The sequence below is a fragment of the Agromyces sp. NPDC058064 genome (assembly GCF_042885275.1).
Lineage (GTDB): Bacteria > Actinomycetota > Actinomycetes > Actinomycetales > Microbacteriaceae > Agromyces.
Map to the genome: position 1 here is coordinate 1,024,140 of NZ_JBHVSE010000002.1, position 55,649 is coordinate 1,079,788.

At 72.2% G+C, this 55,649-nt stretch carries 52 protein-coding genes, 4 tRNA genes and 1 riboswitch (2 of these 57 cut by a window edge); of the genes, 31 read left to right on the forward strand and 25 right to left on the reverse strand.

Annotation, left to right across the window (positions count from 1 at the left end; genetic code table 11):
- The 10 genes from gatA to ACFVSL_RS10650 form a co-directional block, all read left to right on the forward strand.
- Positions 1-977, forward strand: partial view of an Asp-tRNA(Asn)/Glu-tRNA(Gln) amidotransferase subunit GatA gene (gene gatA / locus ACFVSL_RS10605; RefSeq protein ID WP_386940851.1) — the 3' portion only. It extends 559 nt beyond the left edge of the window; the window shows 977 of its 1,536 coding nt (coding positions 560-1,536); its start codon lies off the left edge, out of view; the stop codon is at positions 975-977.
- Entirely contained in the window at positions 977-2,497 is a 1,521-nt protein-coding gene (gatB, locus tag ACFVSL_RS10610) for an Asp-tRNA(Asn)/Glu-tRNA(Gln) amidotransferase subunit GatB (protein WP_386940853.1), read from the forward strand. The genes gatA and gatB overlap by 1 nt, the downstream gene beginning before the upstream one ends.
- A 109-nt stretch (positions 2,498-2,606) precedes the next feature.
- Positions 2,607-3,236: a hypothetical protein gene (locus ACFVSL_RS10615; protein WP_386940855.1), complete on the forward strand. Its 630-nt coding sequence runs from the start codon at positions 2,607-2,609 to the stop codon at positions 3,234-3,236.
- Between the two features lie 105 nt (positions 3,237-3,341).
- Complete coding sequence (locus tag ACFVSL_RS10620) at positions 3,342-4,691, forward strand: DNA polymerase IV (RefSeq protein ID WP_386940856.1); 1,350 nt, start codon at positions 3,342-3,344, stop codon at positions 4,689-4,691.
- Positions 4,692-4,700: 9 nt separating this feature from the next.
- A complete protein-coding gene (locus ACFVSL_RS10625; RefSeq protein ID WP_386940858.1) occupies positions 4,701-5,036 on the forward strand; it encodes a hypothetical protein in 336 nt (111 codons plus the stop codon).
- Positions 5,037-5,070: 34 nt separating this feature from the next.
- Positions 5,071-5,180, forward strand: a riboswitch (TPP riboswitch).
- 38 nt (positions 5,181-5,218) lie between these two features.
- Positions 5,219-5,854, forward strand: coding sequence for an ECF transporter S component (locus ACFVSL_RS10630; RefSeq protein WP_386940860.1), 636 nt, complete (start codon positions 5,219-5,221; stop codon positions 5,852-5,854).
- The gene (locus ACFVSL_RS10635; RefSeq protein WP_386940861.1) at positions 5,851-7,395 is read left to right on the forward strand and encodes an ABC transporter ATP-binding protein; all 1,545 of its coding nucleotides are present in this window, start codon (positions 5,851-5,853) and stop codon (positions 7,393-7,395) included. The genes ACFVSL_RS10630 and ACFVSL_RS10635 overlap by 4 nt, the downstream gene beginning before the upstream one ends.
- The gene (locus ACFVSL_RS10640; RefSeq protein WP_386940863.1) at positions 7,392-8,189 is read left to right on the forward strand and encodes an energy-coupling factor transporter transmembrane component T family protein; all 798 of its coding nucleotides are present in this window, start codon (positions 7,392-7,394) and stop codon (positions 8,187-8,189) included. The genes ACFVSL_RS10635 and ACFVSL_RS10640 overlap by 4 nt, the downstream gene beginning before the upstream one ends.
- Entirely contained in the window at positions 8,186-8,800 is a 615-nt protein-coding gene (locus tag ACFVSL_RS10645) for an ATP-binding protein (protein WP_386940865.1), read from the forward strand. Before ACFVSL_RS10640 ends, ACFVSL_RS10645 begins: the two co-directional genes overlap by 4 nt.
- A 55-nt stretch (positions 8,801-8,855) precedes the next feature.
- Positions 8,856-9,113 carry a hypothetical protein gene (locus ACFVSL_RS10650; protein WP_386940867.1) on the forward strand — a complete coding sequence of 86 codons (258 nt, stop codon included), beginning with the start codon at positions 8,856-8,858 and terminating at the stop codon, positions 9,111-9,113.
- 9 nt (positions 9,114-9,122) lie between these two features.
- On the opposite strand, the gene ACFVSL_RS10655 is transcribed toward ACFVSL_RS10650, so the two are convergent.
- The 6 genes from ACFVSL_RS10655 to ACFVSL_RS10680 all read right to left on the reverse strand — a co-directional run bounded on the left by ACFVSL_RS10655 (position 9,123) and on the right by ACFVSL_RS10680 (position 12,962).
- Positions 9,123-10,379, reverse strand: coding sequence for a hypothetical protein (locus tag ACFVSL_RS10655; RefSeq protein WP_386940869.1), 1,257 nt, complete (start codon positions 10,377-10,379; stop codon positions 9,123-9,125).
- Positions 10,380-10,404: 25 nt separating this feature from the next.
- The gene (locus ACFVSL_RS10660) at positions 10,405-10,752 is read right to left on the reverse strand and encodes a metallopeptidase family protein (protein ID WP_386940871.1); all 348 of its coding nucleotides are present in this window, start codon (positions 10,750-10,752) and stop codon (positions 10,405-10,407) included.
- 100 nt (positions 10,753-10,852) lie between these two features.
- A tRNA-His gene (locus tag ACFVSL_RS10665) sits at positions 10,853-10,928 on the reverse strand.
- A 44-nt stretch (positions 10,929-10,972) separates the two neighbouring features.
- A complete protein-coding gene (orn, locus tag ACFVSL_RS10670; protein ID WP_386940873.1) occupies positions 10,973-11,599 on the reverse strand; it encodes an oligoribonuclease in 627 nt (208 codons plus the stop codon).
- 42 nt (positions 11,600-11,641) lie between these two features.
- Positions 11,642-11,714: transfer RNA gene (locus tag ACFVSL_RS10675), tRNA-Arg, on the reverse strand.
- 30 nt (positions 11,715-11,744) lie between these two features.
- Positions 11,745-12,962 (reverse strand): cation:proton antiporter, encoded by a 1,218-nt coding sequence (locus tag ACFVSL_RS10680; protein WP_386940874.1) that lies wholly within the window; start codon positions 12,960-12,962, stop codon positions 11,745-11,747.
- Between the two features lie 133 nt (positions 12,963-13,095).
- Here ACFVSL_RS10680 and nadE point away from each other — a divergent pair, with 133 nt between their 5' ends.
- Positions 13,096-13,917, forward strand: a complete 822-nt coding sequence (nadE, locus tag ACFVSL_RS10685) for an ammonia-dependent NAD(+) synthetase (protein ID WP_386940875.1) — start codon at positions 13,096-13,098, stop codon at positions 13,915-13,917.
- A 6-nt stretch (positions 13,918-13,923) separates the two neighbouring features.
- Here the strand turns inward: nadE and ACFVSL_RS10690 are convergent, their stop codons facing one another.
- Positions 13,924-14,607, reverse strand: a complete 684-nt coding sequence (locus ACFVSL_RS10690) for a hypothetical protein (protein WP_386940877.1) — start codon at positions 14,605-14,607, stop codon at positions 13,924-13,926.
- A gap of 403 nt (positions 14,608-15,010) precedes the next feature.
- Complete coding sequence (locus ACFVSL_RS10695) at positions 15,011-16,018, reverse strand: aldo/keto reductase (RefSeq protein WP_386940879.1); 1,008 nt, start codon at positions 16,016-16,018, stop codon at positions 15,011-15,013.
- Positions 16,019-16,252: 234 nt separating this feature from the next.
- On the opposite strand from ACFVSL_RS10695, the gene ACFVSL_RS10700 reads away from it, so the two are divergent.
- The 4 genes from ACFVSL_RS10700 (at position 16,253) to ACFVSL_RS10715 (ending at position 19,588) form a co-directional block, all read left to right on the forward strand.
- Entirely contained in the window at positions 16,253-16,798 is a 546-nt protein-coding gene (locus ACFVSL_RS10700) for a single-stranded DNA-binding protein (RefSeq protein ID WP_386940880.1), read from the forward strand.
- 84 nt (positions 16,799-16,882) lie between these two features.
- Positions 16,883-17,371: a DUF6993 domain-containing protein gene (locus ACFVSL_RS10705; protein ID WP_386940882.1), complete on the forward strand. Its 489-nt coding sequence runs from the start codon at positions 16,883-16,885 to the stop codon at positions 17,369-17,371.
- 53 nt (positions 17,372-17,424) lie between these two features.
- On the forward strand, positions 17,425-19,107 hold the full coding sequence (gene ettA, locus ACFVSL_RS10710) for an energy-dependent translational throttle protein EttA (RefSeq protein WP_386940883.1): 1,683 nt from the start codon (positions 17,425-17,427) through the stop codon (positions 19,105-19,107).
- A 1-nt stretch (position 19,108) separates the two neighbouring features.
- Entirely contained in the window at positions 19,109-19,588 is a 480-nt protein-coding gene (locus ACFVSL_RS10715; RefSeq protein WP_386940885.1) for an acyl-CoA thioesterase, read from the forward strand.
- An 84-nt stretch (positions 19,589-19,672) separates the two neighbouring features.
- Here ACFVSL_RS10715 and ACFVSL_RS10720 read toward each other — a convergent pair whose 3' ends face one another.
- From ACFVSL_RS10720 to ACFVSL_RS10730, 3 genes are all read right to left on the reverse strand, one after another.
- Positions 19,673-20,182: a hypothetical protein gene (locus ACFVSL_RS10720; protein WP_386940887.1), complete on the reverse strand. Its 510-nt coding sequence runs from the start codon at positions 20,180-20,182 to the stop codon at positions 19,673-19,675.
- 15 nt (positions 20,183-20,197) lie between these two features.
- A complete protein-coding gene (locus tag ACFVSL_RS10725) occupies positions 20,198-20,683 on the reverse strand; it encodes a Rieske (2Fe-2S) protein (protein WP_386940889.1) in 486 nt (161 codons plus the stop codon).
- A gap of 99 nt (positions 20,684-20,782) precedes the next feature.
- The gene (locus tag ACFVSL_RS10730; protein WP_386940890.1) at positions 20,783-21,658 is read right to left on the reverse strand and encodes an acyl-CoA thioesterase; all 876 of its coding nucleotides are present in this window, start codon (positions 21,656-21,658) and stop codon (positions 20,783-20,785) included.
- A 91-nt stretch (positions 21,659-21,749) separates the two neighbouring features.
- Here ACFVSL_RS10730 and ACFVSL_RS10735 point away from each other — a divergent pair, with 91 nt between their 5' ends.
- Positions 21,750-22,430, forward strand: coding sequence for a hypothetical protein (locus tag ACFVSL_RS10735; protein ID WP_386940892.1), 681 nt, complete (start codon positions 21,750-21,752; stop codon positions 22,428-22,430).
- A gap of 66 nt (positions 22,431-22,496) precedes the next feature.
- On the opposite strand, the gene ACFVSL_RS10740 is transcribed toward ACFVSL_RS10735, so the two are convergent.
- The 9 genes from ACFVSL_RS10740 to pepN (ACFVSL_RS10780) form a co-directional block, all read right to left on the reverse strand.
- Entirely contained in the window at positions 22,497-24,164 is a 1,668-nt protein-coding gene (locus tag ACFVSL_RS10740; protein WP_386940893.1) for an FAD-binding dehydrogenase, read from the reverse strand.
- Positions 24,165-24,203: 39 nt separating this feature from the next.
- A complete protein-coding gene (locus ACFVSL_RS10745) occupies positions 24,204-24,590 on the reverse strand; it encodes a globin (RefSeq protein WP_386940895.1) in 387 nt (128 codons plus the stop codon).
- On the reverse strand, positions 24,587-25,717 hold the full coding sequence (locus ACFVSL_RS10750; RefSeq protein ID WP_386940896.1) for a mechanosensitive ion channel family protein: 1,131 nt from the start codon (positions 25,715-25,717) through the stop codon (positions 24,587-24,589). The genes ACFVSL_RS10745 and ACFVSL_RS10750 overlap by 4 nt, the downstream gene beginning before the upstream one ends.
- Before the next feature lie 11 nt (positions 25,718-25,728).
- Entirely contained in the window at positions 25,729-28,359 is a 2,631-nt protein-coding gene (gene pepN, locus ACFVSL_RS10755) for an aminopeptidase N (protein ID WP_386940897.1), read from the reverse strand.
- 46 nt (positions 28,360-28,405) lie between these two features.
- Positions 28,406-29,152: a response regulator gene (locus ACFVSL_RS10760; protein WP_386940899.1), complete on the reverse strand. Its 747-nt coding sequence runs from the start codon at positions 29,150-29,152 to the stop codon at positions 28,406-28,408.
- The gene (locus tag ACFVSL_RS10765; RefSeq protein WP_386940901.1) at positions 29,149-30,507 is read right to left on the reverse strand and encodes a sensor histidine kinase; all 1,359 of its coding nucleotides are present in this window, start codon (positions 30,505-30,507) and stop codon (positions 29,149-29,151) included. The genes ACFVSL_RS10760 and ACFVSL_RS10765 overlap by 4 nt, the downstream gene beginning before the upstream one ends.
- A 10-nt stretch (positions 30,508-30,517) precedes the next feature.
- Positions 30,518-31,384, reverse strand: coding sequence for an ABC transporter permease (locus ACFVSL_RS10770; RefSeq protein ID WP_386940903.1), 867 nt, complete (start codon positions 31,382-31,384; stop codon positions 30,518-30,520).
- Entirely contained in the window at positions 31,381-32,292 is a 912-nt protein-coding gene (locus ACFVSL_RS10775; RefSeq protein ID WP_386940905.1) for an ABC transporter ATP-binding protein, read from the reverse strand. The genes ACFVSL_RS10770 and ACFVSL_RS10775 overlap by 4 nt, the downstream gene beginning before the upstream one ends.
- A gap of 118 nt (positions 32,293-32,410) precedes the next feature.
- The gene (gene pepN / locus ACFVSL_RS10780; RefSeq protein WP_386940907.1) at positions 32,411-34,981 is read right to left on the reverse strand and encodes an aminopeptidase N; all 2,571 of its coding nucleotides are present in this window, start codon (positions 34,979-34,981) and stop codon (positions 32,411-32,413) included.
- A gap of 186 nt (positions 34,982-35,167) precedes the next feature.
- On the opposite strand from pepN (ACFVSL_RS10780), the gene ACFVSL_RS10785 reads away from it, so the two are divergent.
- The 8 genes from ACFVSL_RS10785 (at position 35,168) to ACFVSL_RS10820 (ending at position 43,974) form a co-directional block, all read left to right on the forward strand.
- Positions 35,168-36,088, forward strand: a complete 921-nt coding sequence (locus ACFVSL_RS10785) for a LuxR C-terminal-related transcriptional regulator (protein ID WP_386940909.1) — start codon at positions 35,168-35,170, stop codon at positions 36,086-36,088.
- A 53-nt stretch (positions 36,089-36,141) separates the two neighbouring features.
- A complete protein-coding gene (locus ACFVSL_RS10790) occupies positions 36,142-37,143 on the forward strand; it encodes a DUF2332 domain-containing protein (protein ID WP_386940911.1) in 1,002 nt (333 codons plus the stop codon).
- Between the two features lie 9 nt (positions 37,144-37,152).
- Positions 37,153-37,668, forward strand: coding sequence for a ribose-5-phosphate isomerase (locus ACFVSL_RS10795; RefSeq protein ID WP_386940912.1), 516 nt, complete (start codon positions 37,153-37,155; stop codon positions 37,666-37,668).
- 4 nt (positions 37,669-37,672) lie between these two features.
- A complete protein-coding gene (locus ACFVSL_RS10800; RefSeq protein WP_386940914.1) occupies positions 37,673-38,683 on the forward strand; it encodes an Fpg/Nei family DNA glycosylase in 1,011 nt (336 codons plus the stop codon).
- Complete coding sequence (locus ACFVSL_RS10805; RefSeq protein WP_386940916.1) at positions 38,662-40,206, forward strand: amidohydrolase; 1,545 nt, start codon at positions 38,662-38,664, stop codon at positions 40,204-40,206. Before ACFVSL_RS10800 ends, ACFVSL_RS10805 begins: the two co-directional genes overlap by 22 nt.
- Positions 40,207-40,287: 81 nt before the next feature.
- Positions 40,288-41,820 (forward strand): multicopper oxidase family protein, encoded by a 1,533-nt coding sequence (locus ACFVSL_RS10810; protein WP_386940918.1) that lies wholly within the window; start codon positions 40,288-40,290, stop codon positions 41,818-41,820.
- Complete coding sequence (locus ACFVSL_RS10815; protein WP_386940920.1) at positions 41,810-43,267, forward strand: sensor histidine kinase; 1,458 nt, start codon at positions 41,810-41,812, stop codon at positions 43,265-43,267. Before ACFVSL_RS10810 ends, ACFVSL_RS10815 begins: the two co-directional genes overlap by 11 nt.
- A 47-nt stretch (positions 43,268-43,314) precedes the next feature.
- The gene (locus ACFVSL_RS10820) at positions 43,315-43,974 is read left to right on the forward strand and encodes a response regulator (protein ID WP_386940922.1); all 660 of its coding nucleotides are present in this window, start codon (positions 43,315-43,317) and stop codon (positions 43,972-43,974) included.
- A 39-nt stretch (positions 43,975-44,013) separates the two neighbouring features.
- Here the strand turns inward: ACFVSL_RS10820 and ACFVSL_RS10825 are convergent, their stop codons facing one another.
- The 3 genes from ACFVSL_RS10825 to ACFVSL_RS10835 are packed head-to-tail and all read right to left on the reverse strand — an operon-like array spanning position 44,014 to position 46,240.
- On the reverse strand, positions 44,014-44,712 hold the full coding sequence (locus ACFVSL_RS10825; RefSeq protein WP_386940924.1) for a hypothetical protein: 699 nt from the start codon (positions 44,710-44,712) through the stop codon (positions 44,014-44,016).
- Between the two features lie 52 nt (positions 44,713-44,764).
- Positions 44,765-45,706 carry an alpha/beta fold hydrolase gene (locus tag ACFVSL_RS10830; RefSeq protein ID WP_386940926.1) on the reverse strand — a complete coding sequence of 314 codons (942 nt, stop codon included), beginning with the start codon at positions 45,704-45,706 and terminating at the stop codon, positions 44,765-44,767.
- 45 nt (positions 45,707-45,751) lie between these two features.
- A complete protein-coding gene (locus ACFVSL_RS10835) occupies positions 45,752-46,240 on the reverse strand; it encodes a Dps family protein (RefSeq protein WP_386940928.1) in 489 nt (162 codons plus the stop codon).
- 170 nt (positions 46,241-46,410) lie between these two features.
- On the opposite strand from ACFVSL_RS10835, the gene ACFVSL_RS10840 reads away from it, so the two are divergent.
- Positions 46,411-46,806 (forward strand): SHOCT domain-containing protein, encoded by a 396-nt coding sequence (locus ACFVSL_RS10840; protein WP_386940930.1) that lies wholly within the window; start codon positions 46,411-46,413, stop codon positions 46,804-46,806.
- Between the two features lie 85 nt (positions 46,807-46,891).
- Here the strand turns inward: ACFVSL_RS10840 and ACFVSL_RS10845 are convergent.
- Positions 46,892-46,962 (reverse strand) — tRNA-Gly (locus ACFVSL_RS10845).
- A gap of 107 nt (positions 46,963-47,069) precedes the next feature.
- Positions 47,070-50,885 carry an SCO7613 C-terminal domain-containing membrane protein gene (locus ACFVSL_RS10850; protein WP_386940932.1) on the reverse strand — a complete coding sequence of 1,272 codons (3,816 nt, stop codon included), beginning with the start codon at positions 50,883-50,885 and terminating at the stop codon, positions 47,070-47,072.
- Positions 50,886-51,066: 181 nt separating this feature from the next.
- On the opposite strand from ACFVSL_RS10850, the gene ACFVSL_RS10855 reads away from it, so the two are divergent.
- The 6 genes from ACFVSL_RS10855 to clpX all read left to right on the forward strand — a co-directional run.
- Positions 51,067-51,140: transfer RNA gene (locus ACFVSL_RS10855), tRNA-Pro, on the forward strand.
- A 49-nt stretch (positions 51,141-51,189) separates the two neighbouring features.
- Positions 51,190-52,644, forward strand: a complete 1,455-nt coding sequence (gene tig / locus ACFVSL_RS10860; RefSeq protein WP_386940934.1) for a trigger factor — start codon at positions 51,190-51,192, stop codon at positions 52,642-52,644.
- A gap of 85 nt (positions 52,645-52,729) precedes the next feature.
- Positions 52,730-53,224: a tetratricopeptide repeat protein gene (locus ACFVSL_RS10865; RefSeq protein WP_386940936.1), complete on the forward strand. Its 495-nt coding sequence runs from the start codon at positions 52,730-52,732 to the stop codon at positions 53,222-53,224.
- Between the two features lie 73 nt (positions 53,225-53,297).
- Complete coding sequence (locus tag ACFVSL_RS10870; RefSeq protein ID WP_376945565.1) at positions 53,298-53,882, forward strand: ATP-dependent Clp protease proteolytic subunit; 585 nt, start codon at positions 53,298-53,300, stop codon at positions 53,880-53,882.
- A 26-nt stretch (positions 53,883-53,908) separates the two neighbouring features.
- On the forward strand, positions 53,909-54,577 hold the full coding sequence (locus tag ACFVSL_RS10875; protein WP_386940939.1) for an ATP-dependent Clp protease proteolytic subunit: 669 nt from the start codon (positions 53,909-53,911) through the stop codon (positions 54,575-54,577).
- 364 nt (positions 54,578-54,941) lie between these two features.
- On the forward strand, positions 54,942-55,649 hold the 5' portion of the coding sequence (gene clpX, locus ACFVSL_RS10880) for an ATP-dependent Clp protease ATP-binding subunit ClpX (RefSeq protein WP_386940940.1). Its footprint extends 570 nt past the window's final position; only the first 708 of its 1,278 coding nucleotides appear in the window; its start codon is at positions 54,942-54,944; its stop codon lies beyond the right edge, outside the window.

Sequence of the window (55,649 nt, forward strand, 5' to 3'; positions counted from 1 at the left end):
TCACGGGCACCGTCGGCGTGAAGCCGACCTACGGCGCGGTCAGCCGCTACGGCTCGATCGCCCTGGCGTCGAGCCTCGACCAGATCGGCCCGGTCACCCGCACCGTGCTCGACGCGGCGCTGCTGCACGACGTCATCGCGGGTCACGACCCGCTCGACTCGACCTCGCTGCCGCAGGCCTGGCCGTCGATGGCCGAGGCCGTCAAGCGGGCGGATGTCTCGGGCCTCCGCATCGGCGTCATCAAGGAGCTCGACGGCGAGGGCTTCCAGCCCGGTGTCCGCCAGCGCTTCCACGAGGCGCTCGAGCTGCTCGAGCGCAACGGGGCCGAGATCGTCGAGGTCAGCGCCCCGCACTTCGAGTACTCGATCGCCGCGTACTACCTCATCCTGCCGGCCGAGGCCTCGTCGAACCTCGCGAAGTTCGACTCGGTGCGCTTCGGCCTGCGGGTCACGCCCGACGGCGCGGGCACGGTCGAGCAGGTCATGGCCGCGACCCGCGAGGCGGGCTTCGGCCCCGAGGTGAAGCGACGCATCATCCTCGGCACGTACGCCCTCTCCGCGGGCTACTACGACGCCTACTACGGCAGCGCCCAGAAGGTCCGTACGCTCGTCCAGCGCGACTTCGACGCCGCCTTCGCGAAGGTCGACGTGCTCGCCTCGCCGACGGCGCCGACCACGGCGTTCAAGTTCGGCGAGAAGCTCGCCGACCCGGTCTCGATGTACCTCAACGACATCGCGACCATCCCGGCGAACCTCGCGGGCGTGCCCGGCATCTCGGTGCCGACCGGCCTCGCCCCCGAGGACGGCCTGCCCGTGGGCATCCAGTTCCTCGCGCCGGCGCGCGAGGACGCCCGCCTGTACAACGTCGGCGGAGCGCTCGAGCAGCTGCTCGTCGCCGAGTGGGGCGGCCCGCTGCTCGGCAGGGCCCCCGATCTGACCGCACACGAGCTCTCCGCGACCGAGGAAGGCGCACTCTGATGGCCCGCGCTGAACTGATGGACTTCGACAAGGCCCTCGAGCTCTTCGAACCGGTGATCGGCCTCGAGGTGCACGTCGAGCTGAACACCACGACGAAGATGTTCTCGTCGGCGCCGAACCCCGCGAACTCCGCGTTCCACGGCGCCGAGCCGAACACGCTCGTCTCGCCGGTGTGCCTCGGCCTGCCGGGTTCGCTGCCGGTCGTGAACGGCGACGCCGTGCGCAAGTCGATCTCGCTCGGGCTCGCGCTCGGCTGCTCGATCGCCGAGTCGAGCCGCTTCGCGCGCAAGAACTACTTCTACCCCGACCTCGCGAAGAACTACCAGATCTCGCAGTACGACGAGCCGATCGCCTTCGACGGCGAGCTCGAGGTCGAGCTCGAGGGCGGCAAGACCTTCATGATCCCGATCGAGCGCGCCCACATGGAGGAGGACGCGGGCAAGCTGACGCACGTCGGCGGCGCGACGGGTCGCATCCAGGGTGCCGAGTACTCGCTCGTCGACTACAACCGCGCGGGCGTGCCGCTCGTCGAGATCGTCACGCGACCGATCTTCGGCGCCGAAGCGGACGCGCCGGCGCTCGCGAAGGCGTACGTCGCGACGATCCGCGACATCGCCCTCGCGCTCGGCATCTCCGAGGCGCGCATGGAGCGCGGCAACCTCCGCTGCGACGCGAACGTGTCGCTGCGGCCCCGAGGCCAGGAGAAGCTCGGCACCCGCACCGAGACGAAGAACGTGAACTCGTTCCGTTCGATCGAGCGCGCGGTGCGGTACGAGATCCAGCGGCAGGCGGCGATCCTCGCCAAGGGCGGCACGATCACGCAGGAGACGCGCCACTGGCACGAGGACACCGGCACCACGAGCCCGGGCCGTCCGAAGTCCGACGCCGACGACTACCGCTACTTCCCCGAGCCCGACCTCGTGCCGGTGGCGCCGTCGGCCGAGCTGATCGAGGAGCTGCGTTCCGCGCTGCCCGAGCCTCCGGCCGCACGTCGCCGCAGGCTGAAGGCCGAGTGGGGCTTCACCGACCTCGAGTTCCAGGACGTCGCGAACAGCGGCCTCGTGAACGAGGTCGCCGAGACCGTCGCCGCGGGCGCCTCGCCCGTCTCCGCCCGCAAGTGGTGGACGGGCGAGCTCACCCGGCTCGCGAACGCCTCGGAGCGCGACGTCGCCGAGCTCGCCACGCCGGCGCAGGTCGCCGAGCTCGCAGCGCTCGTCGACGCCGGCACGCTCACCGACCGTCTCGCCCGCCAGGTGCTCGAGGGCGTCGTCGCGGGCGAGGGCTCGCCGCAGGAGATCGTCGACGCCCGCGGGCTGGCCGTCGTCTCCGACGACGGGGCGCTCATCGCCGCGATCGACCAGGCGCTCGCCTCGCAGCCCGACGTGCTCGCGAAGATCCGCGACGGCAAGGTGCAGGCCGCCGGTGCCGTCATCGGCGCCGTGATGAAGGCGATGCAGGGCAAGGCCGATGCCGCCCGCGTGCGCGAGCTCGTGCTCGAGCGCGCGGCCGCAACCGAGTAGCACCCGCCGAGCGAGAGCCGGGCACGACGTTCGCGTCGGCCCGGCTCTCAGCCGTTTCCGGGGGAGGACCGGAAGAATCGAACTCCCCTTCACGATCAGCGAGGACACCATGGGATTCTTCGATCGACTCTTCGGATCACCCGAGCAGCCCGCACCGCGCCAGGTGCCGCCCGCACCTGCGCAGCGACTCAGCGACGACGAGCTCGCGCTCGAGCGCTACCGCTACCTGCTGCGCACCGCACCGCCCGAGTCGATCGAGCAGGTGCACGCCGAGGCCTTCGCGAAGCTGACGCCCGAGCAGCGGGCCGCCGTCTACCGTTCGCTCGCCGACCAGGCTCCCGCGGGGGAGCGTCTCGTGTCGGACGAGCCGTCGGCGCTCGCGCGGGCGGCGACGCGCGCCGAGCTCCGCGAGCCCGGCAGCATGGAGCGGGCGTTCCGCGGGGCGGATGCCTCCGGCGCACGCGCGGGCCAGGCCGGCCCCTCGTTCGGCCAGATGTTCGGCAGCTCGCTGCTCGGCACCGTCGCGGGCGTCGTCATCGGCTCCGCCGTCGCGCAGGCGCTCCTGCCCGACCCCTCGGCCTTCGAGGCGGGCGGTGCCGAGTCGGGCGCCGACGGCTCGGTCGACGCGGGCTCGGCGGACGCCTCGGCGGATGCGGGCGCCGACTCCGGCGGCGACTTCGGCGGATTCGGCGACTTCGGCGGCGGCGACTTCGGCGGCGGCGGCGACTTCGGGTTCTAGCCCGCAGGTGACGGCACGAGTGCCGGTCGGAGGCGAAGGACGCCGCTCGACGGGCGGGGTCGCTCGCGACGGGAGGCTGTCGGTGGGCGCGGGTAGGGTCGGAGCATGAGCAAGCAGGACGGCTCGTCGCGGCAGGTGACGACGGGCCCGGTCGACGATTCGGCGACCCCGATCCTGCACGTCGACATGGACGCGTTCTTCGTCTCGGTCGAGCTCCTCAGGCGACCCGAGCTGCGCGGCAGGCCGGTCCTCGTCGGCGGCACCGCCGGCCGGGGCGTCGTGTCGGCCGCGAGCTACGAGGCGCGCCGCTACGGCGTGAACTCTGCCATGCCGATGTCGGTCGCCTTGCAGCGCTGCCCGAACGCGGTCGTGCTCCCCGGCGACTACGCGAGCTACTCGCGGTACTCGAAGGAGGTCATGCGCATCTTCGAGTCGATCACGCCGCTCGTCGAGCCGTTGTCGATCGACGAGGCCTTCCTCGACGTCTCGGGTGCGCGGCGCCTCCACGGCAGCCCGGCCGAGATCGCCTGGACGATCCGTCGGCGCGTGCACGACGAGACGGGTCTCACCTGCTCGATCGGGGTGGCCGCATCGAAGTACGTCGCGAAGGTGGCGTCGAGCCGGGCCAAACCCGACGGAATGCTGGTGGTCCCGGCATCCGACACGGTCTCGTTCCTGCACCCCCTGCCGGTCTCGGCACTGTGGGGCGTCGGCCGTGTGACGGAGGAGTCGCTGACGCGACTCGGACTCCGAACGGTCGGCGACGTCGCGGCGATGCCCGCCGACGCGCTCGAGCGGGCGGTCGGCCCCTCGCTCGCCGCCCGCCTGACCCGGCTCGCGAACGGCATCGACCCGCGCGACGTCGAGACGGCGCGATCCGAGAAGAGCATCGGGCACGAGGTGACGTTCGGGCACGACCTCACCGACCCCGAGCAGATCCGGCGCGAGCTGCTGCGCCTGTCCGACGACGTCGCCGTGCGCCTGCGGCGCGCCGGGCTCGTCGGTCGCACCGTCGTCCTGAAGCTCCGTTACGGCGACTTCCGCACGGTGACCCGGTCGCGCACCCTCGGCGAGCCGACCGACGTCGCGCGCCGCATCTACGACGAGGCGCAGGCGGCACTGCCAGAGCTCCTCGGCGACGGTGCACGCATCCGGCTGATCGGCGTGCGTGCCGAGCATCTGCGCCCGTCCGGCGGCGGCGCCATGCTCTGGGACCCAGACGAGGAGTGGCGCGAGGCCGAGCGTGCGGTCGACGAGGTGACGGCACGGTTCGGCCGCGGTGCGGTTCGCCCGGCCGCGCTCGTGCGAGCGGGCGAAGCCGCAGCACGGGTCGAGTCGATGCGGCGCACGGCCGCCGACCCCGAGGGGCGCGCGCGGCTCGCCGCCGAGCGGTCCGAGCAGTCGGAGGCCGACGAAGGTCGCACAGGGGTGGATCGAACCCAGTTCGGCGGGTAGCGTGGCGACATGGCTGATCTCGTACTCGAACTGGCAGAGACCGTCGCCGGCGTCGGCGTGAAGACCTCCTACGGCGAGCCGGTCGACCTCGACGGCACCAAGGTCGTGCCCGTGGCATTGGGCTACTACGGCTTCGGTGCCGGCAGCGGCAGCGACGGCAGCGGCGACCAGGCCGGCGGTGGAGGTGGCGGGGGGCTGTCCATTCCGCTCGGCGCATACGTCGGCCGCGGCGGAGGAGAAGTGCGCTTCGAACCGAACCTGATCGGGCTCATCCTCGTGGCGACGCCGCTCGTCTGGGTCACCGGCAAGGCGCTGCGCTGGGTCATCCGCGCGCTCAAGCACTGACCCGACGCCGCACCCCCGCGCCGGGCGTATACTCGTCAGCGAACACGGGAGTCCGGTGAGCCGGGCTGAGAGGAAGGTTCTCAACCTTCGACCGTCGAACCTGATCTGGGTCATGCCAGCGCAGGGAGGGCAATCGATCTCAATATCCCGTGCCTCTTTCCACGAATCGAAAGGGCACGACAGTGCACACCTCCGCATCCATCACACCGACCGCACGTGAAGCCGCGCCGAAGCGGAACTTCCGCTGGCGCGTCGTCGACATCGTCGTGGCGGCCGTCATCGCCGTCGCGACGGGCCTCCTGTTCCTGTTCTGGAACAACATCGGCTACGCCTGGTTCGTCGCCGCCGACGCGGTGACACCGGGGCTCGGCGGCATCGCCGTCGGCATCTGGCTCATCGGCGGCGTGCTCGGCGGCCTCATCATCCGCAAACCCGGCGCAGCGCTCTTCGTCGAACTCGTCGCGGCGATGGTCTCCGCACTGGTCGGCAACCAGTGGGGCATCGAGACGATCTACTCGGGCCTCGCGCAGGGTCTCGGCGCCGAACTCGTCTTCGCCCTCTTCCTGTACCGCCGCTTCGGCCTGACGCAGGCGATGCTCGCCGGTGCGGCCGCGGGCGCCGCCGCATGGACGCTCGAGCTCTTCACCTCGGGCAACCTGCAGAAGTCGGCCGAGTTCCTCGCGCTGTACTTCGGCACCGTCGTGGTCTCCGGGGCGGTCCTCGCGGGGCTCGTGGGCTGGGTGATCGTGCGCGCCCTCGCGGCGACCGGCGCGCTCAGCCGCTTCGCGGCCGGCCAGGACGTCACCCAGCGGGTGTGAGCGTGCCCCGTCCGTCGGCGCCGGCACCGGCCGCCATCGAGGCGCGCGGGTGGGGCTGGCGTCATGCCTCCCGGCTCCGCCCCGCGCTCGAGCACCTCGACCTCCGCATCCACCCGGGTGAGCGGGTCCTCCTCCTCGGTCCCTCCGGCGCGGGCAAGTCGACGCTGCTGCACGCCCTCGCCGGCGTGCACGGCGGCGATGACGAGGGCGAGGAGTACGGCGAGCTCACGGTCGACGGGGCCGCCCCCTCGGCGGCCAGGGGCCGGGCCGGACTCGTCCTCCAGGACCCCGACTCGCAGGTGATCCTCGCCCGGGTCGGCGACGACGTCGCCTTCGGCTGCGAGAACCTCGGAGTGCCGCGCGACGAGATCTGGCCCCGCGTGCGCGCGGCGCTCGCGGACGTCGGGCTCGACCTCACGCTCGATCACCCGAGTTCGGCGCTCTCGGGCGGCCAGAAGCAGCGGCTCGCCCTGGCGGGGGCGATCGCGATGCGTCCCGGGCTCCTCCTGCTCGACGAGCCGACGGCGAACCTCGATCCCGACGGGGTCCGCGAGGTGCGCGACGCGGTGGGGCGGGTGCTCGATCGCACGGGCGCGACGCTCGTCGTCGTCGAGCACCGCGTCGACGTGTGGCTCGAGCTCGTCGATCGCGTCGTCGTGCTCGGCCGCGACGGGCGGCTCCTCGCCGACGGAGCGCCGCGCGAGGTGCTCGCCGAGCAGCGAACGGCGCTCCTCGACGCCGGCGTGTGGGTGCCCGGTGCGCCGCTGCCGGGCGCCGGTGCGGTCGCCCGCGCCGGGGGCGGACCGACCGGGGTTCCCGCGTCCGGGCCGATGACCGCACCTCAGGGCCGGATCGATCGCCGGCCGGCGCTCACCGCGCGCGGACTCGCCATCGGCCGGCGCGCGGGCATGCTCGTGCAGCGGGGGCTCGACCTCGAGATCGCCGCGTCGGCGAGCACGGTGATCACGGGCCCGAACGGCGTGGGCAAGTCGACGCTCGCGCTCACCCTGGGCGGCCTGCTCCGACCGCTCGAAGGTCGCGTCGAGGCATCCGACGCCCTCGCCGGCGGCCTGAGGCGCGAACCGATCGGCTGGCGCTCGCGCGAGCTGCTCACCCGCATCGGGACGGTCTTCCAGGAGCCGGAGCACCAGTTCGTCGCCTCGACGGTCGAGGGCGAGCTCGCGGTCGGACTCCGCGCGCTGCGGCTCGATGACGCGGCGGTCACCGCCCGAGTCGACGAGCTCCTCGGGCGGCTCCGGCTCGATCACCTCGCCCGTGCGAATCCCTTCACCCTGTCGGGCGGCGAGAAGCGGCGACTCTCCGTCGCGGCGGTGCTCGCGGCACGCCCGTCGGTGCTCATCCTCGACGAGCCGACCTTCGGGCAGGACCGGTCGACCTGGATCGAGCTCGTCGCGCTCCTCCGCGAGCTCGTCGCCGACGGCCTCGCGCTCGTCTCGGTGACGCACGACGCCGCGTTCATCGCCGCGCTCGGCGACGAGCGGATCGCGCTCGCGCCGTCGACGACGAGGGAGTTCGCATGAGCACCGTCTCGCTCTCGGCGCCGCAGGATGCCACGCGCCTGCGCTTCGTCGACCGCGTGAACCCCGTGAGCCGCCTGGCCGCCGCGATGCTGCTCACCACGCCGCTCCTGCTCACCGTCGACTGGGTCAGCGCGGCGACTGCGCTCGGGATCCAGCTCGTGCTGTTCGCCCTCGCCGGGGTCACACTCCCGACGCTGCTCCGCCGCGCCTGGCCGGTGCTCGTCGCCGCGCCGATCGCCGGCATGAGCATGCTGCTCTACGGGGAGCCCTCGGGCGAGGAGTACTGGACCTTCTGGCTCGCCCGCGTCACCGACGGGTCGATCGAGCTCGCCATCGCCGTCACCGTGCGCGTGCTCGCGATCGGCCTGCCCGCGGTGCTGCTGTTCATGCACGTCGACCCGACCGAACTGGCCGACGGCCTCGCCCAGGTGTGGCACCTGCCGAGTCGATTCGTGCTCGGAGCCCTCGCCGGAGCCCGGCTCGTCGGGCTCTTCATCGAGGACTGGCAGGCGATGTCGCTGAGCCGCCGAGCTCGCGGCATCGGCGACCGGGGGGCGTTGCGGCGATTCGCGACGATGGCGTTCGCGCTGCTCGTGCTGGCGATCCGCCGCGGGTCGAAGCTCGCCACCGCGATGGAGGCGCGCGGGTTCGGCAGCGATGCGCCGCGCACCTGGGCGCGCGAGTCGAGGGTCGGCTGGCCCGATCTGGTGCTCGTCCTGCTCGCCGTCGCGATCGCCCTCGTCTCGATCGCCGCGGCGGTCTGGGCCGGGACGTTCCACCCGGTGTGGTCGTGAGCGACGGAGCCCACCGCCGCACCGCCGCGCTGCGGCTCGTGCAGGCCGCAGTACGGCGATCGAGCGCGGCCCACGGCGAATCCGGTGGGGCCTACGGCGCCGGCGGCGGTGCCGGCGCGGTCGTCGCGATCGACGGCCCGAGCGGATCGGGCAAGAGCACCTTCGCGGATGCGGTCGTCTCGGAATGGGCGGGCGGTCGCGCCCGGCTCGTGCGGCTCGACGAGGTCTACCCGGGCTGGCACGGCCTGGCCGCCGCCGCGGGTTCGCTCGATCGCACCCTGCTCGCCCCGCACTCCCGCCGCGTTCCGGGCGGGTGGCGGCGCTGGGACTGGGCGGCGGATCGTCCGGCCGACGCGGTCGTGCTCCCGCCGGTCGCGCCGCTCGTGGTCGAGGGGTGCGGCGCGTTCGAGGCGGTCGCGCGGCGCCGGGGTGTCGTCCGCGTCTGGCTGCGCGCCGCCGACGACACCCGCAGGCAGCGCGCGCTCGCCCGTGACGCGGGGAGGTTCGACCCCTACTGGGAGCTCTGGGAGACCGAGTGGCGACGCTACGTGCGACGCGTCGACCCACTGCGATCGGCCGACCTCGTCGTCACGCTGCCCGCCGTCGACTGACCGATTCGCCCCGAGCTTCGGGTGCAGAACGCCCGCCGAGGGCTACGGTGGACACATGAGTGCAGATTCGGTCGGCGCCCAGTACGTCGCAGAGTTCATCGACGGACCGCTCGAGGGCGAGTTCGACCACCGTGCCCTGGTGGGCGGCAAGGCCGAGCGGCGCATCGGCATGGTGGCGGCCGTCGACGGCCTCGAGTCCCTGTTCTGGTACGACGCCGTCGACGAACGGCAGGTGGGCGGCGACCTGCGGGTGAGGTTCCGCTTCGACGCCGACGACTCCGACCCCGTCGAGTCCGACGACGAGAACGACTGAGCCCCGCGCTCAGCCCGACTGCGCCCCGAAGAACGCCGCGATGAGCGGCGCCGGGTTGACGAGGCGCCACAGCGGCCCGGGGTCGTCGATGTCGGCCGAGAGCTCGAGCTCGCTGCCGATGTCGCCGTTCGCGGTCGGCACCGTCACGCTTCCGACAGCGCGTCCGGCGGGCGCGGTCGTGAACGGTTCCACGACGACGGATGCCTCGCCCGGATCGCTGCCCCACGCGGCATCCGTTCGACCGGTGCGCGCGATCAGCGACGCGGTGTCGCCCCAGGCCGTGCTGACGGTGCCGTACTCGCCGCCCTCGGCGATGACCGCGACCGGCTGGGAGGCGGCGGCGACCGAGGCGACGGCCTCGGCGACGGCCGGGTCGAGCGTCTCGTAGTCGGGCATGGTCGTCATGGCCCCGGTGACGCGGACGGGCTCGCCGCCGTCGGGGGCCGGCAGCACCGTGCTGAAGATGAAGCAGACGCCGGCCTGGTCGGTGTAGCTGCGCGAGAGGGCGCGCACCCCCTCCTCGCGGAGGTGGTCGATGACGTCGGGCACGTTGCGGGCGGTCGGATCCGAGGCCTCGGGCGCGGTGACCATCGCCGTGAGCGCCGGGTCGGCGTACACGAGCGCGCCGAGACGCGCGAGCTCCTCCGCTGTGCCGACGTTGTCGCCGGAGAGCCCGGTCGCGTCGGCGACCCGGGTCGCCTCGAACCCGTTGGCCTCGAGCCATGCGTTCGCCTCGTCGACGTACGCCTCGGGGCTGCCGAACGCCCAGCGGACGAGCGTGTCGGCGTGGTTGTTGCTCGAGGCGAGCAGCGTCGCGCGAACGACGTCGCGCTCCGACCAGGAGTCGCCGGGCGAGACCTGCAGCGTGCGGTTGCCCTCCTTCTCGTGGTCGAGGTAGTTCGTGTAGTCCTCGGGACCGATCGTGATCGAGGGGCCGGGCCCGTTCGCCGGGAGGGGCAGCGAGTCGAGGGTCGCGAGCACCGCGACGAGCTTCGCGGCGCCGCCGATCGGGACGGGCTCGGGGTCGCCGCTGACGGCGAGGGTCTCGGCCGAGCCGTCGTCGCCGACGATCGCGAGCGCGCTCGCGCCGCCGTCGGGGAGCACGATGGGCGCGGCGGGCTCGCCCGCGGTCGCGGAGGCGGCCTCAACGCGGACGGTGGCTTCGGGGAGCGGGCCGAGCAGCATCGCCGGCCCGTAGACGCCGATGGCGAGGATCGCGACGGCGCCCAGGGCGATACCGACGATCCGGCCGGGGGAGAGACTCATGAGAATCAGCGTAACGGTGCGCGGATCACGCCCAGCCCAGCTCGTGCAGCCGGTCGTCGTCGATTCCGTAGAAGTGGGCGATCTCGTGCACGAGCGTCACGTGGATCTCGTCGCGCAGTTCGTCTTCGTCGTCGCAGATCGCGAGCAGCGACTCGCGATAGAGGATGATGCGGTCGGGCATCTCGCCGAAGCCGTAGCGGTCGCGCTCGGTCAGTGCGAAGCCGTCGTAGAGGCCGAGGAGGTCGAGCGACCCGTCCTCGGGGCGATCCTCGACGACGAACACCACGTTCTCGAGTCCGTCGACCATGTCGTCGGGCAGGAGGTCGAGCTCGTCGACGACGAGAGCTTCGAAGGCTTCGGGGTCGAGCTCCACGATTCTCCTCCGTCGATGCGTGCGTCGTTGCGGTCGGTGATGCGTCGGATCTGCCGAAACGCGAAGCGCGGGCCCGTTCTGGACCCGCGCTTCGCGGACTTGGGGTGAGTAACGGGGCTTGAACCCGCGACCTCCTGGACCACAACCAGGCGCTCTACCAACTGAGCTATACCCACCATGTGTCGGACCGCCGTGGCGATCAGGCAACTAGAAGAGCGTACTACACCTTCTGCTTCTGCTCGAACTCGGCGACCACCTCGGCGGCGAGCGCCTGGAGTTCGTGGCTCGCGGGCCCCGGGTCGGCGACGAAGATCGCACGTCGGTAGTAGTGCAGCTCGCGGATCGACTCGAGGATGTCGGCGAGTGCGCGGTGCCCGCCGTTCTTCGCCGGCGCGTTGAAGTAGGCGCGCGGGAACCACCGCTTGGCCAGCTCTTTGATCGAGGAGACGTCGACGTTGCGGTAGTGCAGGTGGGCGTCGAGCCTCGGCATGAACTTCGTGAGGAACGCCCGGTCGGTGCCGATCGAGTTGCCGGCGAGCGGCGCCTTCTGCTCGTCGGGCACGTGCTGCAGCACGTACTCGAGCACCTGGTACTCGGCATCGGCGAGGCTGACCCCATTGGGGATCTCTTCGATGAGACCCGACTCGGTGTGCATGCGACGGACGAACTCGCCCATCGACTCGAGCGCACTGGCATCGGGCTTGATCACGATGCTGAGGCCCGCATCGACGGGGTTGAGGTCGTAGTCGGTGATGACGACCGCGATCTCGACGAGCTCATCGACCTCGAGGTCGAGCCCGGTCATCTCGCAGTCGATCCAGACCAGTCGGTCGCTCGAAGAAGCCATGCGGCGAGTCTACCGGGGAGCGCCGACACGCCCGACGCGCGGTGCCCCCGGCAGGAATTGAACCTGCGACCAAGAGATTAGAAGGCTCCTGCTCTATCCGCTGAGCTACGGGGGCGGTCCTGGCAAGCATACCGGGCGCGGCAGGTCACCCCTCGGTCGGCACGTGCACGTCGTCGGTGCGCGTGCGCTGCCGGGAGCCGCCGCGCTTGCGCAGCGCGAGCGCGATGAGCGGGAACAGCAGCACCGAGAGCATGCCGGCGCCGACGAGCGCTGCGGCCGTGCCGCTCGCGAGGTCGCCGGCGTCGACGCCGATCGCCGTCACTGCGACGATGATCGGCAGCCCGGTCGCGCCGAACAGCGCGGTCGCGGCGAGATCGCGGGGGCCGGATCCTGCCGGTGCCGCCAGGAGCGACGGGAGCCCCCGGATCACGAGGAGGAGCACGAGGAAGACCGGCAGCATCGCGAGCGTCCGTCCATCGGCGAAGAGGGCCTCGAGATCGAAGGTGACGCCCGTGTTGATGAAGAAGATCGGGACGAGGAACCCGTAGCCGACCCCCTCGAGCTTCGACTCGATGGCCTCGGCGTCGTGCTTCGGCGCGCCGACGAGGAGCAGCCGGTAGAGCACGCCCGCGGTGAACGCGCCGAGGAGCATGTCGAGCTCGAGCACGATGCTGAGGGCGACGAGCGCGAGCAGCACGAAGATGACGAGCCGCACGGCGAACTGCCCGCTCGTGTGCAGCGTCGCGGTGATCACCTGGTGCATCCGCCGCCCGACGCCCTTGGCCGCCAGCCAGATCGCGACGCCCGCGACGACGGCGAAGCCGAGCAGCACGATCGCCGCGACGAGCGGCGAGCGCCCGCTCAGGAACAGCGAGATCGCGAGCAGCGGACCGAACTCGCCCACGGCCCCGAGCGCGAGCACCGAGAGGCCGAACGGCGAGGCGAGATCGCCCGAGTCGCGGAGGACCGGCATGATCGTGCCGAGCGCCGTCGAGGTGAGTGCGATGCCGATGAACGCGGCGGCGGGCAGGTCGGGGGCGAAGAGCGCGGCGATGCCGACCCCTGCGGCGAGCGAGATGATCCAGCCCATCGCCGCCCGGTTCAGCGGCCGGCCCCGGATGGCCCGGAAGTCGATCTCGTTGCCGGCGAGGAAGAAGAGCATGGCGAGGCCGAACTCGGCGATCAGGCCCATGAAGTCGTCGGGCACGACCCAGCCGAGCACCGACGGACCGAGCAGCAGGCCCAGCACGATCTCGAACACGACGAGCGGGATCGCCACCCAGCGACCGAGCCCGCGCACGAGCAGCGGCGCGACGACCGCGATCGCCGGCACGAGCACCATGGTGCCGATCGAGACTTCCATGTGACCTCCCCCGGGGCAGCTTCCCTGTCGCGATGCTAACGGAGCCCCGGGGGAGGCGCCCTGCGGCGCGGCGCCGCTGTCGAACCGGCCCGCCCGTTTCCTCCCCGAAACACGACGGCGGTATCGTCGGGACATGCGAGACCTGCAGGCGCGAATCATCGCCGAGCTCAACGTCAGCCCGACCATCGACCCGTCAGCCGAGGTGCGCTCCCGCATCGAGTTCCTGAAGGACTACCTGCGGGCCACCCGTTCGAACGGACTCGTGCTCGGCATCAGCGGAGGTCAGGACTCGACGCTCGCCGGGCGCCTCTGCAAGATCGCCGTCGACGAGCTCGCCGCCGAGGGGGTCGAGGCGCGTTTCGTCGCGGTCCGGCTGCCCTACGGTGTGCAGCGCGACGAGGACGACGCCCAGCTCGCCCTGCGGTTCATCGACCCGCAGGAGACGGTCGACTTCAACATCAGGGGCGGCGTCGACGGGGTCGCGAGCGACTTCGAGACCGCGCTGGGCGAGCCCATCAGCGACTTCGGCAAGGGCAACGTGAAGGCGAGGATGCGCATGGTCGCGCAGTACGCGATCGCGGGCGAAGGCGGCCTGCTCGTCGTCGGCACCGATCATGCAGCGGAGGCGATCACCGGCTTCTTCACGAAGTTCGGCGACGGCGGTGCCGACGTGCTGCCGCTCACGGGGCTCACGAAGCGACAGGGGAGGGCGCTGCTCGAGTCGCTCGGTGCGCCCGAACGGCTCTTCCTCAAGGTTCCGACCGCGGACCTGCTCGACGGGCAGCCCGGCCAGTCGGACGAGGCGAACCTCGGCCTGCGCTACGCCGACATCGACGCCTACCTCGAGGGCGAGGCGATCGACGAGCAGGTCGCCGAGAAGCTCGAGGCGCGGTTCATGCAGACCCGCCACAAGCGCACCGTGCCGGTGTCGATGTTCGACGAATGGTGGCGGTAGCCCCGATCAGCGGGGCACGTCCGCCGACGGCACGCTCGCCGTGGAGCCGGTGCCCTCCGCCGTGATCGTCGGCGTGGGCGCGGTCGCGGCTCCTGCGGTGTCGGTGATGGTCACGGCGTCGCGATAGCGGTCGTGGTGCTGCTGGGCGACCCAGGCCTCCTGCTCGTCGATGGTCGACTGCTCAGGCGTCTCGTCGCGCTGGGTGCGCCACCGCGCGAGGTCGTTCTGGAACTGGCGCTTCGTGCGCGACGGGTGTCGCTGCCACTCGAGCAGGCGGTCCCGGAACTCGACCACCGCGGGGTCGAGCTGGTAGCCGAAGGTCGCCGACGCCCGCTTCAGCTCGTGCAGCTGGTGGGCGGCCCAGTTCGCGGCGATGTCGGAGCCGCGGATCGGCAGGAGCCGGACGAGGATGTCGGCCTGGCCGACGGCGCGGTCGGCGAGCACCTGCTCCTGCGGCGTGAGCGAGTTCCACACCGAGGCTTCGGTCGCCGCGTCGACGAGGGCGGCGATCGCAGCCGTCTTGGCTTCGCGATCGCGCTGCGCGACGACGCGCTTGACCGCGGCGCTCGAGATCCAGGCTGCGAGCAGCCCGGCGGCGAGGACCGCGACGAAGAGCACGATCGCGGTGAACACCGTCGACTGCGATTCGCTCGAGGTGAGCCAGGAGATGAGGTCGTTCCACCACTGCATGGCCGCAGGCTACCCCCGCGCAGCGCATGCGCGATCGACCCCCGACGGCGCGCCCCGAATCGCGGCAGGACGCCGGGTCACCTGAAGAGCTCGGCCGCTTCTCGCGCCGACCAGAACTCGCCGAGCTCGGTCGCGCGCAGCGTGCCTGCGGCGAGTCGCCGCACCGCGAAACGCCCGTCGTCGCCGGCCCCGCGGTGCTCGACGTTGGCCGAGCACCGCGCCGTCGGCCCTGGCGACCCGCCAGAGGCCCGGCGCTGCGGGCGTGAACGCGAGCCCGGGGATCTCGACGGGGAACGGCTCTCGGATGCGCGGCTGCGGCGCGATGGTCGTCATGGTGCTCCTCTCGACGTCGCAGCCGGCCCTGCGGGGTTTCCTCGAAGACTAGGCGAGGCCGCCGACATCGTCAGCCGAGGACGGTGCCGTGCGCTGCGAAGGGCTCGATCCTGGCGATCTCCGCGCTCGTGAGCGGTGCGGCGTCGAGCGCCGCGACGTTCTGCTCGAGCTGGGCGACGCTCGATGCGCCGACGAGGGCGCTCGCGACGAGCGGCTGGCGCAGCACCCACGAGAGCGCGAGCTGTGCGAGCGACTGCCCCCGCTCGCGCGCGATCGCGTCGAGCGCGCGCGCCCGCTCGAGGTACTCTGGGCTGATCCGCTCCGCGGGCAGGAACCGGCTCGTCGCCGCGCGCGATCCGGCGGGCACCTCGCCCGAGAGGTAGCGGTCGGTCAGCAGGCCCTGCGCGAGCGGCGAGAACACGATGCTCGCGGCTCCGGCCTCCTCCAGGGCGGGGAACAGCCCGTCCTCGACGCCGCGGTCGAACATCGAGTAGCGGGGCTGGTGGATGAGCAGCGGCACGCCTTCCGCGGCGAGCGCCGCGGCAGCGGCCCGGGTCTCGTCGGGTCCGTAGTTCGAGATGCCGACGTAGAGCGCCTTGCCCTGCCTGACGGCGGTCGCGAGCGCGCCCATCGTCTCCTCGACCGGCGTCTCGGGGTCGGGGCGGTGCGAGTAGAAGACGTCGACGTAGTCGAGGCCGAGGCGACCGAGGCTCCGGTCGAGCGAGGCGAGGACCGACTTGCGCGATCCCCACTCGCCGTAGGGGCCCGGCCACATCTCGTACCCGGCCTTCGACGACACGATCAGCTCGTCGCGGTACGGCGCCAGGTCGCCGGACAGCATCCGGCCGAAGTTCTCCTCGGCCGATCCGGGCGGTGGCCCGTAGTTGTTCGCGAGGTCGAAGTGCGTGATGCCGAGGTCGAACGCGCGCCGGACGATCGCGCGCTGCGTCTCGAAGGGGCGATCGTGGCCGAAGTTGTGCCACAGCCCGAGCGAGAGCGCGGGCAGCTTCAGGCCGCTCCGGCCGACCCGGTTGTATCGCATGCGGTCGTAGCGGTCGGGGGAGGCGTTGTACGGCATCCCGCCACTCTAGGTCGGCGCGCTCGCCTGCGGCGGCGCCGCGGCAACGGAACGTCACCTCTCCTCGACAGCACGGCGGCATCGCTCCTGGTGCACAGATCGGCGACGACGGTCCGGATGCCACGGCGCCCGCGCCGAGCATGGGGGCACGTGGTTCCGGGGCGGTGTCCGGCACGAGGCCGTCCCGGAGCCACGAGTCGCCGATCCGCGGCGGCGCCAGACCGAGGAGTACACATGAGCGACACCATCACGGTGACCGGCGTCGTCGGCACCGATCCCCACCAGCACGTCACGGGCGACGGGCTCGTCATCACGTCGTTCCGGGTCGCGTCGACCCGGCGCTTTTTCGACCGCGCCAAGGGCGAGTGGGCCGACGGCGAGACCAACTGGTACGGCGTCTCGGCGTTCCGCCAGCTCGCGCGCAACGCGAGCCTGTCCATCCGCAAGGGCGAGCGCGTCATCGTGCAGGGCCGGCTCCGCCAGCGAGCATGGGAGACCGCGACGAAGTCGGGCACCTCGGTCGAGATCGAGGCCGACGCCATCGGTCACGACCTCGCATGGTGCGTCAGCACCTACGCGCGGGTGCAGGCTCCCCGGCCCGAGGCGGCCGAGCACGACGGGGCCGCAGAGCCGGGGGCGGAGGCGGAGGAGGGCGAGTCCGGCGGCGCGCCCGGCGCCGACGGCGCGACCGACTGGTCGCTGCTCGAGGCCTCGCTGGCGGGCGGCGGCGACGACGGGGCATCCGCCCTCGACGGCGTCGCGGCCGCCGGACACGACTGAACCGACGGCCGCGGCCGCCCGGTGCCGAGCGCGGTCGACCGCATAGACTCGGCTCGGGCGGTCGACACCGCGGTGAGGGGAAGCATGGCACGGCGGAACGGGACCACGGGGGCGCTCGCGCTCGCCGCAGCGGCGCTCACGCTCGGGCTCTCCGGGTGCACCCTCTTCGGTGGCGGCGATCCGTCGCCCTCTGCCGCGCCGTCCGCGACCGGCACGGCGACCCCCACGCCGACCGCGCCGCCCACGTTCCGGCCCGAGCTGTCGGCGTCCGAGAACCTGGCCTTCTTCAACTCGGTGAACAACGCGGTCGTGGCGGCGAACGCCGAGGCGGGGGGCCGCGACTTCATCGACGCGCTCGTCGCCGCCGGCTTCGACAAGGCGGCGATGGAGGTCACGGCCGATCGCACGACCGTCGACCTCGATGCCGACTCGGTGCAGTTCGCGGTCCTCTTCCAGGACGAGTGCCTCGTCGGGCAGTACGGCCCGAAGTCCGGCGGGGTCCACGGTGCGGTGCGCCCGGTGCTCGGAACCGGCGACTGTCTCGTCGGTGAGACTCGCCCCATAGACTGGTAGGCGACACGGCGGGCCGCGTTCGGCCGCTACCGCATGGGGTTTGAGGGAAGATCTTGGCTGATTACATTTACTCGATGGTTCGCGCGCGCAAGGCGGTGGGCGACAAGGTCATCCTCGACGACGTGACCATGGCGTTCCTGCCCGGAGCGAAGATCGGCGTCGTCGGCCCGAACGGCGCCGGCAAGTCCACGATCCTGAAGATCATGGCCGGTCTCGACCAGCCGTCGAACGGCGAGGCCAAGCTCACGCCCGGCTACTCGGTGGGCATCCTCATGCAGGAGCCCGAGCTCGACGAGTCGAAGACCGTGCTCGAGAACGTGCAGGAGGGCGTCGGCCCGATCAAGGCCAAGCTCGACCGGTTCAACGAGATCTCGTTGCTCATGGCCGAGCCCGATGCCGACTTCGACGCGCTGCTCGCCGAGATGGGCACCCTCCAGGAGGAGATCGACGCGGCCGACGCCTGGGACCTCGACTCCCAGCTCGAGCAGGCGATGGACGCGCTGCGCTGCCCGCCGGGCGACGAGCAGGTCTCGGTGCTCTCGGGCGGCGAGAAGCGCCGGGTCGCCCTCTGCAAGCTGCTGCTGCAGAAGCCCGACCTGCTGCTCCTCGACGAGCCCACCAACCACCTCGACGCGGAGAGCGTGCTCTGGCTCGAGCAGCACCTCGCCAAGTACCCCGGCGCCGTGCTCGCCGTCACCCACGACCGGTACTTCCTCGACCACGTCGCCGAGTGGATCTGCGAGGTCGACCGCGGTCGCCTCTACCCCTACGAGGGCAACTACTCGACCTACCTCGAGAAGAAGCAGGAGCGACTCACCGTCCAGGGCAAGAAGGACGCGAAGCTCGCGAAGCGCCTGAAGGAAGAGCTCGAGTGGGTCCGCTCGAACGCGAAGGGCCGCCAGGCGAAGTCGAAGGCGCGCCTCGCCCGCTACGAGGAGATGGCGTCGGAGGCGGAGCGCACGCGGAAGCTCGACTTCGAGGAGATCCAGATCCCGGCCGGTCCCCGCCTCGGCGACATCGTGCTCGAGGTCAAGAACCTCAAGAAGGGCTTCGGCGACCGCATCCTCATCGACGGGCTGAGCTTCTCACTGCCCCGCAACGGCATCGTCGGCATCATCGGCCCGAACGGCGTCGGCAAGACCACGCTCTTCAAGACGATCGTCGGGCTCGAACCGGCCGACGGCGGCTCGGTGAAGATCGGCGAGACCGTGCAGATCTCCTACGTCGACCAGACCCGCGGCGGCATCGACCCGAACAAGTCGCTCTGGGAGGTCGTGTCCGACGGGCTCGACTACATCCAGGTCGGCAAGGTCGAGGTCCCGAGCCGCGCGTACGTCTCGACCTTCGGCTTCAAGGGGCCCGACCAGCAGAAGCGCGCCGGCATCCTCTCGGGCGGTGAGCGCAACCGGCTGAACCTCGCGCTCACCCTCAAGCAGGGCGGCAACCTTCTGCTGCTCGACGAGCCGACCAACGACCTCGACGTCGAGACCCTCTCGAGCCTCGAGAACGCGCTCCTCGAGTTCCCCGGCTGCGCCGTGGTCATCACCCACGACCGGTGGTTCCTCGACCGCATCGCCACGCACATCCTCGCCTACGAGGGCACCGACGAGAACCCGTCGAACTGGCACTGGTTCGAGGGCAACTTCGAGGCCTACGAGGCGAACAAGGTCGAGCGCCTCGGCGCCGACGCCGCGAAGCCGCACCGCTCGACGTACCGCAAGCTGACGCGGGACTGACATGCGCCTGCACGTGCCCACGCCGTTGCGGTGGAGCGACCTCGACGCCTACGGCCACGTGAACAACGCCCGGATGCTGAGCCTCCTCGAGGAGGCTCGCATCCAGGCGTTCTGGGTCGATGAGCACGGCACCGCCGAGCACGCGGTCGGCGCCTCGACGGCCGTCATCGATGCGACCCCCGGGTCCACGACGATCACGCTCATCGCCCGTCAGGAGATCGAGTACCTCGAGCCCATCCCGTACCAGCGGCTCCCGCTCGACGTCGAGCTCTGGATCGGGCACATGGGCGGCGCGAGCCTCGACGTCTGCTACGAGGTCTTCTCGCCCGTCGGGGCCGAGCCCCGCGTCCGCTACACGCGGGCGGTGACGACCATCGTGCTCGTCGACGCGGCGAGCGAGCGGCCGCGGCGCATGACCGACGAGGAGCGCGAGGCATGGGCTCCGTACATGGAAGACCCGATCACCTTCCGTCGTCGCTGACGCTGACGCTGACGCCGCCGCCGCGGCCGGGCGGCCCCGGCGGGTGTCCGTCGTACGACGGCCGAGCCCGGCGGGCCGGCGCGCTCAGCGCTCGAGCGGATCCTCGCTGAACGACCCCTCCCAGACCGCACGACTGCCGGCCTCGCCGATGCGCACCAGCGTCCACGTCGAGCCGATCGCCACCACGAGCGACGCGACGACGAGCACGATCGCGACCCCGATGCGCGCGCCGCGCGGCATCGTGCCGCTCGCGCGCCGCGCGTCCACGCGTTCGACGAGGGCCCATGCCGCGATCAGCACCGCCACCACGAGCAGGCCGATCAGCCACGGCGTGAGCTCCTCGCCCATGCCGGTGTGCTGCTGGATGAGCGGCGCCTCGGGCACCCGGGCCTCGAGCCACTTCCCGGCCTCGACGGTGACGAGGCCGAGGGGGAGGAGCAGCGCCGCACCGATCAGTGCGGGCAGCCACAGCACGCGCCGCGCCGCGGGCCAGGCGGCGAGCACGACGAGGATCAGCCCGACGAGCGGGGTGAGCACGATGACCGCGTGCACGAGCAGCACGTGGAGCGGGAGGCCCGCGAAGCTGTACTCCATGTCGGTCGGCCGGGCCTAGGACGCGGTGACGATCCGGTCGCCCGAGACGGCGACGGCGATGGGCGTCAGCGGATCGATCGCGGGGCCCTGCACCACCTCGCCGGTCGCGGCCTCGTAGATCGAGCCGTGGCACGGGCAATGGAACTCCTCGCCCGCGGCGGCGACGACGCACTGCTGGTGGGTGCAGATCGCGCTGAACGCGACCACCTGCCCGGCGGTCGGCTGCGCGATGAGTGCGGGCTCGCCGTCGATGGTCGCGTCGATGCTGCCGCCGACCGGCACGTCGGCGAGGGCGCCGACGTCGTCGCCGAGGGCCGGCGCATCGGGTGCTGGACCGCTCGTCGCCGTCGGCTCGTCCTCGAGCGTCGGCTCGATGCTCGGGCTCGCGCTGCCGTCCGGCTCGTCCGCAGCGCACCCCGCGAGCGCGAGTGCGCTGCCGACCGCGCCGACCGAGCCGATGGTGAGCACCGCACGTCGCGTGAGGTCGCCGGGTTCCGTCATCGCCGCACTCCTTCGTCCGCCGAGGGCGCCGTGGCACGCCCCACCTGTCCCTATTGTGCGGCACCGAGCCCGTCGGCGCCCGGATTGCTCGGCGTTCGCTCAGTCGCGCGGCGCAGGCACCCGGACCATGCCCTCCTGGGCGACGCTCGCGACGAGCACGCCGTCGCGGGTGTAGATGCGTCCGAGCGAGAGGCCCCGGCCGCCGCTCGCCGACGGCGACTCCTGCACGTAGAGCAGCCACTCGTCGACGCGGGCGTCGCGGTGCCACCACATGGCGTGGTCGAGGCTCGCCACCTTGAGCCCGGGCGTCGCCCAGGCGATGCCGTGCGCGCGCAGCACCGGCTCGAGGATCGAGTAGTCGCTCGCGTAGGCGAGGGCCGCGCGGTGCTGCTTCGGGTCGTCGGGGAGCCGGCCGAAGGCCTTCATCCACACGGCCTGGTGCGGCGCGCGCTCGCCGTCGACGCGGAGGTAGATCGGCGACGGCACGTGGCGCACGTCGAAGGCCCGCTCGTTCGACCAGTACCGCGCGACGTCGTGATCGAACTCGCCGAGCACATCGGCGGTCGATGGGAGCGACTCGGGGTCGGGCAGGCCCTCGGGCATGTCGAGCTGGTGCTCGACGCCGTCGTCGTGGGTCTGGAACGACGCGATGAGCGAGAGGATCGGCTCGCCGTGCTGGTAGGCCTGCGTTCGGCGCGTCGAGAACGACCGCCCGTCGTGGATGCGGTCGACGGAGAACGTGATCGGGTGCGCGACATCGCCCGGACGCAGGAAGTATCCGTGCATCGAGTGGATCGTGCGATCCTCGGGGACGGTGTGCAGCGCCGCGACGATCGACTGGGCGAGCACCTGCCCGCCGAAGACCCTGCCCAGCGGCATCCACTGCGACGGGCCGGTGAAGATGTCCTCCGTGGTGCGGGCACCGGTGTCGGTGAGGTTCAAGGTGCTCAACAGGCCGTCGATGGGTCCGTTCATCGTTCCTCCGTGTCGGTGGGCGGCCGCCGCCGGCGCCGTGGAACGCGGGCCAGCCGGAACAGCCCCGCTCACTTGGTAGTTTAGACAGGAGATGGTTCAACGACTCACGCTCGCCGACAGCCTGTCGCTCGGCGACCTGCACACGTATCTGCAACGGGCCGCCCGCGTCGAAGACGGGTCGGTGCGTCTCATCGCCGGCTCCGGAATCCTCGCCGTCTACACCGCGATCCTCTATCCGCGCGGCATCCTCGACGAGAGCCCGACCGTGCTCGGCCTCCGCACCTTCGCCCTCGCCGACACCGAGGAGTTCGACTCCGTGGTGCCGATGCGCTCGCTCGTCGAGCGCATCGTGCGAGCGCGCGGCGAGCTCGGCGAGGGCGACGAGTCGCGGCCGATCTCGATGTCGCGCCCGCCCGAGGTGAACACCGTCACGTGGGCGGGCATCTCGCCGCCGCGCGGCGGCTGGCGCCCGCTCGGCGAAGCGGATCCCGCGGTGCTCGAGGCCGCCGCACGTGCCGGCATCGACGAGGTCGCCGAGGCGATCCCCGCGGGCACGGGCGAGCAGCTCGTGCAGCGCGTGCGCTCCGAGGTGTGGGGCCGTGGCGTCGACGGCGTGGAGTACCTGCCGACGGGGGCGGCGTTCGCCGCCTTCAGCCTGGGGTTCCTCGGCGACGACCCGGTGCAGCTGTTCGAGACCGGCCCGTGGACGCGGCTCTCGTCGCGTCGCGGCCACGTGCTCGTGCGGCGCAAGCCCTGGACGCTCAAGGCCTAACCCGCCGTCCGCCGTCCGTCGGGTCGCACCGGGGCCCGGCGGTCCGGGCCCCGGTGCGCTCCGCCGCTACTCGCCGGCTGCCGCGGCGATCGCCCGCCCGGCCGCACGGCCGCTGAAGAGGCATCCGCCGAGGAAGGTGCCCTCGAGCGCCCGGTAGCCGTGCACGCCGCCGCCGCCGAAGCCCGCGGCCTCGCCCGCCGCGTAGAGCCCGGGCACGGGCGCGCCGTCGGCGCCGAGCGCCCGCGAGTCGAGGTCGGTCTGGATGCCGCCGAGGCTCTTGCGCGTGAGGATGTGCAGCTTCACGGCGATGAGCGGCCCGGCCTCGGGGTCGAGGAAGCGGTGCGGCGTCGCCACCCGGATGAGCTTGTCGCCGCGGTACTTGCGCGCACCGCGCAGGGCGGTGATCTGCAGGTCCTTCGTGAACTCGTTCTCGATCTCGCGGTCGCGGGCGTGCACCTCGCGCTCGATGTTCGCGGTGTCGAGCTCGACGTCGGGGGAGAGGCCGCGCATCCGCTCGAGGAGCTCGTCGAGGGTGTCGGCGACGATGAAGTCGACGCCGTGCTGCTTGAACGCCTCGACCGGTGCGGGTGCGCCGGGACGCACGCGCTGGGCGAGCAGTTTCAGGTCCTTGCCGGTGAGGTCGGGGTTCTGCTCGCTGCCCGAGAGCGCGAACTCCTTCTCGATGACCTTCTGCGTGAGCACGAACCACGAGTACCCGTGGCCGGTCGCCGCGAGGTGCTCGAGGGTGCCGAGGGTGTCGAAGCCGGGGAAGAGCGGCGGCGGCAGCCGGCGCCCCTCGGCGTCGAACCAGAGCGACGACGGCCCCGGCAGGATGCGGATGCCGTGCAGCGGCCACACCGGGTCCCAGTTGGTGATGCCCTCGGTGTAGTGCCACATGCGGTCGCCGTTCACGAGGCGCGCACCGGATGCCTCGGCGATGCCGAGCATGCGGCCGTCGACGTGCGCCGGAACGCCCGACAGCATCTCGGCGGGCGGTTCGCCGAGTCGGGCCGGCCACGCCGCGCGCACGAGCTCGTGGTTGCCGCCGATGCCGCCGGACGAGACCACCACGGCGGGCGCGCGCAGCTCGAAGTCGCCGACGACGTCGCGGTTCGAGGCCTCGCCCCGCGCGGCGTCGTCGGGGGCCAGCACGGCGCCGCGGACTCCGACGACCGCTCCGCCCTCGACGATGAGCTCGTCGACCCGGTGGCGGTGCCGGAACTCGACGAGGCCCGCGGCCTCACCCGCCTTCACGCGCGCGATGAACGGCGCGAGCACGCCCGGGCCGGTGCCCCAGGTGATGTGGAACCGCGGCACGGAGTTGCCGTGGCTGATCGCCTGCCCTGCACCGCGCTCGGCCCACCCGACGACCGGGAAGAACCGCACCCCCTTCTCGCGCAGCCACGCCCGCTTCTCGCCCGCGGCGAACTCGAGGTACGCCTCGGCCCAGCGGCGCCCCCACTCGTCCTCCTCGCGGTCGAAGGCCGCGGTGCCCTCCCAGTCCTGCCGGGCGAGCTCGAGCGAGTCCTTCACGCCCATGCGCCGCTGCTCGGGCGAGTCGACGAGGAAGAGGCCGCCGAACGACCAATGGGCCTGGCCGCCGAGGCTCGCCTCGGGCTCCTGGTCGACGATCACGACACGGCGGCCGGCGTCGACGAGCTCGGATGCGGCGACGAGGCCCGCGAGGCCGGCGCCGACGATGATCGCATCGGGGGTGGATGCTGGTACTGCCACAGGGACTCCTTCGTCGCTTCGGGTGGTGGCGATGGGCCGTCAGTCCTCGAAGGTGTTCACCATCGCGAAAGCGGCTCGCTGGAGATAATCCCACAATGTCTCCTCGGCGAGCGGCGGGAGCTCGAGCGAATCTACCGCGGTGCGCATGTGGGCGAGCCAGCGGTCGCGGGCGTCGGGGTTGACCTTGAACGGCTGGTGGCGCAGTCGCAGGCGCGGATGGCCCCGCTCCTCGCCGTACGTCGTCGGACCGCCCCAGTACTGCTCGAGGAAGAGCAGGAGGCGCCGGGCCGCGGGGCCGAGGTCCTCCTCGGGGTACATCGGCTTCAGCACCGGGTCGTCGGCGACGCCGCGGTAGAACTCGTCGACGAGCTTCTCGAAGGTCGGCCGCCCGCCGACCTGCTCGTAGAACGACTGGATCTCGGTCATGCGGCGCCTCCGTCGGGCGAGCTCGGCGGCGTGGGCGTCGTGCCGGCGCCACCCGTGGTGCGCGGCAGCCGGGGCGCCCGGTTCTTCGGCTTCTTCACGGCCTGCCCCGGCACGACCGAGTTCGGCGCGGTGCGCGGCGGCTTCGCGCCCTTCACCCGGGTGGCGCCGTCGAAGCCGGTGAGCACGACGCTCGCGAGGCTCGGCAGCTTCAGCTCCATCTCGTCGAGGGTGCGCTTCAGGCGCATCCGGAGCTCGCGGGCGACGTCGTCCTTCGCGGAGGAGCGCACCTTCATCACGACCCGCAGCACCATCGCATCCGCCGAGATCGACTCGAGACCCCAGACCTCGGGCTTCTCGAGCACGCGCGAACGCCACTTGCTGGAGTGCGCCATCTCGGTGGCCGTGCGGAGCAGCTCGGCCTCGACCGACTCGACGTCGGCGTCGTAGGGCACGGCGAGGTCGATGATGACGCGCGCCCAGCCCTGCGACATGTTGCCGACGCGCAGGATCTCGCCGTTGCGCACGAACCAGAGCGTGCCGTTGACGTCGCGGACGGTCGTGATGCGGATGCGCACCTCCTCGACGATGCCCGTCGCGGGGCCGAGGTCGACGACGTCGCCGACGCCGAGCTGGTCCTCGACGACCATGAAGATGCCGTTCAGGGCGTCCTTCACGATGTTCTGCGCGCCGAAGCCGAGGCCCGCGCCGACGGCCGCGGTCAACAGCGCGAAGGAGCCGAGGATCTGCTCGTTGATCGTCGTGACGATGAGCAGCACGACGACGATGAAGAGCGTCACGTTGACGATGTTCGTGAGCACCGTGCCGAGCGTGCGGGTGCGCTGCACGACGCGGACCGCCGCGAGCGGCGAGGCCTGCAGGGCCTGCGTGTCGGTGACGTCCTGCTTCTTCTTGACGCCCGTGACGATCTGCTTGACGACCCGCTCGATGACGAAGTGCAGCACCCAGCGGATCAGCAGCGCGATCACGATGATCATCACGATCGAGATCAGCTTGCCGAGGATGACGTCCCAGTTCGTCGCCCACCAGGTACCGAGGTCTGTCCAGAAATTGGGGTTGACCGGGTTGTCTTCGCCCTGGGCGGCCGTGAGTGTCGTGAACCCGAACATGGTTGGCAAGTTTACTGAGCCCCACCCGAGAGCTCGCTGGCATCGCGGGCGCGCGCGGCGAGCGCCCGGTCGAGCTCGGCGAGGTGCTCCGAGACGATGCGGTGCATCGAGGCGGGCTCGGGGTGCTCGGCGAGCCAGGCCCGCGTGAGCTCGGCGAGCTCGGCGTCGACGAGCGGCGTCGGGAAGAGCCGGGTCGAGAGGATCGCGGCCATGTTGTACGAGCGCCTCTCCCAGACGCCGGGCATCGCGTCGAGGTACTCGCGCGCGACGCCGGCGAGCAGCTCGGGCGCGTTCGTGCGGCGCCAGCCCTCGGCGATCGCGCGGGCGAGGTCGTTCGACAGGGTCGTGTCGGTCATGGCGCGCCGCCACGCGGCATCCTTCACCGCCTGGTCGGGGCGCGCGGCGCGCGCCGTCTCGGCGAGCTGGCGGCCCTTCGCGGTGTCGTCGGCGGCGAGCGCCGCAGCGAGCTCCTCGTCGTCGCCCGCGCCGAGCGCGGCGCGGGCGATCACGAGCTCCCAGCGGAGGTCGAGGTCGATCTCGAGCCCGTCGAGCGCGATCGTGCCCTCGAGGAGGCTGCCGAGCACGTCGCCGTGGGCGGCGGTCGTCGCGAGCCGGGTGAAGGCCTTCACGAACTGCAGCTGCGCGTCGGAGCCTGCGGGCGCGAGCTCGGCGAGCGCCCAGATCGCGTCGCCGGCCTCGGCGGAGAGCCGCTCGCGGTGCTCGTCGGCGAGGTAGCGGCCGAGGGCGAGCTCGAGCCGGCCGAGCGCGAGCGAACGCGCCGACGACTGGGTCTCGTGCCCGATCGAGGCGAGCACGAGGCGCACGAACGCGGCGGCGGGCAGTTCGGCGTCGCGCACGGCGTCCCAGGCCGAGCCGAGCACGACGGCGCGCGCCACGGGGTCGGCGAGCTCGGCGAGGTGGTGCACGGCCGTCTCGAAGGAGTGCGCGTCGAGGCGCACCTTGGCGTACGTGAGGTCGTCGTCGTTCACGAGCAGGAGGTCGGGCATCGCGTGCCCGACGAGCTCGGGCAGCTCGGTGCGCGCGCCGTCGACGTCGAGCTCGACGCGGAAGGTGCGGGTCAGGCCGTCGTCGCCGAGCGAGTAGCCGCCGATCGCGAGGCGGTGGGGGCGCAGGGTCGGATGCGACGCGGCCGCCGTCTGCTCGAGGTGGGCGGCCGTGATCGTGCCCGAGCCGGTTCCCGTGGGCTCAGTGTGCTCGATGATCGCGCGCAGCGTGTTGACGCCCGCCGTCTCGAGCCAGAGCTGCGACCAGCGCGTGAGCTCGCGCCCGCTGGCCCGCTCGAGCTCGTCGAGCAGGTCGCGGAGCGTCGCGTTGCCGCCGGCGTGCGCGGCGAGGTACGCGCCGACACCGCGCTGGAAGGCCTCGAGCCCGACCCAGGCGACGAGCTGCTTCAGCACCGAGGCGCCCTTGTCGTAGGTGATGGCGTCGAAGTTGACCTCGACGTCCTCGAGGTCGCGGATCTCGGCGACGATGGGGTGGGTCGACGGCAGCTGGTCCTGTTCGGCGGCGTGCGTCTTCTCGTCGCTCGCGAAGGTCGCCCAGACGCCGGTGAACTCGGTGACCTGCGAGGTCGCGAGGGTCGAGGCCCAGGTCGCGAACGACTCGTTGAGCCACAGGTCGTTCCACCACTTCATGGTCACCGAGTTGCCGAACCACATGTGGCTGAGCTCGTGCAGCACGACGATCGCGCGCTGCTCGCGGCGGGCGTCGGAGACGCGCGAGCGGAACAGGTACGACTCGTTGAAGGTGACCGCGCCGACGTTCTCCATCGCGCCCCAGTTGTACTCGGGCACGAAGATCTGGTCGTACTTGCCGTAGGGGTAGGGCACTCCGAAGGCGTTCTCGTAGAACGCGAGGCCCGCCTGCACGGTGGAGAACATCATCTCGGGGTCGGCGTACTCGGCGAGCGAGGCGCGGGTGAAGAGCCCGAGCGGCACCTCGCGGCCGTCGATGCTCGCTGCGGTGCCGCGCCAGCTGGCGTAGGGCCCGGCGATGATCGCGACGATGTAGCTCGAGATGACCGGGCCCATCTCGAAGGCCCAGGTGGCCGCCGCGTTCGAAGCCGGGCCCGCCGTGCCGGTGCCCGCCGTGCCGGTGCCCGCCGAGTCGGGGGCGGCGACCGGCTCGGGCGACGGGGCGTTCGACAGCACGCTCCAGTGCGCGGGAGCGGTGATCGTGAAGCGCACGCCCGCCTTCAGGTTGGGCTGGTCGAAGACCGCGTAGACGCGGTTCGCCTCGGCGACGGCGAACTCCGTGTAGAGGTAGGTCTCGCCGTCCACGGGGTCGACGAACCGGTGCAGGCCCTCGCCGCTGTTCGTGTAGCTCGCGTCGGCGACGACCCGCAGCTCGTTCTCGGCGGCGAGACCCTCGAGGCGGATGCGGGTGCCGTCGCTCACCTCGGCGGGGTCGAGCGCGCGCCCGTTCAGCACGACCTCGTGCACCTGCGCGGTGCAGGCCTCGATGAAGGTGGCCGCACCCTCGACGCCGGTGAAGCGGACCGTCGTCTCGCTGCGGAACGTCTCGCCGTCGCCCGTGAGGTCGAGCACGACCTCGTAACCCGGGGAGGCGACGATCGCGGCGCGCTCCTCGGCTTCGATCCGGGTGAGGTTGGCAGCAGGCATGGACGATCCCTTCGGTGGTGACGCGTTGCGACGGTGCCCGGCAAGCCTAGCGAGCCGGGCGGTGCCCGTTCGGCGGCTCGAGCACGCCGTGCTCGTAGGCGAGGATGACGAGCTGGACCCGGTCGCGCGCGCCGAGCTTCTGCAGCACCCGGCCGACGTGGGTCTTCACGGTCGACTCGGAGAGGAAGAAGCGCTCGGCGAGCTCGGTGTTGTTGAGCCCCTCGGCGATCGCCTGCAGGATCTCGCGCTCGCGGGCGGTGAGCGCGTCGAGCGGCCCGGGTGCGGCGGTCGCCGGTGTCCGACCCTCGGAACCCGCGGGGAGCTCCTCGGCGAACAGCTCGAGCATGCGCCGCGTCACCCGCGGCGAGAGCGCCGCCTCGCCGGCGTGCACGGTGCGGATGGCGGTGACGAGCTCCTGCGGGCGAACGTCCTTCAGCAGGAACCCGCTCGCGCCCGAGCGGATCGCCGCGAACGCGTACTCGTCGAGGTCGAAGGTCGTGAGCACGATGATGCGCGTCGCGGGATGTCTCGCGCTCACCTCCGCGGTCGCGGCGATGCCGTCCATGCCGGGCATCCGCACGTCCATCAGCAGCACGTCGACCTGCGTCGAGGCGACGAGCTCGAGCGCGGCGCCGCCGTCGGCCGCCTCGCCGACGACCTCGATGCCGGGCTCCGCGTCGAGCACCAGCCGGAACCCGGTGCGCACGAGCGCCTGATCGTCGACGAGGCCGACGCGGATCGGGGCGACGGGCGGTTCGGCGGAGGGCGAGCGGTCGTTCGGGGCGTCGGTCATCCTGCGTCGTCCTTCGTCGTGTCGTCGGGGGAGCCGTCGTCGGCGTCGGCCGTCGGGCGGTGGGGGAGCTGCGACGCCTCGGGATGCCGGAGCACCGCGTGCAGCCGCCAGCCGCGCCCGGGCCGGGGCCCGGCCTCGAGCGTGCCGCCGTACAGGGCGGCCCGCTCGCGGAGGCCGGCGAGCCCTCGCCCCGCGCCGCGCGTCGAGGGATCTGCGCCGCCGCCGTGCGGCGCGTCGTCGTCGACCGTGATCTCGACCCCGTCGGCGCCGTGCTCGACGCGCACGTCGACCCGGTGGGCGCGCTCGCCGTGGCGGAGCGCGTTCGTGAGCCCCTCCTGCACGATGCGGTAGACGGCGAGGCCCGACGCGGCGTCCTCCGCCGGTGCCCCGACGGTGGTGAGCGTGACGGGCATCCCCGTGTCGCGGAACCCCTGGACGAGCTCGGGCAGGGCGCCGAGCCCGGGTTGCGGGGCGAGCTCGGCGGGCTCGGCCTCCGGTCCGGTGAGCACCCCCAGCATCCTGCGCATCTCGCCGAGCGCGTCGCGGCCGGTCTCGGCGACGCTCCGCATCACCTCGGCCGCGCGGTCGGGGTCGCGCGCGACGGTCGCCGCCGAGCCGTCGGCGAGCGTCACCATGACGGTGAGGCCGTGCGAGACGATGTCGTGGAGCTCGCGGGCGATACGGGCGCGCTCGGCGATCGCCGCGAGCTGCGCCTGCTGGTCGCGCTCCCTGGCGAGGTCGTGCGCACGGGCGATGAGCGCATCCAGGTAGCGACGGCGATTGCCGACGGTCACGCCGATCAGGGTCGCGACGAGCATCACGACCGCGTACTGCGTGGAGGCTGCGCCCGGCCCGCCGAGCAGCTCGGGACTCTCCAGCAGCCGAATCGAGGAGAACCAGTGGGCGAGGTAGGCGGCCGCGGTCGAGACCGCGACCGAGCCGGCGAAGCCGATCCAGGCCGACTTCGTCGAGCGGTAGACGCCGAGGCCGTAGAGGGCGAAGAGGATCGGGTAGACGTCGCTCGCGCCGAACGGGTAGACGAGGAGGCAGACGAGCCACGCGACCACCATGACGAGCCAGGGCCGCGACCGCCGGAACAGCAGCAGCGCCGCGGCCGCGGCGGCGATGCCCACGAGCTGCACGACCGTCGTCCAGAGCGGCTGCGGCGGGTCGTTCGTCGCCATCACGATCGTGCCGATGAAGGTCGGCAGCAGGTAGGCGGCGGCGATCAGCGCGTCGGCGAGACGCGGATGCCTCGCCCAGAACTGCCGGATCACCCCGGGAGGCTTCGGCAGACGCAGTTCTCCCCCGACCGCCGAAGCCGGGCGGCCGGGGGAGAACGGTGCTTCCGTCATAGGCAGGACTCTACGCGTCCCGCCGCTTGAGGAGCACGGATGCGCCGACGAGGGAGACCCCCACCCACGCCAGCACGACCAGGAGGCTCTGCCATGCGTTCGGGCCGACGATCGTCGCGGGGTCCGCGCCGATGGTCGTGAACATCGTCATGCCCGCGTTGGAGAGCAGGTACGGCACCATGTCGGTCGCCCATTCTGCGGGAATGAGCGACAGGATCGTCGGGACGAGGAGCAGCAGGCCCAGCACCGCGGCGATGCCGCCCGCGCTCGAACGCAGCATCGTGCCGACGCCGAGCGCGAACACGGCGACGAGCGCGAGGTAGAGCGCGCCGCCGGCGAGGGCGAGCAGCACGTCGCTCTGGAACAGGTTCGCCGAGACGTCGACGCTCGCGAAGACGATCGACGAGGTGAGGAAGGCGAGGAGGTTCGCGAGGAGTCCGAGGAGGAAGGTGGCGACGAAGAGCACGACGCCCTTGCCGGCGAGCGCCGGCAGTCGCTTCGGCACCGCCGTGAGCGTCGAACGGATCATTCCCGTCGTGTACTCGCCGCTGATGACGAGCACGCCGAGCACGCCCACGACGAGCTGGCCGAAGTACACGCCGAACACCGAGGATTGCAGCACGAGCGACGTCTGCTCGGCGGCGGGGACGGCCGAGCCGTCCATCGGGCCCTCGAAGCCGTACGCCATGCTGAACGACATCAGCAGCGCCATGCCGACCGAAATCGCGATCGTGATGAGGTACGACCAGACGGTCGAGCGGAGGCTGCGGAGCTTCACCCACTCCGACCGGAGCACGCCGCCGAAGCTCAGCCGCGTGGTCGGGGCGATGCGCGAGCCCTGCGAGGGGTGCGCCTGGGCGGGGGCGATGGTGGTCATCGGACGGCCTCCGTACGGTATTCGACCGCGTCGGCGGTCAGGGCCATGTAGGCCTCTTCAAGCGATGCGTTGAGCGGGGTGAGTTCGTGGATCGCGAGCCCGTTGGCCGCGGCGAGGTCGCCGATGCCGGACGCCTCGACGCCCGTCACCTCGAGCAGGCCCGCCTCGGAGCGGATGACGGCCACCTCGGGGGCGGCGAGGAGCTCGGCGAGCTGCGAGGCGTGCGGGGAGCGCACGCGCACCCGGAGCCGGGTGCCGCCCGCGACGATGTCGGCGACCGGGGCGTCGGCGATGATCTCGCCGCGGCCGAGCACGATGAGGTGGTCGGCGGTCTGCGCCATCTCGCTCATGAGGTGCGAGGAGAGGAAGACGGTGCGGCCCTCGCTCGCGAGGTGGCGCACGAACTGGCGCACCCAGAGCACGCCCTCGGGGTCGAGGCCGTTGACCGGCTCGTCGAGGATGAGGGTCGCTGGGTCGCCCAGCATGGCCGCGGCGATGCCGAGGCGCTGGCCCATGCCGAGCGAGAAGCCGCCGACGCGCTTGCGGGCGACCGACTCGAGCCCGGTGAGCTCGATGACCTCTTGCACGCGGCGCTTGCCGATGCCGTGCGTGGCGGCCATCGCGAGGAGGTGGTTCTCGGCGGTGCGGCCCGTGTGCACGGCCTTCGCGTCGAGGAGCGCGCCGACCTCGTGCAGCGGGGCGCGGTGCTCGGCGTAGGGCTTGCCGCCGACGGTGACCGTGCCCTCGCTCGGGCGGTCGAGACCCACGATCATGCGCATCGTGGTCGACTTGCCGGCGCCGTTCGGGCCGAGGAACCCGGTCACCTGACCGGGACGCACGCTGAACGTGATGTCGTTGACGGCCGTCTTCTGGCCGTAGCGCTTGGTGAGCGCGGTTGCGGTGATCATGTCTTCGACGTTACGGATGCCGCCGCCTCCGGCGCGTCCGCCGCAGGAATGGTTCGGGGCGGCGGCGGGTGGTACCGGGGTACCACTCCGCCGCCGCCCCGATGAGGCCGCGGTGCGACTACCTCCCGTCGCGCGCCTGCGCGGCGAGGGCGCGCTCGACGCCCGCGACGTTCTCGATCACGAGACGGCGCAGCGCCGGCGCGGCGTCCTGGTTCGCGTCGAGCCAGGCGTGGCTGGCGTCGACGAGGGCGCGGTTCGCGAGCGTGGCCGGGTAGAGCAGCTCGACGAGCTTCTCGGCGATCGCGTAGCTGCGGGTCGTCCAGACCTCGCCGAGCATGCCGAAGTACCGCTCGACGAATGGCGCCAGCAGCGCCTGCTCGTCGGCGCGCACGAAGCCCGCCGCGGTCGTGCGCACGACCGAGTTCGTCGCCGTGTCTGACTCGACGATCGACGCCCAGGCGCGCTGCTTGCCCTCGGCGGTCGGGGTCGCGGCGCGGGCGTGCGCCGCCGACTCCTGGCCGGTCGCGGTCTTGTCGGTCGCGAGGCGCGCGTCGATCTCGGCGTCGCCGGCGCGGCCCGCCGCGACGAGTGCGATGAGCAGCTCCCAGCCGAGGTCGGTGTCGATGTCGAGCCCGTCGAGCGCGATGGAGCCGTCGAAGAGCCCGGCGAGCGCGTCGACCTGCGTGCCGGCCTCGGCGATCGCGGCGAACGCCTTCACGAACTGGAACTGGGCGTCGCTGCCGGCCTCGGCCTGCTGCGCGAGCTGCCAGAAGCCGTCGGCGAGCGCTCGGCGCGCGTCGGCACGGTGCCCGGGGGCGACGTACGAGCTGGCGGCGAGCTGCGCGTTGGCGAGGATGATGCGGAGGGTCGTCGACTCGGTCTCGCTCGCGACGTTGCCCAGCACGAGGTCGAGGTAGTCGCTCGCGCTCGTCTCGGCGTCGCGCGTGGCATCCCACACGCTCGACCAGACGAGGGCGCGCGCCAGGGGGTCCTCGATCTTCGAGAGGTTCGCGATCGCCACGGCCTGCGACGGCTCGTCGAGGCGGATCTTCGCGTACGCGAGGTCGTCGTCGTTGAGGAGCACGAGGTCGGGGCGGGCGAGGCCCACGAGCTCGGCGACGTCGGTGCGCTCGCCGTCGACGTCGAGCTCGACGCGGTGCTCGCGCACGAGCTTGCCGTCGACCAGGTTGTAGAAGCCGATCGCGAGACGGTGGGGCCGGATGGTCGGGTAGTCGGGGTGGGCCGACTGCAGCACCGTGAACGAGGTGATCGCGCCCGAGTCGTCGGTCTCGATCTCGGGACGCAGCGTGTTGACGCCCGCGGTCTCGAGCCACAGCTTCGACCAGCCCGACAGGTCGCGGCCCGAGGCGGTCTCGAGCTCGCCGAGCAGGTCGGCGAGCGTGGTGTTGCCCCACGCGTGCTTCTTGAAGTAGGCCGAGACGCCCGTGAAGAAGGCCTCGATGCCGACCCAGGCGGCGAGCTGCTTCAGCACCGAGCCGCCCTTGGCGTAGGTGATGCCGTCGAAGTTGACGAGCACGTCTTCGAGGTCGCGGATCTCGGCGACGATCGGGTGGGTCGAGGGCAGCTGGTCCTGGCGGTACGCCCAGCTCTTCTCCATCGAGTTGAAGGTCGTCCACGCGTGGTGCCACTCGGTCGCCTCGGCGGTGGCGATGGTCGACGCCCACTCGGCGAACGACTCGTTGAGCCACAGGTCGTTCCACCACTTCATGGTGACGAGGTCGCCGAACCACATGTGCGCGAGCTCGTGCAGGATCGTGACGACACGGCGCTCCTTGATGGCGTCGGTCACCTTCGAGCGGAAGACGTAGACCTCGGTGAAGGTCACCGCACCCGCGTTCTCCATCGCGCCCGCGTTGTACTCGGGCACGAAGAGCTGGTCGTACTTCGCGAAGGGGTAGGGCACGTCGAACTTGCCCTCGAAGTACTCGAAGCCCTGCTTCGTCTTCTCGAAGATGTAGTCGGCGTCGAGGTACTGCGACAGGCTCTTGCGGCTGAACACGCCGAGCGGGATCGTGCGGCCGTCGGAGCTCGTGAGCTCGTCGCGCACGACGTCGTAGGGGCCGGCGATGAGCGCGGTGATGTAGCTCGAGATGCGCGGCGTCGGCTCGAACGCCCAGGTCGCGGTCGACACGTCGTCGGCGCGGCGGCCGGACGGGTGCAGCTGCGGCTCGGGCGTCGGCTGGTTCGACACGACCTGCCAGTGCGACGGGGCGGTGACGGTGAACGCGAACGCGGCCTTGAGGTCGGGCTGCTCGAACACGGCGAACATGCGGCGCGAGTCGGGCACCTCGAACTGGGTGTAGAGGTAGACCTCGCCGTCGGCGGGGTCGACGAAGCGGTGCAGGCCCTCGCCGGTGTTCATGTAACGGCCGTCGGCCTCGACGACGAGCACGTTCTCGGCCGCGAGGTTCGGCAGCTGGATGCGCACGCCGTCGCTCACCTCGGCCGGGTCGAGCGAGACGCCGTTGAGGGTGACCGAGTGCACCTTCGCGGTGATCGCGTCGATGAACGTCGACGCCCCCGGCGTCGCCGCGTCGAACCGCACGGTCGTGGTGGTCGTGAAGACCTCGGGGCCGACGGTGACGTCGAGGACGACGTCGTAGTCGTGCACCGTCACGAGCGCGGCGCGCTCCTCGGCTTCGAGTCGGGTGAGATTCTCTCCGGGCACGTGCGCTCCTTCGCAAGTATCGACGCGGCTCGTGGCCGCAGGCAACGCGTTCCAGCCTAGCCCCGCAGCGATCGCGCAGGTGGGAATCGCGCCCGATCGGGTCGATGCTCCCGGCTTGCATGCGTGAGAATGCAGTGAGCATCCACCACGCATCCCGGGGGAACCATGACCTTGGAGTATCTCGGCGTGACCGCCGACGAGGAATCCGTCTACCGCGCCCTCATGTCGCGACCCGGCGCCCACCTGCTCGAGCTCGCCGACGCGCTCGCCCTGCCCCCCGGCCGGGTGCGCGTCGCCGCCGACGGCCTCGTCGAGCGCGGCCTCGCGGTTCCGGGGGAGGGCCACCGCTTCGCGGTGACCCCGCCCGATCTCGCCCTCGCCTCCCAGCTCGCCGAACAGCGCGCCCGGCTCAACGAGGCGGAGCTTGCGCTCGCCGAACTCGTCGGCACCTACCGGTCGAGCGCGCTCGGCAGCAGCGAGCGCGAGCTCATCGAGGTGCTCGAGGGGCCCGACGCCGTCGGCCGCCGGTTCCTCCAGCTGCAGCACTCGGCCCGCGAGCGCATCGACATCTTCGTCACCGGGCGCCCGCAGGTCGTCGGCGACGGCAACACCGAGGAGGCCGCCGCGCTCGCGCGGGGCGTCAGGGCCCGCGCGGTGATCGACCGCGACTTCCTGGTCGAGCCCGATGCGGTGCGCAACGTCGAGGACTCGCTCGGCTCGGGCGTCGACGTGCGCACCACCGGTCAGATCCCGCTGAAGCTCATCGTCGTCGACAGCCGCCTCGCCATGCTGCCGGTCGCCGGTCGCGGCACCGGCGTCGACCCGAGCCTCGTCCTCCGCGGCGGTCCGGCGCAGCTCGCCCAAGGGCTCTTCGACGCCGTCTGGGCGAACTCGCGCCCCTACGGCACGACGAACGAGGCGCTCGACGCCGACGACCACCGCATCATGCAGCTGCTGCTCGCCGGGTTCACCGATGCGGCGATCGCGACGCAGCTCGAGACCTCGGCCCGCACCGTGCAGCGCCGCATCAGCGGGCTGATGGCACGCGCGGGGGTGACGAGCCGGGTGCAGCTCGGCTGGCACGCGCGCGAGCACGGCTGGGGGTGAGCGTCGCGACGGGGGCGGATGCCACGGGCGGGCCCGCGGCGTAGCCTGACCCCATGCGCATCACCGTCGACGAGCACGCCCCCACCGCGGACCGCTACCGCGCGTTCGCCGAGGTCGAGGCGCGCGGCATGTCGGCGACGTACGACGCATGGGCGCTCGGCGTCGCGACCGACCCCGCGACGATCGCGCTCATCGACGAGCTGCCGCCCGCCAAGCGCCAGCCGAACCTCGTCTTCTCCGCGGCGCGGTTCCACGGCGCCGAACCCGGGGCGTACGAGGCCTTCGCCGGCTGGCTGCGATCGCACTGGCCCGAGGTGCGCCGGACCGCGGAGACCCATGCCACCCAGACGAACGAGGCCGCGCGCTGCGCACTGCACCTGCCGGTGCTCGCCGAGCTCCAGGGGCCGCTCGCGCTGCTCGAGGTCGGCGCGTCCGCTGGGCTCTGCCTCTACCCCGACCGCTACGGCTACCGGTACTCGGGGCACGCACCGCTCGACCCCGCCGGCGGGCCGAGCACGGTCGTGCTCGACTGCGAGGTGCGCGACGGCGGCGGCGACGGGGTCGTCGCGGTGCCGTCGCGCCTGCCAGAGGTCGTCTGGCGCGCGGGCATCGACCTCAACCCGCTCGACGTGACGGACCCCGACGACCTCGCCTGGCTCGACGCGCTCATCTGGCCCGAGCACCACGACCGGCGCGAGCGCCTGCGGGCGGCGGCGGCGATCGTGGCATCCGACCCGCCGCGACTCGTCGCGGGCGACCTCAACGAGCGTCTCGCCGCGCTCGCCGCGGAGGCGCCGCAGCACGCGACGCTCGTCGTGCTGCACACCGCCGTCATCGCGTACCTCGACGAGGCGGCCCGAGCGCGCTTCGCCGAGACCGTGCGCGAGCTGCCCGGGCACTGGCTCTCGGTGGAGGGCCGCGGGATCGTTCCGGGCATCGCCGCCCGCGACGACGTGCCGAACGAGTCGAGCGACTTCGTGCTCGCGCTCGACGGCGTGCAGCGGGCCTGGGCGCAACCGCACGGGCGAGCCCTCACCCGGGTGCCGAATCCCTAGAATCGCTGTATGCGCATCCACATCGCGACCGACCACGCCGGCCTCGAATTCAGCCGGACCCTGCAGGCCCACCTCTCGAACGCCGGCCACGAGGTGATCGACCACGGTCCGGTCGAGTACGACGCGCTCGACGACTACCCCGCCTTCTGCATCAACGCGGCGCTCGGCGTCGCCCGCGACCAGGCCGCCGGCGCGAAGGCGCTCGGCGTCGTGTTCGGCGGCTCGGGCAACGGCGAGCAGATCGCCGCGAACAAGGTCGAGGGCATCCGCGCCGCGCTCGTCTGGAGCATGGACACCGCCATCCTCGCCCGCGAGCACAACGACGCGAACGTGATCTCGATCGGCGCGCGCCAGCACACCGTCGAAGAGGCGATCCGCTACATCGACGCGTTCATCGCCGAGCCGTTCTCGGGCGACGAGCGCCACGTCCGCCGCATCGCGCAGCTCGCCGAGTACGAGACGACCGGCGACATCGCCGGCAAGGGCGTCGACGTGACTCCGCGCGCCGAGGCGCCGGCGGAGTAGCAGGGTGCCCGAAGGTCACTCCGTCCACCGCATCACCCGCCAGTTCGAGCGCAACTTCGTCGGGCACGTCGTGCACGCCTCGAGCCCGCAGGGCCGCTTCGCCGTGGGCGCCGCCGAGATCGACGGCCGGCGCATGACCGATGCCCGCGCCGTCGGCAAGCAGATGTTCCTCGGCTTCGAGGGCGACGTGTGGCTGCGCGTGCACCTCGGCATGTACGGCGCGTGGGACTTCGCGGGCGAGATCCTGATGGACGCCACGATCGCCTCCGCGAACGGGCGGATGGGGCAGACCAACCAGCGCGGCACCTTCCTCGACCGGCCGAACCCCGACGCGGTCGTCTTCGACACCGCGGGCGAGAACTCGCTGCACTCGATCGGCGCACCCCGCAAGACCCGGCTGCGCATGGCGGAGTCCGAGAAGGACAAGGGCTCCGAGGCCTTCGACACCTTCCCGCCCGAGCCGATCGGGCAGGTGCGGGTGCGCCTGCTCACCGACACGATCTGCGCCGACCTCCGCGGCCCGACCGCGTGCGAGGTGCTCGACCCGGTGCAGGTCGAGCAGACGGTCGCGAAGCTCGGCCCCGACCCGCTGCTCGACCCGGGGCCCGACGCCGAAGAGCGCTTCACGAGCGTGGTCCGACGCAAGCCCACCCCCATCGGGTTGCTCCTCATGGACCAGAACGTCGTCGCCGGCATCGGCAACGTCTACCGGGCCGAACTGCTGTTCCGGGCCCGACTGAACCCGCATACGCCCGGAAGGCAGGTCCCCGAGGAGTTCGTGCGCGAGCTCTGGCGCGACTGGGCGAAGCTGCTGCGCATCGGCGTCGAGACCGGGCAGATGATGACGATGGACGACCTCGACCCCGACGCGTACCGCGCGGCCATGGCGAGCCGCGACGACCGCCACTGGGTCTACAAGCGCGAGGGCCTGCCGTGCCGGGTCTGCGGCACGAACATCGTGCTGGAGGAGATGGGCGCCCGCAAGCTCTACTGGTGCCCGTCGTGCCAGGCATGATCCTCGGGCCGCAGGCGGCGGAGCCGCTGCTGCTCGCGGGGGCCCGTCTGCCCGGGCTCGCCGAGCCCGTCGACCTGCACCTCGCCGGCGGCCGCATCGCCGCGATCCGACCGGCCGGCAGCGGGCCGTCGGCCGAGTCGGCCGAGTCCGAACGCTCGTCCGCCGCCGCCGGCGTCGTGCGGCGCATCGAGCTCGATGGGCGCTTCGTCGTCCCCGGCCTCCACGACCGTCACGTGCACCTCTCGCAGTGGGCGATGGTCTCGCGCCGCCTCGAGCTCTCCACCGCAGCGAGCGCGGCGGAGGTCGCGGCGCTGGTCGCGGCATCCGTCGCCGGCGGCGCGGCCGAGGTCGCCGGGTTCGGCTACCGCGACGGCCTCTGGGCCGACGCGCCCTCGGCCGCCGTGCTCGACGCGGTCTCGGGCGAGACGCCCGTCGTGCTCGTCGCCGCCGATCTCCACGCCTGCTGGCTCAACTCGGCCGCGGCGCGCCGGCACGGCGTGCAGCTGCCCGACGACGGCGTCCTCCGCGAGGACGCCTGCTTCGCGCTCGTGCGCGAGCTCGACGACGTCGCCGACGAGCTCCTCGACGCCTGGGTCGCGGAGGCCGCCCGCCGGGCCGCGGAGCGCGGCGTCGTCGGCGTCGTCGACTACGAGATGCGCTGGAACCGCGACGACTGGGCCCGCCGGGCCGCCGGGACGTTCCCGCTGCGGGTCGCCTTCGGCATCTACCCGCAGCACCTCGAGCGGGCGATCGAGCTGGGTCTCCGCACCGGCGATGAGGTCGAGGGCACGGGCGGCCTCGTCACGGTCGGCGGGGCCAAGGTCATCACCGACGGCTCGCTGAACACGCGCACGGCCTGGTGCTTCGATCCGTATCCCGGCCTCGGCGCGCACGAGCACCCGCACGGCCTCTCGACGGTGCCCTACGAGGAGCTCGTGCCCCACCTGCGCCGCGCGCACGAGCACGGCATCACACCCGCGGTGCACGCGATCGGCGACCGCGCGAACGCACGGGTGCTCGACGCCTTCGAGGCGGTGGGCTGCACGGGGTCGATCGAGCACGCCCAGCTGCTGCGCCACGACGACGTCGCCCGGTTCGCCCGGCTCGGCATCGTCGCGAGCGTGCAGCCCGAGCACGCGATGGACGACCGCGACGTGGCGGACCGGTACTGGGCCGGCCGCACCGATCGGGCGTTCATGCTCGCCGAGCTCGCCGCCGCCGGGGTCGAGCTCGCCCTGGGCTCCGACGCGCCGGTCGCGCCGCTCGACCCGTGGATCGCGATCGCCGCCGCAGTGGGGCGCGCCCGCGACGGTCGCGAGCCGTGGCATCCCGAGCAGTCGATCGAGGCGCGCGCCGCGCTCGCCGCCTCGACGAACCGTGCCGGCGACGAGGTGCGAGCGGGCGGCACGGCCGACCTCGCCGTGATCGAGCTCGACCCGTTCGCGGTCTCGGCCGACGAGCTGCGCACGATGCCGGTCGCCGCGACGCTCGTCGCGGGCGCGTTCACGCACTCGGCGCTCTAGACCCCCACGGGGGAAAACCCCCGCCGCGATCCGGGCGCCCGCCGGGTGGGGCGGCCTCGTGCCGGCCGGGAGGCTGGAGGCATGCTTCGAACACGTCTCCGCCGCCCCGCCGCCACCTTCGGCAGCGCGGTCGCGGCCCTCGCCGCGGGCGGCCTCGTCGCCGCGGCCTTCGCCGGGTGCGGCATCGTCACGCCCGGACCCGTCTCGACCGTCGGAGAGGTCGACTTCGACCGCCCCCTTGCGATCCCGCCGCTGGCCGAATCGAGCGTCGACGCCGACGGCACGCGCATCTTCGCCCTGGACGCGCAGGCCGGAACGACCGAGTTCGAACCGGGGCAGCCGAGCGACACGTGGGGCTTCAACGGCGCCTACCTCGGTCCGACGCTCGTCGCCGAGCGGGGCGAGCGCGTGCGCGTCGACGTGACGAACTCGCTCGACGAGCCGACGACGGTGCACTGGCACGGCATGCACCTGCCGCCCGAGATGGACGGCGGCCCCCATCAGATGGTCGAGCCGGATGCCTCGTGGTCGCCCGAGTGGGACGTCGACCAGCAGGCGGCGACGCTCTGGTACCACCCGCATCCGCACGGCGAGACCGAGGATCACGTCGCCCGCGGGCTCGCGGGCATGTTCCTGCTGCACGACGAGCACGAGCGCTCCCTCGGGCTGCCGGCCGAGTACGGCGTCGACGACATCCCGGTGATCGTGCAGGACACCGGATTCTCCGACGCCGGCGCGCTGGAGGGGAAGCAGCGGGGCTACGCAGGCGGGCTCGGCGACGAGCTCCTCGTGAACGGCACGCGCAGCCCGTACCTCGAGGTCGGCCATGAACTCGTGCGGCTGCGGCTGCTGAACGCCTCGACCGCCCGCACCTACGCCTTCGCCTGGAGCGACGGGCGGCCCGTCCGGCTGGTCGCGACCGACGGGGGACTCCTCGAGGCGTCCGTCGACCTCGAGCACGTGCGCCTCTCGCCGGGCGAACGCGCCGAGGTGCTGCTGCGGGTGACCCCCGGCGAGCGGCTCGTGCTGCAGTCGAGGATGACGCCAGGGATCGCCGGGCTCGTCGGTCCGGTCGCCTCGACCAACGGAGGCAGCGACGCGTTCGACGTGCTCGAGGTGCGCGCCGCCGAGGCGCTCGAACCCGTACCCGAGCCCCCGGCGCGGCTCGGCGCGATCGCCGACTTCGACGAGGCGGAGGTCGCCACGACGCGGCGCTTCGAGCTCGGCGACAGCTTCGAGATCAACGGCGAGGCGATGGACATGGGGCGCGTCGACGAGACCGTCACCGTCGACACCCTCGAGCGCTGGGTCGTCGCGAACACCACGCAGCTGCCGCACAGCTTCCACGTCCACGACGTGCAGTTCCGCATCGCGTCGATCGACGGAGAGGCGCCGCCCCCCGAGCTCGCCGGCTGGAAGGACACGATCTTCACGGAGCCCGGGACGGAGGTCGAACTGCTCATGCGGTTCGAGGACTACACCGACACCGACACGCCGTACATGTACCACTGCCACCTGCTGTGGCACGAGGACCAGGGGATGATGGGGCAGTTCGCCGTCGTCGAGCCCGGTCAGTCTGCCACGATGACTGGAGGAACCCACCATGAGCACTGAGATGACGAACCCCGGACCGGCTGCCGCGCCGACCGCGCCGCCGACCGCCGTCGCGTCGACCCCGTCGCGCCGACGCGGCTACTGGTCGATGTGGGCGACCGTGCCGCGCGAGTTCGGCTTCCTCTTCCTCACGATGCCGATCGCGATCATCGCGCTCGTGCTGCTGTCGACGACGTTCTTCACCGGTCTCGGCCTGATCGCCCTCGTGTTCGGCATCTTCATCGTCGTCGCCTCGCTGTTCATGGCGCGCGGGTTCGGCACCCTCGAGCTGGTGCGGTTGCGCTGGGCGGGCCGACCCGAGACCGTCCAGCCCGCGTGGGGGCGCGACGATCGCGAGCAGGGCTTCTGGCGTGCGACCTTCGCGCCGTTCGTCGACGGCCACTACTGGCTCTACCTGCTGCACGGCATGGTCGTGAACCCGATCGTGAGCGTCATCAGCTGGAGCATCACGATCACCTGGACCGCCGTCGCCCTCGGGGGCACGACCGGGTGGATCTGGCAGCGCTACATCCCCGAATCGGGGCGCGACGTCTGGCCGGTGGAGTGGGTGCTCGAGTTCCTCTTCCCGGGCAACGGCTGGGACGTCGACCCGCGCGTCGCCGAGACGGTCTTCGAGTTCGTCCTCGGTCTCGTCTTCCTCGCGACCCTGCCGCTCGTGTTCCGCGGGCTCACGCTGCTGCACGACGTCATCGCACGGGGCATGCTCGGCGCCTGGCGCTCCGAGGCGCTCGAGCGCGAGGTCGCGCAGCTCGCCGCCTCGCGCGGCGCCGCGGTCCAGGCCGAGGACGCCTCGCTCCGCCGCCTCGAGCGCGACATCCACGACGGCCCCCAGCAGCGTCTCGTACGCCTGCAGATGGACCTCGCGGCGATCGAGCGCAAGCTCGACCGCGACCCCGAGTCCGCCCGTGAACTGCTCGGCGAGGCTCGTGACCAGGCCCGCGAGACCCTCGACGAGCTGCGTGCGCTCTCGCGGGGGTTCGCCCCGCCCATCCTCCAGGACCGCGGGCTCGCGGTCGGCCTGCGCTCGCTCGCGGCGCGCAGCCCGGTGCCCGTCGAGGTCGAGATCGCACTGCCGGATGCCTCGCTGCCGGCGCCGATCGAGCGCAACGCCTACTTCGTCGTCGCCGAGCTGCTCACGAACGCGGCGAAGCACGCCGAGGCCACCGGGGTGCGTCTCGTGGTCTCGACGCGCGACACGGGGGAGACGGGGCACTGGCTCGACCTCTGGGTGACCGACAACGGACGCGGCGGGGCATCGGCCCTGCCCGGGCACGGGCTCGCGGGACTCGCCGATCGCGTGCAGGGCCTCCAGGGGCTCTTCGTCGTCGACAGCCCGGTCGGCGGGCCGACGAGCGTCGGGGCGCACATCCCGTACGTGCCGGTCGCCCCCGCCGAGGCGCCTCCGCAGGGCGCCTCGCCGGCCGAGGAGACGCCGGCGGTCGAGTAGCGCCGCGGGCGTGCGCGCCCGGTCCCGCCCCTCGATAGTGTGGGGCCATGACCGACCAGGCCCGCCCCCTCCGCATCGTGCTCGCCGAGGACTCGGTGCTCCTGCGCGAGGGGCTCGTGCGCCTCTTCGACGAAGCCGGCTTCGAGACGGTCGCCGCGTACGGCGAGGCCGACTCGCTGCTCGCGGCGATCGACGAGACCGACCCCGACCTCGCTGTGCTCGACGTGCGCATGCCCCCGACGTTCCGCGACGAGGGCGTGCGGGCGGCGATCGAGCTCCGCCGCCGTCGGCCGAAGCTCGGAGTGCTGCTGCTCAGCCAGTACGTCGAGGGCACCTACGCCCACGAGCTGCTCTCGTCGGGCGAGGGCGGCATGGGCTACCTGCTCAAGGACCGCGTCGCCTCGCTCGACGAGCTCGAGGACGCGGTCGAGCGGGTGAGCGAGGGCGGCACCGTGCTCGACCCGCAGGTCGTGCGCGAGTTGCTGTCGCGGCGCAGCGATCCGCTCGCCTCGCTCACCCCGCGCGAACGCGAGGTCATGGAGCTCATGGCCGAAGGGCGAACGAACGCCGGCATCGCGAAGCAGCTCTTCATCGGCGTCGGCGCGGTCGAGAAGAACGTGACCTCGATCTTCCAGAAGCTCGCGCTCGAGGACTCGGGCACCGACCACCGCCGAGTGCTCGCGGTGCTCACCTGGCTGCAGCGCTGATCGCGGGGTCGGGGGCGCAGGCGATGCCGGATCGGGCCGTCAGCTCTCCGCCCGGCGGAGCGGCACGTGCGCGCCCACGACCTGCCGGTAGCTGCGGTAGCCCTTGAGCATCCAGAGCACGAACTGCGCGAGCGCGACGATGACGCCGATCGCGATCGCCCAGGCGAGCGACCCGCCGAGTGCGGCGACGATGACGCCGACGAAGAGGCCGATGAGCGCCGTGTTCACCACGAGCATGACCATCGCCGAGCTCGCGAACACCTGGGAGCGGTCGCGCACGGCGAACGGGTAGTACGTCGTGCCGATGCCCGTCTCGTCGTCGCTCGTGCCCATCAGGAAGTACGGCTCGAGGCCGGGGTCGAGGTCGAGGTAGGCGCCCCGCAGCCGATTCATCGCGAGGACGTACGCGAGATCCTCGGTCGCCGAGTTGAACACCCGGAGCTGCGTGATCGCCCCGAGCAGCACGAGCAGCGCGAGGATGGCGAGCGCCGCGACCCCGAACCAGCCCCGGAACCCGGTCGCGTTGCCGAGCACTCCGAGGGTGACGAGCCCGGCCGACACCAGGGTGAGGAAGATCGCGATGCGCGTGAGCACCTCGCTCTGCGTCGTCGACCGCGAGGCGAGCAGGCTCCAGTGCTCGGTCGCGAGCATCTGCGCGCGCAACGACTTCTGCGCATCGCCGAGCGGTGCGGCCTCCTCGCCGTCGGACGACGCGGTCCCCGGGGCATCCGCCGTCATACCCGCATTCTGCACCCGCGCCGCGCGACCCGCCATGGCGGACGCCGCGCGTTCAGGCCTGCTGCGGTCCGCGTCGGCCGCGATGGAGCTCGGTCACCTTCGACTCGCCGGGGGAGTCGGGATCGTCGGTGATCGGCTCGTCGGCCATGAACTGCCGGACGATGTGCGCGAGCTCGCCGGGGTGGCTGAAGTTGATCGCGTGCGCCGCCCCCTCCATCACGACGACGGTCACGTCGGTGTCGACGTGGGCGACGACCTCGTGCACTCGGCTCGGATCGGGCATGAGCGGATCGCGGTCGCCGATCACCGCCAGGATCGGCACGGGCAGCGAGAGGAGCCGCTCGAGCGTCGGATACCTGGTCAGCGCCCCGAACATCCTTACGGTGCTCGCGACCCCGAACTTCAGGTAGTCGGGCGCGGCGACGCGCACCATCCGCTTCGGCTCGCGCCCGCCGTCGCGAGCGAGCTGCGCCATCGCCCGCACGAGCGGCTGATTGTGGAGGCCCCCCGCCGGCGAGACGAGCACGGCGCGATCGAGTCGGTCGGGGAAGTGGTGGCCGAACTCGCAGATGACGGGGCATCCCATCGAATTGCCGAGGAGGGTGGCCTTCTCGATGCCGCGGTCGTCGAGGAACCGCGCCGCCGCCTCGGCGAGCGAGGTCAGGGTCAGCTCGGAGCGGGAACGCCGAGCACTCCGACCGAACCCCGGCAGGTCGGGCACGAGCGTGTGGAAGTCGTCGGCGAGCAGCTCGGCCGTCGGCAGCAGGTAGTGGCCCGAGAGCCCGAACCCGTGCACGTGCATGACGACGGGTGCGCCCGGCGGCGGCGACGGCGACTCGCGGTAGAACACGTCGAGTCCGTCGATGGTCGTCCAGTGCTCCGCGAGCGCCGATTGCGGGCGCCGGGGCGTCTTGCGCTCCCGATGCCGGTTCGATGCCGCCTCGGCGTGCTCGGCACGCGGAGACGGCTCGGGCCCGGATGCTTCCGCCGTCATAACGGCATTCTGCACCCGGGCCCGGTCAGCCCGCCATCGAATCGCCTACTTCACGGCGATGTGCGAGAAGAGGAACCAGCGGTCCTTGTCGAGACCGCGCCGGATCTCGATGACGACGTCCTGGCTCGCCGGGTCGAGTTCGCCGAGACCCTCGATCGCCGCGTTGACCTTCTCGGTCGCGAGGTCGATCTGGGTGACGACGTCGGCGATCGCCTCGTCGTAGGGCAGGAAGCCGAGCTTCGGGTCCTTCGCACCGCTCTTGGAGGCGACGGTGCCGAGGCGGCCGTCGATCGGCAGGCCCAGGGCGACGACGCGTTCGGCCGCGAGGTCCGACCAGTCCTGCGCGTGGGCGACGACGTCGTCGAGGAGCTCGTGCACGGCGATGAAGTTCGCCCCGCGAACGTGCCAGTGGGCCTGCTTGCCGTTGACGGCGAGGGCCACGAGCTCGTGGACGACGGGGGTGAGGTACTGGGCGACGCCTGCGGCGACGTCGGCGTTCGATCCGGTCTTCGGTGCGGTCTGGATGTCGGTCATCGTGTCCACCTTCCCTGGAGTGATGTCCTGTTCAACGCTACGCAGATGCCCGCGTATTTCAAGGAAGGGCAGGCAAGGCTCACCCGGGCTTGACTTCGCGCGTCGTTCTTCCCCGTGGCCGCGGCGAACCGATAGTTTGTGCTCATTCCGATCGAGAGGGGTCTGCGCACATGTTCTTCCTCAACAGTCTCTGGGACTGGTTCTGGTTCCTGTTCTGGGCGTTCGCGTACGTCGCGTACCTGTTCGCGCTGATCTACATCATCATCGACGTGTTCCGCGACCACTCGCTGAACGGCTGGCTGAAGGCCGTCTGGTTGATCTTCCTCGTGTTCGTGCCGTTCATCACCGCGCTCGTCTACCTGATCGCCCGCGGCAGCGGCATGGCCGAGCGGGCGGGGCGCAGGCAGCAGGAGTACGAGGAGTACAGCGAGGACTACATCCGCTCGGTCTCGTTCGCGAGCCCCACCGACGAGATTGCGAAGGCGAAGACGCTGCTCGACGCCGGCACCATCACCCAGGGCGAGTTCGACGCGCTGAAGAGCAAGGCGCTCGGCAACAAGTTCTGAGGGGACGGGGCGGCGGGCGAAGCTCGCCGCCCCGCAGACGCGAAACGGCCCGCGACATCGTCGCGGGCCGTTTCTGCGGTTTCGGAGGGGATGACGGGAATCGAACCCGCGTAATCAGTTTGGAAGACTGAGGCTCTACCATTGAGCTACATCCCCGTGACCCGCTCGCGGGCACTGGATCATCGTAGTACACGCCGTCGGCCCATTCGTGCACGTCGGCGCCCGGCGGGCCGGCCCGAGGTCGGCCGCACCCGGCCGAAGCGCTAGCGCAGCGCGCCGATCGAGCTGATGGTGCTGCGCGCGAGCCGCAGCTGGCGCTCGTACGTCGCCGCGAGCACCACGAGCAGGACCCCGGCGATGCCGAGCCACAGCCACCACCAGACGGCCTCGTAGAGCCAGGTGATCGCCGGCCACAGCTGCACGATCGCGTGCACGAGCAGCACGCCGCCGCCCAGGACGAACGGCGCCTGGAGGCGGCGCACCACGCCGGCGAGCAGCGTCGCGAGGGCGACCACGCCGAGGGCGACGTTGCGCCACAGCTCGGGATCGAGGAAGTCGGCGAGGAGCGGGGGCACGAGCAGGATCGCGAGCCCCGTGCCGAGCGCGGGCCAGCTGCCGAGCCCGGGGGAGCGTCGCAGGGCGACCGCGCCCGCGGCGACGAACGCGAGGCCGATCGGTGCGGTGACGAGGTCGAAGGGGTCGACGGTCGCGCTCACGAGCGCGAGGACGCCGCCGAGCACGAGGATGCCGCGGGTCGTCCATGCGAAGACCGGCCCCGCGAACGGCCGCGCCCGGGTCGCGGCCCCGGCGACGTGTGCTGCGCCCACGACGGTGAAGAGCACGGCCGCGCGCAACGACGACTCGTCGCCCGAGACGATCGCGAGCACGGTCGGCAGCGACGCCACGGCGAGCGACGCCGCGAGCCCCACCTCGGCGAGCTGCTCGGGGCGGGACTCCGTGCGGGCCCACACGACGGTGATGACCACCCCGCACGCCAGCGCGATGACGGGCCAGAACTCGGGCGGCAGCACCCCGTCGCCCGTCCGGGCGACCGAGAGCCCGCGCACGAGCGCGGCGCCGGTGACGGCCGTCCACCCGGTGGCGACACCGATCAGGCGCACGGGCACGCCGCGGAGTGACTGCGGAAGGAAACCCGCGGCGAGGGCTACGATGGCGCCCGCGGCGACGAGCACGAGCGTTCGCAGCTCGGAGTCGCCGGCCGAGCCGACGCTCGGCAGCACCGCCACGCCCGCGGCCACGGAGAATAGCGCCGTCCGGCCGCGTGAGGTGGAGCCGACCGGCGCGCGTCGCCAGGCGATGAGGAGGCCGCACGCGATCAGCGCCGCCGCCAGGGGCAGCGTGTAGGCCTCGACGGTGTCGACGCCGTCGCCGAGCAGACGGCTCCAGACGGCCGCGACCGCGAGGACGGCGGTGAGCCAGGCGACGTGCCGCTGCGGGCTCTCGCCGGCGATCGGGTCGCCTGCGAGCGCGGCGAGCACGATCGGCACCGGGGCGAGGATCGCGAACACGAGCCACGGTTCGCTGGCGCCCGCGACCGCCCACGTGATGGCGGCGAGCCCGAGGATCGCGACCGCGACGGACCAGCCGATCATGGCGGCGTCGCCGCGTCCGCGCCTCGCGAGGTGCGCGAGCGCGGCCGCGGCGAGGGCGGCGCCGGCGACGGCGTAGGCGACGGTGTCGCGGCCCGCGAGATCGAGGGCGAGGAGCCCGCTCGCCGCGCCGAGGGCGAGCGGCGCGATCGCGGCGACGGCGATGCGCACGCCTGACGGCGCGGAACGACGAAGCCAGGGCACGGATGCCGCGGCGAGGAGCGACGCCGGCAGCCACGACCACGTGGCATCCGGCGCGTCAAGGGCGAACGCGGCCGCCGCGACGACCGCGCTGCCGAGCAGGGGCACGGTGAGGGCGATCCGGTCGCCGGTCGTGCCGAGCCGCACGAGGCCGGCGACGCCGAGGAGCACCGAGGAGCCGATGCCGAGGATCAGCCACGGAGCGGTCGACGGCTCGTCGAACCGCACGCCGCGCGACTCGAGCCACCACGCGAGCGAGGCGAGGACGGCGATCGTGAGCAGGCCGGCGACGACGACGTGCACGAGGCCGATCGCGGTCGCGCGGGCGCCCCAGATGCGGCCGGACAGCACGCGCCCGCCGACGGCGGCGAGGAGCACCGCGCCGCTCGTGACCGGCCAGACGTCGGGAGCGGTGAAGCCGAAGGTCACAGCGAGCACCGCGGCCGCCACGCCCGCGACGGCGAGCACCGCGAGGAGCGCCTCCGAGGCCGGGCGGGCGAATCCCGCCCAGGCGAGCGCACCGAGTGCGACCGCGGGCCAGATCGTCGCGGTGACCCACGGCGCCTCCACGACGGCGCCGACGACGACGACCGCGGCGAGCGCAGCACCCACCGGGAGCGCGACGAAGCGGCGGAGCCGGCCGAGGATCGCGAGGGTCGCGGCGCTGCCGAGGGCGACGACGACGGGCAGGAGCACCGCGCCGAGCTCGGTCGCGGCGTCGAGGCCGAGTGGGCCGCCGCGGCCCAGGCCGGGCGCGGGGATGCCGGCGACGAAGCGGGCGCCGATCGCCGCGAGCCCGACGAGCGCCCCGGGCAGCGCCGATCCGACCGCAACGAGCGCCGCACCGAGGAAGGCGCAGAGCTCGGCACCCGGGCGCACGCCGGATCGACGGAGGACGACGGCGAAGAGGCACAGGACCGCGCCGGTGACCGCGGGAGCGAGCCAGATCGCCGTACCCGACTCGATCTCGAGGGCGATCGACACCGCCGGCGCCAGCGCGGCGCTGAGCCCGAACGCCGAGGCTGCGACGAGGCGCCACATCGGCGCGACGGCGCCGGCCCGCGCGCCAAGCACGATGACCAGCAGGAGCCAGGCCGCGGCGGCGCCGAGGAATCCCCAGAGCGGATGCCACGCCAGCTCGGGCATCGCCCATGCGGCCGTCAGCACCGCCACCCCGCCGCCGGTGAAGCCCGCGACGAGCAGGATCGTCCGCTCGACGAGCGGCGGGAGCACGGCGCCTGCGGCGCCGAGCACTGCGACGGCGAGTGAACCGGCCCACACGCCGGTGGGCACGTCGCCCTCGGGGGCGAGCTGCGTCGCGAGGAGGTACGTCGCGACCGGCAGCAGGGCGGCCGCGACGAAGCCGGTGGTGCGGATGCCGGTGACGCGGCGGGCGAGGGCGAGCAGCGCCGCCACGACGAGCAGGGCGCCGCCCGTGTACCCGACGGCGTCGAGCGCATCGGTGCCGAACAGCCCGTTCGCCCGGACGATCCAGACGTCGAGCAGCAGCAGCACGACGGCCACGGAGGCGACGCCCTCGGCGGTTCCGGGCAGTCGCCGCGCCCGGAGGAGCCAGGCGATGCCGAGCACCGCGACGCTCAGCACCGCGGTGATGATCGAACGCACCTCGAGGCTCGTCACGAGGTACGCGTAGAAGAGGAACACGATCGCGGTGATCGAGAGCAGGACGACGCCGAGCCCGAGCAGGAACACCTGGACGCCCGAACGACGCGGCCGGTGATCGTCCGCGGATGCCGGCGGCACGGATGCCGGCGGCACGGCTGCCGGCGGCGCGACGAACGGCGCGGCGGCCGGCGTCGGCGACGCGGGCGGCGCCGAGGGCACGGGGGCCGCAGGGGCCGCGGGCGACGGTACGGCGGGCGGAGCCGTCGCGACCGCGGCGGCCGTCGCCGTCACTGCGGCGGCCGGGGCACCCGTCGCCGGGGCATCCGCCGACGGTGCCGTCGTGCCCGCCTGCGGGGGGCGGGCCGCCGCCTGCTGCGTCGCGACCGAGACCGTCGGCACCGCCTGCGCCGCGCGCATGCGGGCGATCAGCGCGGCCCTCGACACGCTCTCCGCGTGAAGACGGGTGCCGACCTCGAGCAGCTCGACGGAGGCGGGCACGCCGAGGTCGAGCCCGCACGCGGCGCAGCGCGGAGAGGGCAGCGGCGCGAAGCAGGCGGGGCAGCGCGTCGTGTCGACGAAGAACGCGGGGTCGGCGGGCCAGCGGAGCACGCCGTCGGGAGCGGCGGTCGGTCGGTCGGTCATGGCGACACTCTGCCAGTCGTGCGGCCCGGATCTCGCGATCGATCCACAGACGCGCCGTGATCCGCGCCCCGGTGCGATCAGCGACCCCCGCCGCGCGTGCAGTAGACTTTCCGGGGTCCACCCGCCTGACGTGTGTTTCGGCATGCCCGCGCGGGTGAATCGACGAGTTGAGTCGGCGACTCGGGGCGTAGCTCAGCTTGGTAGAGCGCCCGCTTTGGGAGCGGGAAGTCGCAGGTTCGAATCCTGTCGCCCCGACGAGTTGCTCGACTCGACACGAACTTCCACACAACAGGAGATCTTCCCCATGCCGACCACTTCGGTTGAGAAGCTGAGCCCCACTCGCGCCAAGCTCACCATCTCGGTGACGCCCGACGAGCTGAAGCCCAGCATCGCCCACGCGTACGAGCACATCGCCGAGCAGGTCAACGTGCCCGGCTTCCGCAAGGGCAAGGTGCCGCCGCCCATCATCGACCAGCGCGTCGGCAAGGCCGCCGTGCTCGAGCACGCGGTGAACGAGGGCCTCGACGGCTTCTACCGCGCCGCCGTCGCCGAGCACGAGCTGCGCCCGATGGGCCGCCCCGAGGCCGACATCGTCGAGTGGCCCAGCGAGAAGGACTTCTCGGGCGACCTGCTGCTCGCCATCGAGGTCGACGTGCGTCCCGAGATCGAGATCCCCGCATACGCGGGCCTCGAGCTGACCGTCGACACGGTCGAGGTCGGAGACGACGAGGTCGCCGAGGAGCTCGACCGCCTGCGCAGCCGCTTCGGCACGCTCATCACGGTCGACCGCCCCGCCAAGTCGGGCGACTTCGTGACCCTCGACCTCGTCGCCACGATCGACGGCACCGAGGTCGACACCGCCAGCGGCATCTCGTACGAGCTCGGCTCGGGCGAGCTGCTCGAGGGCATCGACGAGGCGCTCGACACGCTGTCGGCCGGCGAGTCGACTACCTTCGCCTCGAAGCTGCTCGGCGGCGACCACGAGGGCGAGACCGCCGAGATCAGCGTGACCGTCGGCGCCGTCAAGGAGCGCGAGCTCCCCGAGGCCGACGACGACTTCGCGCAGATCGCGAGCGAGTTCGACACCCTCGCCGAGCTGACCGCCTCGCTCAAGGAGCAGGCCGGCCGCAACAAGGTCTTCGGCCAGGGCAACCAGGCGCGCGACCTCCTCGTCGACAAGCTCCTCGAGCTCGCCGACGTGCCCGTCGCCCAGGGCGTCATCGACGACGAGGTGCACCGCCACCTCGAGGGCGAAGGCCGCCTCGAGGACGACGTGCACCGCGCCGAGGTCGCCGAGTCGAGCGAGAAGGCGTTCAAGACGCAGATCCTCCTCGACGCGATCGCCGAGGCCGAGAAGGTCCAGGTCAGCCAGGAGGAGCTCACCCAGTACCTCGTGCAGGGTGCCGCCCAGTACGGCATGGACCCGAACGAGTTCGTGCAGATCCTGAGCCAGCAGGGCCAGATCCCCGCCATGGTCGGCGAGGTCGCGCGCAACAAGGCGCTCGCGATCGCGCTCGGCAAGGCGAAGGTGTCGGATGCCGCTGGCAACCCCGTGGACCTCTCCGAGTTCACCGCCGTCGGCGACGACGAGGCTGCCGACGAGGCCGCCGAGGCGCCCGCGGAGGAGAAGCCCGCCGCGAAGAAGCGCGCTCCGAAGAAGGCCGCCGCCGAGGCGCCGGCCGAGGAGGCCGCCGAGGCCCCCGCGGAGGAGAAGAAGCCGGCTCGCAAGCGCGCGCCGAAGAAGGCCGACGCGGAGTAATCCCCGCATCGAAGTGCGAAGGGGTCGAGCGTTCTCGCTCGGCCCTTTCGTCGTTCCAACGGACGAGCAGAAGAGGACGAGGACCATGACGGACTCGACGAGCGAGTGGCAGCGGCGGGTCGACGAGGTGTGGGCCACGGCCGACGAGCTCGGCGAGCTCGTGGTCGTCGAGCGCATCGACGCCCTGGCCGCAGAACGAGGTGAGGGCGACCCGCTCGCGCTCTTCGAACGGGCCGGCGCCCGCGACTCCGCCGGGCTCGAGGCCGAGGCCGAGCCGCTCTACCGCCGTGCGATCGCGGCGGGCCTGACCGGCTCCGAGCGCGTGCAGGCCCATGTCCAGCTCGCCTCGACCGTCCGCAACCTCGGGCGGCCGCTCGAGTCGATCGCGATCCTCGACGGGATCGAGCCCGAGGCGGCCGAACTCCGCGACGCCGTCGTCGCGTTCCGCGCGCTCGCGAGGGTCGATGCGGGCGACGCCCGCCGCGCGGCATCCGACGCGCTCGCGGCCCTCGCACCCCACCTGCCGCGGTATCGCGTGTCGCTCGCCGCCTACGCGGCGGAACTCGCGGCATCCGCCTAGGGCGAACAGCCCCGTTCGCGCGCGTTGCACCGGATAGATTCGATTCAACGCGACAACCGAAACGGAGCGACACATGGCCGAACCGACACCAGGCACCGGTGTTTTCGATCGACTGCTGAAGGACCGCATCATCTGGCTTGGCTCCGAGGTGCGCGACGACAACGCCAACGAGATCGCGGCGAAGCTGCTGCTGCTCGCCGCAGAGGACCCCAAGAAGGACATCTACCTCTACATCAACTCGCCCGGTGGCTCGATCACGGCCGGCATGGCGATCTACGACACGATGCAGTTCGTGCCGAACGACATCGTCACCGTCGGCATCGGCATGGCCGCCTCGATGGGGCAGCTCCTCCTCACGGCCGGCACGAAGGGCAAGCGCTACATCACGCCGAACGCGCGCGTGCTGCTGCACCAGCCGCACGGCGGCTTCGGCGGCACCGCGAGCGACATCCAGACGCAGGCGCAGCTCATCCTCGACATGAAGAAGCGTCTCGCCGAGATCACGGCCGCGCAGACCGGCAAGTCCGTCGAGCAGATCAACGCCGACGGCGACCGCGACCGCTGGTTCAACGCGCAGGAGGCCCTCGAGTACGGCTTCGTCGACCACATCCGCGAGTCGGCGCTCGACGTCGCCGGCGGCGGCGGAACCCAGGCGTAGGCATCGAGAGAAGAGAGAACGTCAGAATGAACATCCCTGCTTTCGGTGGCACCGCCTTCAACGGCGTGCAGGCACCGGGCTCGCGCTACATCCTGCCGAGCTTCGAGGAGCGCACCGCCTACGGCTACAAGCGCCAGGACCCGTACGCGAAGCTCTTCGAGGACCGCATCATCTTCCTCGGCGTGCAGGTCGACGACGCCTCGGCCGACGACATCATGGCCCAGCTCCTGGTGCTCGAGTCGATGGACCCCGACCGCGACATCATCCTCTACATCAACTCGCCCGGCGGCTCGTTCACCGCGATGACGGCGATCTACGACACGATGCAGTACATCCGTCCGCAGATCCAGACCGTCGTGCTCGGCCAGGCGGCCTCTGCCGCCGCGGTCATCGCCGCGGCCGGCACGCCCGGCAAGCGCCTCGCGCTGCCGAACGCCCGCGTGCTCATCCACCAGCCCGCCATGGGCGAGGCAGGGCACGGCCAGGCGAGCGACATCGAGATCCAGGCCGCCGAGATCCTGCGCATGCGCGGATGGCTCGAGGAGACGCTGTCGCGTCACTCGAACCGCACGCCCGAGCAGGTCAACGCCGACATCGACCGCGACAAGATCCTGTCGGCCGCCGAGGCCCTCGAGTACGGCCTCATCGACCAGGTGCTCACCTCGCGCAAGAGCCTGCCGGCGATCACCCGGTAGCCTCGCGGCGTGACGAACGCGGCGGACGGCCGGCTGGACGACAGCCGGCCGTCCGCCGCGTTTCGCTGTATGCGGACGCGCCGGTCGACCACGGGGCGTGGCCCGCGACGGTTCCGGGCGATCGCCCGGCTCATCGTCGCCGCGGCCTCGACTGCCTGCCCGGCCTCGGTTTCCTCGTCGGTGAGGACGTCGCGCACCGGCGCTCGTGCCTCGACGACCGGCGCCGATGGCTGCGCCGTCTCATCGACTGAACCGGTGGTTCGCGGCGGGCGAACCCGCTGGCGTGTCGAATCGCTCGGGCTACGCCGCAACCGCCGGAACTCGGGCTAGGCTCGGAGCAGACTCGTCGACAGGGAGGGTTTCGATGGCACGCATCGGAGAGAGCGCCGATCTGCTGAAGTGCTCCTTCTGCGGAAAGAGCCAGAAGCAGGTCCAGCAGCTCATCGCCGGACCCGGCGTCTACATCTGCGACGAGTGCGTCGAACTCTGCAACGAGATCATCGAGGAGCGCCTCGCCGAGGCCGGCGAGACCGAGGCCGGCGAGTTCGAGCTGCCGAAGCCGAAGGAGATCTTCGCCTTCCTCGAGGAGTACGTGATCGGCCAGGAGGCCGCGAAGAAGGCGCTCGCCGTCGCGGTATACAACCACTACAAGCGCGTGCGCGCGAAGGCGACGCTGACGACCGCCGACCGCGCCCACGACGACGTCGAGATCGCGAAGTCGAACATCCTGCTCATCGGCCCGACCGGCTGCGGCAAGACCTACCTCGCCCAGACGCTCGCGAAGCAGCTCAACGTGCCGTTCGCCGTCGCCGACGCGACCGCGCTGACCGAGGCGGGCTACGTCGGCGAAGACGTCGAGAACATCCTGCTGAAGCTCATCCAGGCGGCCGACTACGACGTCAAGCGGGCCGAGACCGGCATCATCTACATCGACGAGGTCGACAAGATCGCGCGCAAGGCCGAGAACCCGTCGATCACGAGGGATGTCTCGGGCGAGGGCGTGCAGCAGGCGCTGCTGAAGATCCTCGAGGGCACGGTGGCCTCGGTGCCGCCGCAGGGCGGGCGCAAGCAC

Bases quoted from the DNA above. Each gene is read 5' to 3' on its own strand.
- ACFVSL_RS10620 (WP_386940856.1), top strand. From the start codon at position 3,342: ATGAGCAAGCAGGACGGCTCGTCGCGGCAGGTGACGACGGGCCCGGTC.
- ACFVSL_RS10770 (WP_386940903.1), bottom strand. From the start codon at position 31,384: ATGACCACCATCGCCCCCGCCCAGGCGCACCCCTCGCAGGGCTCGCGC.
- ACFVSL_RS10705 (WP_386940882.1), top strand. From the start codon at position 16,883: ATGGCACGGCGGAACGGGACCACGGGGGCGCTCGCGCTCGCCGCAGCG.
- ACFVSL_RS10790 (WP_386940911.1), top strand. From the start codon at position 36,142: ATGCGCATCACCGTCGACGAGCACGCCCCCACCGCGGACCGCTACCGC.
- ACFVSL_RS10640 (WP_386940863.1), top strand. From the start codon at position 7,392: ATGAGCACCGTCTCGCTCTCGGCGCCGCAGGATGCCACGCGCCTGCGC.
- ACFVSL_RS10625 (WP_386940858.1), top strand. From the start codon at position 4,701: ATGGCTGATCTCGTACTCGAACTGGCAGAGACCGTCGCCGGCGTCGGC.
- ACFVSL_RS10815 (WP_386940920.1), top strand. From the start codon at position 41,810: ATGAGCACTGAGATGACGAACCCCGGACCGGCTGCCGCGCCGACCGCG.
- nadE (WP_386940875.1), top strand. From the start codon at position 13,096: ATGCGAGACCTGCAGGCGCGAATCATCGCCGAGCTCAACGTCAGCCCG.
- ACFVSL_RS10715 (WP_386940885.1), top strand. From the start codon at position 19,109: ATGCGCCTGCACGTGCCCACGCCGTTGCGGTGGAGCGACCTCGACGCC.
- ACFVSL_RS10795 (WP_386940912.1), top strand. From the start codon at position 37,153: ATGCGCATCCACATCGCGACCGACCACGCCGGCCTCGAATTCAGCCGG.
- ACFVSL_RS10830 (WP_386940926.1), bottom strand. From the start codon at position 45,706: ATGACGGCGGAAGCATCCGGGCCCGAGCCGTCTCCGCGTGCCGAGCAC.
- ACFVSL_RS10725 (WP_386940889.1), bottom strand. From the start codon at position 20,683: ATGACGGAACCCGGCGACCTCACGCGACGTGCGGTGCTCACCATCGGC.
- ACFVSL_RS10730 (WP_386940890.1), bottom strand. From the start codon at position 21,658: ATGAACGGACCCATCGACGGCCTGTTGAGCACCTTGAACCTCACCGAC.
- pepN (WP_386940897.1), bottom strand. From the start codon at position 28,359: ATGCCTGCTGCCAACCTCACCCGGATCGAAGCCGAGGAGCGCGCCGCG.
- ACFVSL_RS10680 (WP_386940874.1), bottom strand. From the start codon at position 12,962: ATGGAAGTCTCGATCGGCACCATGGTGCTCGTGCCGGCGATCGCGGTC.
- ACFVSL_RS10820 (WP_386940922.1), top strand. From the start codon at position 43,315: ATGACCGACCAGGCCCGCCCCCTCCGCATCGTGCTCGCCGAGGACTCG.
- ACFVSL_RS10690 (WP_386940877.1), bottom strand. From the start codon at position 14,607: ATGCAGTGGTGGAACGACCTCATCTCCTGGCTCACCTCGAGCGAATCG.
- ACFVSL_RS10865 (WP_386940936.1), top strand. From the start codon at position 52,730: ATGACGGACTCGACGAGCGAGTGGCAGCGGCGGGTCGACGAGGTGTGG.
- ACFVSL_RS10700 (WP_386940880.1), top strand. From the start codon at position 16,253: ATGAGCGACACCATCACGGTGACCGGCGTCGTCGGCACCGATCCCCAC.
- ACFVSL_RS10835 (WP_386940928.1), bottom strand. From the start codon at position 46,240: ATGACCGACATCCAGACCGCACCGAAGACCGGATCGAACGCCGACGTC.
- ACFVSL_RS10745 (WP_386940895.1), bottom strand. From the start codon at position 24,590: ATGACCGAGATCCAGTCGTTCTACGAGCAGGTCGGCGGGCGGCCGACC.
- ACFVSL_RS10655 (WP_386940869.1), bottom strand. From the start codon at position 10,379: ATGAGTCTCTCCCCCGGCCGGATCGTCGGTATCGCCCTGGGCGCCGTC.
- tig (WP_386940934.1), top strand. From the start codon at position 51,190: ATGCCGACCACTTCGGTTGAGAAGCTGAGCCCCACTCGCGCCAAGCTC.
- ACFVSL_RS10720 (WP_386940887.1), bottom strand. From the start codon at position 20,182: ATGGAGTACAGCTTCGCGGGCCTCCCGCTCCACGTGCTGCTCGTGCAC.
- ACFVSL_RS10695 (WP_386940879.1), bottom strand. From the start codon at position 16,018: ATGCCGTACAACGCCTCCCCCGACCGCTACGACCGCATGCGATACAAC.
- ACFVSL_RS10870 (WP_376945565.1), top strand. From the start codon at position 53,298: ATGGCCGAACCGACACCAGGCACCGGTGTTTTCGATCGACTGCTGAAG.
- ACFVSL_RS10875 (WP_386940939.1), top strand. From the start codon at position 53,909: ATGAACATCCCTGCTTTCGGTGGCACCGCCTTCAACGGCGTGCAGGCA.
- ACFVSL_RS10650 (WP_386940867.1), top strand. From the start codon at position 8,856: ATGAGTGCAGATTCGGTCGGCGCCCAGTACGTCGCAGAGTTCATCGAC.
- ACFVSL_RS10735 (WP_386940892.1), top strand. From the start codon at position 21,750: ATGGTTCAACGACTCACGCTCGCCGACAGCCTGTCGCTCGGCGACCTG.
- ACFVSL_RS10615 (WP_386940855.1), top strand. From the start codon at position 2,607: ATGGGATTCTTCGATCGACTCTTCGGATCACCCGAGCAGCCCGCACCG.
- ACFVSL_RS10850 (WP_386940932.1), bottom strand. From the start codon at position 50,885: ATGACCGACCGACCGACCGCCGCTCCCGACGGCGTGCTCCGCTGGCCC.
- ACFVSL_RS10825 (WP_386940924.1), bottom strand. From the start codon at position 44,712: ATGACGGCGGATGCCCCGGGGACCGCGTCGTCCGACGGCGAGGAGGCC.
- orn (WP_386940873.1), bottom strand. From the start codon at position 11,599: ATGGCTTCTTCGAGCGACCGACTGGTCTGGATCGACTGCGAGATGACC.
- ACFVSL_RS10760 (WP_386940899.1), bottom strand. From the start codon at position 29,152: ATGACCGACGCCCCGAACGACCGCTCGCCCTCCGCCGAACCGCCCGTC.
- ACFVSL_RS10840 (WP_386940930.1), top strand. From the start codon at position 46,411: ATGTTCTTCCTCAACAGTCTCTGGGACTGGTTCTGGTTCCTGTTCTGG.
- ACFVSL_RS10775 (WP_386940905.1), bottom strand. From the start codon at position 32,292: ATGATCACCGCAACCGCGCTCACCAAGCGCTACGGCCAGAAGACGGCC.
- ACFVSL_RS10765 (WP_386940901.1), bottom strand. From the start codon at position 30,507: ATGACGGAAGCACCGTTCTCCCCCGGCCGCCCGGCTTCGGCGGTCGGG.
- ACFVSL_RS10810 (WP_386940918.1), top strand. From the start codon at position 40,288: ATGCTTCGAACACGTCTCCGCCGCCCCGCCGCCACCTTCGGCAGCGCG.
- gatB (WP_386940853.1), top strand. From the start codon at position 977: ATGGCCCGCGCTGAACTGATGGACTTCGACAAGGCCCTCGAGCTCTTC.
- ACFVSL_RS10750 (WP_386940896.1), bottom strand. From the start codon at position 25,717: ATGTTCGGGTTCACGACACTCACGGCCGCCCAGGGCGAAGACAACCCG.